The organism is Dietzia sp. 111N12-1, assembly GCF_001658045.1.
Classification (GTDB): domain Bacteria; phylum Actinomycetota; class Actinomycetes; order Mycobacteriales; family Mycobacteriaceae; genus Dietzia; species Dietzia kunjamensis.
The window spans coordinates 1-57,243 of record NZ_LSSV01000013.1 but is presented as its reverse complement, the minus strand read 5'-3'; the positions used below and the strand labels follow the sequence as shown (position 1 = coordinate 57,243).

Sequence of the window (57,243 nt, the reverse complement as noted above, 5' to 3'; positions counted from 1 at the left end):
CGCCCAGCTGGTCAAGAGTGTCGCCACCAAGACCAACGACGTCGCCGGCGACGGCACCACCACCGCCACCGTGCTCGCCCAGGCGCTCATCCGCCAGGGGCTGCGCAACGTGGCGGCCGGCTCCAACCCGATGGCGATGGGCAAGGGCATCGAGAAGGCCTCCGCCGCCGTCGTGGAGTTCCTCCGCGCGGCAGCGACACCGGTCTCCGGTTCGGACGCCGTCTCGCAGGTGGCGACGGTCTCGTCGCGTGACCCCGAGATCGGCCGCATGGTCGCCGAGGCGATGGACGCCGTCGGAGTCAACGGCGTCGTCTCCGTCGAGGAGTCGCAGGGGCTGCACACCGAGGTGTCGGTCACCGAGGGCATCGCCTTCGACAAGGGCTTCCTCTCGCCGTACTTCGTCACCGACCCCGACGAGCAGAAGGCCATCCACGAGGATGTGCTGATCCTGATCCACCGCGAGAAGATCAGCTCCCTGCCGGATCTGCTCCCGCTGCTGGAGAAGGTCGCCGAGACCGGCAAGCCGCTGCTCATCATCGCGGAGGACGTCGACGGCGAGGCGCTGTCGACCCTCGTGGTCAACTCGATCCGCAAGACCCTCAAGGTCGTCGCGATCAAGGCCCCGTTCTTCGGCGACCGACGCAAGGCCTTCCAGGAGGACCTGGCGATCGTCACCAAGGGTCAGGTCATCAGCCCCGATCTGGGCATGAAGCTGTCGGAGTGCGGCCTGGACGTCCTCGGTCAGGCCCGGCGGGTGACCGTGTCCAAGGACGACACGATCATCGTGGACGGCGCCGGCGACCAGGCGGACGTCGACGCCCGCGTCGCGCAGCTGCGCCGCGAGGCCGAGGCCACCGACTCCGACTGGGACCGCGAGAAGCTCGAGGAGCGCGTCGCGAAGCTCGCCGGCGGTGTCGCCGTGATCCGCGTGGGTGCGGCCACCGAGACCGAGTTGACCGAACGCAAGCTCCGCGTCGAGGACGCCGTCAACTCGGCCAAGGCGGCCGTGGAAGAGGGCGTCATCGCCGGCGGTGGCTCCGTGTTGGTCCAGGCGGCCGCGGCACTCGAGCGGCTCGCCGCCGACACCGCCGACGCCGACGAGGCGGTCGGGGTGAACGTGGTCCGCAAGGCGCTGTCCGCCCCGCTGTTCTGGATCGCCGCCAATGCCGGCGAGGACGGCTCCGTCGTGGTGAGCAAGGTCTCCGAGATGGGCCCGCGCGACGGTTTCAACGCCGCCGTGGGGGAGTACGGTGACCTGGTCTCCGCCGGGATCATCGACCCGGTGAAGGTCACCTCCTCCGCCGTGGTCAACGCCTGCTCGGTCGCCCGTATGGTCCTCACGACCGAGACGGCGATCGTCGAGAAGCCCGAGGAGAAGGGCGCCGGCGGCTACTCGCACGCCGGTCACTCGCACTGATCGCGTCCGGCCTCCCGGGCCCCGCTCTCCGCGCCGCGGGGGACGGGGCCCGGCCCCGTTCCGGGCCGGTCACGTGGTCCCGCACGCCCCCCAGCGGTTACGCTTGGCGCTCAGCAGTGGTCCCACGACCCAGGGGTCACACGCCTGTTCTGAGCCCGAGCCACATCGGCCGCTGACGGGCCGGGACGTGGGATCCGTCGTGACGTGCGTCGCGACTCGAGAGAAAGGCCGTGCCCCGTAACACATCCGTGTAACACGGGGCCCCCGTAATCCGATGACAGGTACAGCAGACGAGTTGGAACTCGCCGTAGCCGAGGCGGTCAAGGGTGACCGTGTCGCTGCCACGCGGGTGCTGGAGCTCGTGCGGCCCGGTGTGGTGCGGTATTGCCGTTCCCGCGTCGGTGGCTCGGAGAGGGTCAACCTGTCTGCTGACGATGTCGCCCAGGAGGTTCTGATCGCGGTTCTCTCGGCTCTGCCGGGGTACCGGGACCAGGGACGTCCCTTCATGGCCTTCGTGTACGGGATCGCGGCCCACAAGGTCGCGGACGCCCATCGTGGCGCCGCGCGGAACAAGTCCGACCCCGTGGAGTACCTCCCCGAGGTGCTCTCGACCGACACGGGGCCGGAGGACCACGTCCTCGACGGCGAGGTGTCGAGAGCGGTGAGCCGCCTCCTCGGCACCCTGCCCGAGAAGCAGAGGGAGATCATCCGGCTACGTGTGGTGGTCGGACTCTCCGCGGAGGAGACGGCGGAGATCGTCGACAGTACGGCCGGCGCCGTGCGCGTCGCCCAACACCGGGCGATGAAGCAGCTCCGGGCGAGGATCGAGCAGGACGGAGAGGAGCGATGGCGATGAACGACGAAGTCGAACCCGGCACCCGGGACGACGACGCCTCGCTCTACGGGCCCGACGCGGATCAGGCCGAGGTGGATCGCGACGACGCCCTCCTCGACACGCTCGGACGAGGCGACCGCCCCGAGGGGGATGAGCCTCTCCTCGCACTGCTCGCGGACTGGCGCGCCGATCTGGACTCCGCCAAGCTGCCGGAGCTGCCCGGCGACGAGCAGATCGAGGTGGCCCTCGCTCCGAACGTCTCCCGACTGTGGCCCCGCCGCGGCCGGGTGCGGTCGAACGAGCACCATCACGGCCAGAGGCCGGCCCTGTGGCAGGCGGTGACCGGCGCTGCCGCAGTGGCGGCCGTGATAGTCGGCGGCCTGTCCGTGGCCGCGCACAGCGCGATGCCGGGCGACCCGCTCTGGGGCGTGTCCAAGACGATGTTCTCCGACCGTGCCGGGAACGTCGAACTGGTCAGTGATCTCAGTGAGTACCTCGCCGCCGCGGACCTCGCCGCCCGCGAGGGGGACCGCAACGAGGCCGAGCGTCTGCTCGACGAGGTGAGCGAGCGGCTCGACGAGGTCTCCGACGCGTCCGAACGTGTCGAGTTGATGAAGCGCCGCGACGCCATCAAGCGCGATCTCAGTCGGGTGACCCCGAGCGTCGTCCCGTCGCCCGCGCCGGCGCCGGCGCCCGCACCTAACCCGGCACCCGCACCCGCACCGGGCGCGGCGACGCTCGTGCCCGGCCTGCCCGTTCCGGTGCCGTCCAACCTGATCCCTCCGCCACCCGCGGGGATGCCGGTCATCCCGCTCCCTCTCGACGGGCTGCGGATCTCGACCACGCTGCAGATCCCGATCGACACCCAGCGGATCCAGGACTTCCTGTCACCGACCACAGGACGTCAGGGCGATGTGGACGACGACCGGGCGGTGACGGCGCCGACACCGAGCCGCACCACGGTGACGCAGGTACCCACGCCCACGCCGCCGGCGACCAGTCCTCAACAGACCTCGCAGTCGGTCCGACCGACGAACTGATCCCGGGACACGAGTCGATCCCCGCCCCTCTCGGAGGGACGGGGATCGAGTCGTCCGGGCCGGGCCCGGGTCGAACGGGCGGCACCCGCGCGCGGCGACCGCCTCTGCTCAGCGGCGCCAGTTGAGCCGACGGGGGCGCAGGGCGCGGGTCGCGTCCGCGTAGCCGCGGCAGTACTCCCAGGTGACGTAGTCGTCCGGGATCGGGTCGAAGGCGGGCTCGTGGGGCAACAGCGAGCCGTCCTCGAGCAACTGCATGAGGTTGGCGCGGAGCATGTCCCACTCGTGGTAGTGCTCCTCGGCGCAGTCGTCACACTGCACCGCGACGCCCTTCACCCCGATCGGGGCCAGCAACCGACGGAACTCCGCGAGGTCCGCGAGGTCCTCCTCGATCGCGTGCCGCTCGTCGGCGTCGAGGGGGCCGGCGGGCATGTCGTCGTCGACCGGGTCGAGCTCGGCCAGTTCCGCGGCCGGATCATCCGGATCACCGGCGAACGGGTCGGGCGGCATTCCGTGCCGTAGGGGATCGTCCACGACCTCCACCGTACTCGTGACCACGGTCTCACGTGGTCACGGTTCGAGCCGCGGCCCCCGGAACCACTATCCTCGAAAGACAGCACCTAGACGACCCCCAGGAGGACGGCAGATGAGCGAGTCGAATGGCCCCGTGCGTACCGGCGGCGACGACCCGACCAAGGTCGCGATGGTGGGCCTGACGTTCGACGACGTGCTCCTCCTCCCGGCCGCGTCGGAAGTGGTCCCCAGCGAGGTCGACACCAGCACCCGGCTGACGCGGGACATCACCCTCCGGGTGCCGCTGATCTCGTCGGCGATGGACACCGTGACGGAGGCCCGCATGGCCATCGCCATGGCCCGCCAGGGCGGGATCGGCGTGCTGCACCGCAACCTCTCCGTCGGGGACCAGGCGGCCCAGGTCGAGACGGTCAAGCGGTCCGAGGCAGGGATGGTCACCGACCCGGTGACCTGCGCGCCCAGTGACACGCTGGCCGAGGTCGACGAGAAATGTGCCCGCTACCGCATCTCCGGGCTGCCGGTGACCGACGAGCGCGGAGAGCTGGTCGGCATCATCACCAACCGCGACATGCGGTTCGAGATGGACAAGTCCCGGCGGGTCGACGAGGTCATGACCCGGGCGCCCCTGGTGGTCGCGCGGGAAGGGGTCACCGCCGAGGCGGCGCTCGGTCTGTTGCGTCGGCACAAGATCGAGAAGCTGCCGATCGTCGACGGTGACGGGCGTCTGACCGGGCTCATCACGGTGAAGGACTTCGTCAAGACGGAGAAGCACCCCGACGCCACCAAGGACTCGGACGGCCGACTGCGTGTGGCCGCCGCCATCGGTACCGGGGAGGACGCCTGGCAACGCGCCGGTGCCCTCACCGACGCCGGGGTGGACGCACTGGTCGTCGATACGGCTCACGCCCACAACCGCAACGCCCTCGACATGGTCGCCCGGGTCAAGCGCGAGCTCGGCGACCGCGTGCAGGTGATCGGGGGCAACCTCGCCACCCGTGGGGCCGCCCAGGCGATGATCGACGCGGGTGCGGACGCCATCAAGGTGGGCATCGGCCCCGGGTCCATCTGCACCACCCGGGTGGTCGCGGGCGTGGGTGCTCCCCAGATCACCGCGATCCTCGAGGCCTCGGTCGCCGCGCATGCCGCGGGCATCCCCGTCATCGCCGACGGCGGTATGCAGTACTCCGGTGACGTGGCCAAGGCGATCGCCGCCGGCGCCTCGGCCTGCATGTTCGGGTCCCTGCTCGCGGGGTGCACCGAATCGCCGGGTGAGCTGATCTTCGTGGACGGCAAGCAGTACAAGGTCTACCGCGGCATGGGTTCGCTGGGCGCGATGCGCGGGCGCGGCAAGCCCGGGCAGGAGAAGTCGTTCTCCAAGGACCGGTACTTCCAGGACGACGTGCTGTCCGAGGAGAAGCTCGTGCCCGAGGGCATCGAGGGGCGGGTCCCGTACCGGGGAGACGTCGGTCAGGTACTCCACCAGCTCGCCGGCGGGCTGCGTGCGGGCATGGGCTACACCGGAGCCGCCACCATCCCGGAGATGCACCGTGCCCAGTTCGTCCAGATCACGGCCGCGGGGCTCAGGGAGAGCCATCCGCACGCGATCCAGATGACGGTCGAGGCCCCCAACTACAACGTCAAGGACTGAAGTCGCGTGCGCAATGTCGTGGAGATCGGCCTGGGTCGCGAGGCCCGTCGGATGTTCGGGCTGGGCGAGGTCGACATCGTCCCCTCCCGCCGGACCCGTAGCTCCAAGGAGGTGTCCACCTCCTGGCAGATCGACGCCTACCAGATGGACATCCCGGTGATGACCCACCCGACCGACGCGGTGGTCTCCCCGGCCTCGGCGGTGGAGTTCTCCAAGCTCGGTGGTCTGGCCGTGCTCAACGGGGAGGGACTGTGGGCCCGTCACGCCGATCCCGGTGCCGTGATCGCCGAGCTGCGGGAGCTCGCGCTGGAGGACGTGACCGGACACCGGGCCGTGGCGCGACTGCAGGAGCTGCACCGTGCCCCGATCGACCGCGAGCTCCTCGCCGCTGCGGTTCACCGCATCCGCGACGAGGGCGCGACCGTGGCGGTGCGGGTCTCCCCGCAGCACGCGCGCGAACTCACCCCGGGGCTCGTCGCGGCGGGGATCGACCTGCTGGTGGTGCAGGGCACGATCATCTCGGCGGAGCACGTCAGCGGTGAGGACGCCCCGCTCGACCTCAAGGAGTTCATCGGTGGCCTCGATGTCCCGGTGATCGCCGGCGGCGTCGTCGACTACAAGACCGCCCTGCACCTCATGCGCACGGGCGCCGCCGGTGTGATCGTGGGATACGGCGGGGTCGACGGCATCACCACCACCGGCCAGGTGCTGGGTATGGAGGTCCACATGGCCACCGCGATCGCCGACGCGGCCGCGGCCCGGCGGGACTACCTCGACGAGACCGGAGGCCGCTACGTGCACGTGCTGGCCGACGGCGACATCTACACCTCCGGTGATATCGCCCGGGCCGTGGCGTGCGGCGCCGATGCAGTGGTCCTGGGTCCGCTGCTCGCCGGCTCGTTGGAGTCCCCGGGCCGCGGTGTCTACTGGGACGCGGTCTCCGCCCACCCCAAGGTGCCGCGTGGGCATGTGTCCGAGGTGGAGGACGAGACGGCCCTGGCGCCACTGGAAGAGGTCCTCGAGGGGCCCACCAGCGTCCCCGACGGCACCCGCAACCTCATGGGCGGACTGCGTCGCGCGATGGCGAAGTGCGGCTACTCCGATGTCAAGGGTTTCCAGAAGGTGGACCTGTCCGTCCGGCCCTGACCGCCCGACCATGGGTCGGACGCATCCACACTCTGGACAAACCGGGGCCTACTGTCCGGTAGGTTCGATGGTGCTCGGGTACTGTGATGCCCACCATCGACCACTCCTGGGAGTTGCACCATGACGCCGCACGCACCGTCGACCCCGACCGACGCCCCCACCACGCCGACGGACACGGATGTCGTCGTCATCGGATCCGGTTTCGGGGGCAGCGTGACGGCCCTGCGGCTGTCGGAGAAGGGGTACCGCGTCACGGTCATCGAGGCGGGTCGCCGCTTCGAGGACGCGGACCTGCCCAAGACGTCCTGGCGACTCCACCGGTACGTGTGGGCGCCCAAGCTCAAGCTGTTCGGGATCCAGCGCGTCCACATGATGCGTGACGTGATGATCCTCGCGGGCGCGGGCGTGGGCGGCGGCTCCCTCAACTACGCCAACACCCTGTACAAGCCGACCGGCCAGTTCTTCAAGGACCGGCAGTGGGGCCACATCACGGACTGGGAGTCCGAACTCTCCCCGTTCTACGACCAGGGCCGCCGCATGCTGGGCGTGGTCACCAACCCCACGCACACCCACTCGGACGAGGTCATGAAGAAGGTGGCCCGCGACATGGGCGCCGAGGACACCTTCGTCTACACCCCGGTCGGCGTGTTCTTCGGCGAGAAGACCGGCGGTCAGGGCAAGCCCGGCGAGCTCGTCCCCGATCCGTACTTCGGCGGGGTGGGGCCGGACCGCAACGCGTGCATCGAGTGCGGCGAGTGCATGACCGGCTGCCGGCACAACGCCAAGAACACGCTGATGAAGAACTACCTCGCCCTGGCCGAGCGCGCGGGCGCCCGCATCCTGGACCGGACCACGGTCAGCGACCTGCGCGAGCGCGGCGACGGCACGTGGGAGATCACCCTCGAGCGGACGGGCGCCTGGACGCGTCGCGGCAAGCGCACCACCACGGTGACCGCCGGTCAGGTCGTCGTGGCGGCCGGCACCTGGGGAACCCAGCACCTGCTCCACTACGCCAAGGACTCCGGGTCCCTTCCCAAGCTGTCGGATGCGATCGGTCGGCTCACTCGCACCAATTCCGAGGCGATCCTCGGGGCGATGCGCCCGAACTACAAGCCGGAGCAGGACTTCTCCGAGGGTGTGGCCATCACGTCGTCGTTCCATCCCCGCCCCGACACCCACATCGAACCGGTCCGGTACGGCAAGGGCTCCAACGCCATCGCCATCCTGCAGACCCTGCTGACGGACGGCGACGGGCCGCTCCCGCGGTGGCGCACTCTGCTGAACGAGGTCCGGCGCGAGCCGGCCATGTTCATGCAGCTGTTCTACCTGCGCCGCTGGAGCCAGCGTTCGGTGATCGCGCTCGTGATGCAGAACCTGGACAACTCGCTGCAGACCTACGTCAAGCGCGTCGGCCCGTTCAAGTACGTCACCAGCAAGCAGGGTCACGGCGAGCCCAACCCCACCTGGATCCCCGCCGGCAACGAGGCCACCCGGAAGATCGCCGAGGAGATCGGCGGCCTGCCCGGGGGCACGTGGGGCGAGATCGCCAACATCCCGCTCACGGCTCACTTCCTCGGCGGCTGCGTCATCTCGGATTCGGCCGAGACCGGGGTCGTGGACCCGTACCACCGCGTGTGGAACTACCCCACGATGCACATCGTGGACGGCTCGGCGATCTCCGCCAACCTGGGTGTCAACCCGGCGCTGAGCATCACCGCTCAGGCCGAGCGGGCGATGTCGTTGTGGCCCAACAAGGGTGAGGCCGACCAGCGCCCGGCCCAGGGCGAGGGCTACCGGCGCCTGTCGCCGGTCCCGCCCGTGTCGCCGATGGTCCCGGAGGCCGCGCCGGGAGCCCTGCGGCTGCCGATCGTCCAGGTCAGCTGAGGGTCGACCCCCGTGGTCAGGACGTGGTGAGCCGGGTCAGGAGGCGGTGAGCTCGAGCAACTCGTCGAGCGCCGCCGTGATCCCGCGGGCCACCGCGTCCGGGTCCGGCACCAGGTGTTCGCACGAGATCACCCCCAGGTCGAGCCGCCCGTCGGTCGACAGGCTGGTCACGGAGAGCCCCGCACCGTGGAGCAGCGGGCCGAAGGGGTGCATGTGGGTGATCCGCGCGCCGAGGAAGTAGAGGGCGTGACGGGGGCCGGGCACGTTCGAGACGATGAGGTTGTAGATCACCGGGTGGACGTCGGCCAGTCTCAGCGCCTCGTACGCCCGCATGCCCATGTCGAGTAGCCGACGGGGGCCCATGCGGGCCCAGTTGTCCAGGAGCGCCGGGCGGATGCTCGCGGCCTGGCGCTTCGTGGTCTCCGCTGCGGCGGAGATCCGCTCGTACCGTTCGACCGGGTCGGCTACATCCGTGGCCAGGGAGGCGAACATGGCCGACACCTGGTTGGCGCCGCCGGTGGCCAGATCGTCTCGGGTGGACATGGGGACGATCGCCACCATGGAGGAGGTGGGAGAGTCTCCGTGGGCCTCGAGGTAGGACCGGACAGCGCCGCCGACCACGGTGAGGAGGACGTCGTTGACGGTGCCGCCGAGGCGGGCGGTGACGAGCTTGACGGACGCCAGGTCGAGGGACACGGTGGCCACGGCGCGGTGCGGGGTGAGCGAGTGGTTGAAGAGGGTCCGCGGCGCCGTGAACGGGGCCGGCATGGATTCCCCGTGGCCCGCCCGGCCGCGTGCGCGTCTCATGGCCGCGGGGACCGACAGCGTCTCGGGGAGCAGTCGGAGGAGGGCCAGGGGCCGGCCCAGCACGTCGCGGGCGCCACCGGCGATCAGTTGCAGGGTGTTGGCCCGTCCGACGTGCGTGCGCGCGAGCGCGGGATCCTGGTCGGGCGTGGTGGCGTCCGTCGCGGCGAGGGCGGAGAGCAACTCGGCGCCCAGCATCCCGTCGATCACCGAGTGGTGGACCCGGCAGAACGCGCTGACGGTCGGCGCGTGCGGGTCACCCCGCTCGAGGATCCAGATCTGCCACAGCGGGTGGGCGCGGTCCAGCGGGGTGGAGGCGAGCCGACCGCACGTCTCCAGCAGCTCGTCCTCGGTGCCGGCCGGCCCGAGTTCGATCCGGCGTAGGTGGTGGGTGATGTCGAAGTCGAAGTCCTCGACCCACGCCGGGTGGCCGGGGTTCCACGGTGAGTCGTGGACCTTGCGGCGGAACGGGGGGACGGCTTTGACCCGGCGGGCGAGCCCGGATCGGAGGCGTTCGAACGAGTAGCCCTCCTCGACGGTGGTCACGTCGAGGTGGACGAGGCCGTTGATCACCATCATCTGCTCGGGGGTCTCGAGGTAGAGGAAGCTCGCGTCGAGCCCGGTCATCCGTTCCACGTGTCAGCCCTCCCCGCCGGCCGCCGACCGCGCCGCCTCCCGGGTGAGTTCCAGCAGTCGGGCCATCGCCTCCCGGATCCCGGTGGCCAGTAGATCGGGGTCGGGGGCCAGATGCTCGCAGGCGTTGATCCCCACGTCGAGTCGACCGCCCATGGACATGGCGGTGACCGAGAGTCCGGAACCGTGCATGAGGGGCCCGAGCGGGTAGACGTGGGTCACCCGGCATCCGAGGAAGTCCAGTCCCTGACGGGGCCCGGGGATGTTCGACACGACGAGGTTGTGCACGACGGGATGCAGGTCCGCCAGGTGGAAGTCGCCGTAGATCCGCATCAGCATCTGCAGGGTCCGGGCGGGGGCGAGCGTGGCGATGTCCTGGATGAGGTCCGGCCGCATGCCGTTCTTCGACTGCTTCTTGCCCCGGCTGGTGCGGGCGGCGATGGCGCGCAGGCGCTCGAGCGGGTCGGCGATGTCGGTCCCGAGGGACGCGAACAGGACCGTCACGCGGTTGTTGCCCCGGGCGTCCTCGGCGTCGCGGGTGGAGACGGGGACCACGGCGACGAGCGACGTGTCGGGCAGGTCGTCGTGGGAGCGCAGGTACCGCCGCAGCGCGCCGCCCATCACCGCGAGGAACACGTCGTTGACGGTCACGCCGAAGGCGTCTTTGATCTCGCTGATCTCGCCGAGGTCGAGTGGGGCACCCCAGACCGCCCGGTGGGGGGTGATGGTGGCGTTGAAGCGGGTGCGGGGCGCGGTGAACGGTGCCGCCCTGGGGACGACGACGCCGTCGTCCGTGGCGTCGGCCGTGCCCGTTTCCCCCGGGGCCGGATCGTCCGACTTCTTCTTGGCGGCCGTGGCCCTGCGCAGTGCGAAGGGGAGCGCGGCGAATTCGGGTACCAGCCGGGCCAGGGTCAGCGGGCGGCGTACGGAGAAATCCCACCACCCGCCGGCGAGGAGCCGGATGGGGTTGGCGTTGCCCGCCTCGACGCGGACCATGTCGAGGTCGCGGGCGGAGGGCTGCTCTCCGGCGGAGGCGAACTTGCGCAGGATGTTCGCGCCGTTGGCCCCGTCGAGGATGGCGTGGTGGGCCCGGAAGTACACGACGATGGTGTCCGGTTCGGTGAGCCGCTCGAGGACCCACATCTCCCACAGGGGGCGTGACCTGTCCAGCGGGCGGCTGCCGAGGGTGCCGCACATCTCGAACACCGCGCGGTCGTCACCGGGGTGGTCCACGTCGACGCGGCGGACGTGTGCGGTGATGTCGAGGTCGTATTCCTCGACCCAGGCGGGGTGGCCGAGGTTGAGCGGGGAGTCGTAGATCTTGCGGCGGAGTTCGGGTAGTTCCTTGATCCGGCGGCCGAGCTCGGTCCGGAGCCATTCGAAGGAGTACCCGACCTCGAGGCCGGAGACGTCGACGAAGAGGATCCCACCCACCACGAGGGGTTGCTGGGGGGTCTCCATGTACAACAGGCTCGCGTCGAAACCGGTCATTCGCTCCATCGATGCGCTCCAGCTCTCTCGGTCCCGGGACGGCCGGGGTCGTGGTGGGGTTCATTGTGAACCCCGGCACGGGGGATGTGGCCGAGTTCGGTGGATGGGCCGCGGGGCCTAGACTCGACCCCGTGGCCGAGAACGCACAGACCGACTCCCAGATCGCCGCCGAGGCGGTGGCGCCCCGCCCGGTACTCGTGGTGGACTTCGGCGCCCAGTACGCCCAGCTCATCGCGCGCCGCGTGCGCGAGGCGCGCATCTACTCCGAGGTGATCCCGCACACCGCGACGATCGAGGAGATCCGCGCCAAGGACCCCGTCGCCCTGGTGTTGTCCGGCGGACCGGCGAGCGTGTACGCCGAGGACGCGCCCTCGCTCGACCCGGCGGTGTTCGATCTGGGTCTGCCGGTGTTCGGCATCTGTTACGGCTTCCAGGCGATGGCCGGTGCCCTCGGCGGCGAGGTCGCGCACACGGGTAGCCGCGAGTACGGCCGCACCGACGTGAGCGTGTCCGGCGGCCTCCTGCACGCCGGCCTGCCGGAGCACCACCCGGTGTGGATGAGCCACGGGGACGCGGTCACGGCCGCGCCCGAGGGGTTCACCGTCACCGCGTCGTCGTCCGGTGCCCCGGTCGCCGCGTTCGAGTGCACCGAGCGGCGCATGGCCGGAGTGCAGTACCACCCGGAGGTCCTGCATTCGCCGCACGGCCAGCAGGTGCTGAGCCGCTTCCTCACCGAGGTGGCGGGGCTCGAGCCGACGTGGACCGCGTCGAACATCGCCGACCAGCTGGTGGAGGCCGTCCGCGAGCAGATCGGCGACGGCCACGCGATCTGCGGCCTGTCGGGCGGCGTCGACTCGGCCGTCGCGGCCGCCCTGGTCCAGCGTGCGATCGGGGACCGCCTCACGTGTGTGTTCGTCGACCACGGACTGCTGCGTGCGGGTGAGCGCGAGCAGGTCGAGAACGACTTCGTGGCCGCCACCGGGGCCCGCCTCATCACGCTGGACGACTCCGACGTCTTCCTCGGGCACCTCGCCGACGTCACCGACCCGGAGACCAAGCGCAAGATCATCGGGCGCGAGTTCATCCGGTCCTTCGAGCGGGCGGTGACGCAGGCGCTCGAACTCCAGGGTTCCGGTGAGGCCGCCGCCTCCTCCGTCGACTTCCTCGTCCAGGGCACCCTCTACCCGGACGTCGTCGAGTCCGGTGGCGGTGCGGGTACGGCCAACATCAAGAGCCACCACAATGTCGGCGGCCTGCCGGACGATGTGGAGTTCACGCTCGTCGAGCCACTGCGGTTGTTGTTCAAGGACGAGGTCCGCGCGGTCGGTCGCGAGCTCGGTCTGCCCGAGGCGATCGTCGGCCGCCACCCGTTCCCCGGTCCGGGCCTGGCGATCCGCATCGTCGGCGCCGTGGACCGTGACCGCCTGGAGACCCTGCGCGCGGCGGACGCGATCGTGCGCGAGGAGATGACCGCGGCGGGTCTGGATTCCGCGGTGTGGCAGTGCCCGGTGGTCCTGTTGGCCGATGTTCGGTCGGTGGGCGTGCAGGGCGACGGCCGGACGTACGGTCATCCGATCGTGCTGCGGCCGGTGAGTTCCGAGGACGCCATGACCGCCGACTGGACGCGCGTGCCGTACGAGACCCTGGCGCTGATCTCCAACCGCATCACCAACGAGGTCCCGGACGTCAACCGGGTCGTGCTGGACGTGACGAGCAAGCCGCCGGGCACCATCGAGTGGGAGTGAGCGGGCCGGGCGTCAGCGGCGGATGACCATCATCAGTCCCACGAGTACCGCCAGGACGAGTCCCGCGGCCAGCAACGCCGTCGGGGCGATCGCGGGCGCTCCCAGGATCGCCCACACCGCCACTCCCAGCGAGGTCACGCCAGCCAGGGCGAGAACCGGGGACCCGAACCGCCGGTGCTCCACCACCTCGACGGCGCCCGACGGGGCGGTCGCGGGCTCGGGGGAGACCCCGAATCCGAGCGGTTCGGGTGTCGGGTGTCCGATGCCGTAGGGCAGCGGGTCGTACAGTTGCGGGTCGAACCGCGGCGACTGGTCGGGCGGGGCTCCCGCGGTGGAGTGGTGGCGGTCGTCTGCGGGCGTGTTCGTATTCATCGGGTGACCTTCACGCTTCCCATCTCGGTGGTGATGTCCAGGGTCAGGACCGGCCCGTCGGTGTCGGCGGGCGGGTCGGGGCAGTCGACGGAGCCGATCTCGGTCCGGCAGTCGGCCTGCACGGCGAGCCCGTCGGGCAGCAGCACCCGCACCTCACCGACCTCGTTGGTGATGCTGTAGCTGCGGTCGCGGTCCAGTTCGAGCTCGCGCATGTCGACGGTGACGGTGCCGACCTCGTGGGTGACCGGCGTGTCGAGCTGGGCGGGGGAGGTGATCTCCACCCGCTCGTCGCCGATGGTCTCCCAGCCACCCGTGGGGACCTGGACCGACAGGGCGAGCAGCACGAACCCGACGAGTGGTCCGGCCACCACGAGCAGCCCGTACCCGCGGCGGGTGACGGCGCCGACGAGCAGCCCGCCGGCCACCACCGCCAGGGCGATCGCGGCGATGCGCGTGGTGTCGAGCCAGGTGAATCCGCCCAGCGTCGACAACCCGGTGGCGACCGCGGTCGCGATGAGTGCCAGGCCGAGCGTGACCTTGGTCAGCCGCGACCGGGGCCGGGTCGGTTCGACCGGGGCGGGGGCGAGGCCGGGTTCGGGCAGGTCCCACGCGAACGGGGCGGCGCCGAGCGGATCCCACGACGGCGGCACAGGGGGCCCGAAGGGGGCTCCGGGGCCGGAGCCGGGCTCCTGGGAGGCCCCGGGCGCGCGCCACGGTCCGGCGCCGGTGGCCGGGGCCCGGCCGCGCGACGCGTCGGGTCCGCGAGCGGCGGAGGGCCGCACCGCGGAGACCTCCGCCCACCCGGCGGGCGGTTCGGGGGTGCGCCGGTGCAGGCCGTACCAGCCGGCGAGCATCGCCGCGACCATGAGGAACCCGGCGCCGAGGAGGAGGGTCTCCCCGGATCCGCCGAAGGTGGGGGCGGAGAGGAGGACGACGACGACGAGGACCACCGCGGTGACCTTGGAGCCCGACGCCCGGCCCTTCCCCAGGAGCGCCTCCCCGGAGGAGACCTCGTCGCCGGCGGAGCGCAGGAGCAGCCACATCAGGGCGTACAGGAACACGCCCGCCCCACCCCACAGTGCGGCGACGACGAACGCGACGCGGAAGAGGACCGGGTCGACGCCGTAGCGCCGACCGAAGCCGCCGCAGACGCCGGCGATCCTGGAATCGTCCGGGGTCCGGACGGGACGGGTCCGCCACAGGGAGCGGAGCTCTGACGGGAGGTCGGGGGTGCTCGTTCTGGACATGACCCCATCGTGCTCGGCGGGAGTCCGCGGCACATCGGGGTCCGACCCTGATTTCCGACCCCGAGGCCGCCGGGGAGGGAGGATTGCGAAATGGTCGACACCGTCATGGGTTTCCTGGGCTCCGACGAACAGCTGCGGCTCTTCGGGGTGACGCTGGTCGGGGTCAGCGGGCGGACCGTTCTCAAGGTGCTCCTCAGCATCCTGCTGTTCGTGCTGCTGTCGCTGTTCACGTCGATCTCGCGGGCGGTGATGCAGGCGATCACCGGGCCCGCCGGGTCCGCGTCGAGGTTCTGGACGAAGCAGAGTCTGCAGCTGTTCACCGCCGTCGTGGCCGTGCTGGCGCTCTTCTCCATCTGGGTGACCCCGGGAACCGACCTGACCGTGGGGGTCGGACTCGTCACCGCGGGCCTGGCGTTCGCGTTGCAGAAGGTGATCGCGAGTCTGGCGGGATACTTCGTCATCCTCCGGGGGCGGGTGTTCGCGGTCGGCGACCGGATCGCCGTGGGTGGGGTCCGGGGCGACGTGATGTCGCTCGGTTTCCTGCGCACGACCGTCATGGAGATGGGATCCCCGTCGTCGATGGCCGGCGCGGAGACCGGCAACTGGGTACCGAGCCGTCAGTTCACCGGCCGGGTGGTCACGGTGTCGAACGGCGTCATCTTCGACGAGGCGGTCTACAACTACACCCGCGGGTTCCCCTTCCTCTGGGAGGAACTGTCGCTCACGCTGCCGTTCGACGTGGATCTCCGACGTGTCGACACCGTGTTCCACGCCTGCGCCGACCGGCACACGAGGGAGCTGAGCGACGAGGCGATGGCGAGCATGCAGCAGATGAGCCGCATGTACGCGGTCGATGTCCGGGAGTTCGGGCCGCAGGTGTTCGTCTCGCTGCAGGAGGACGGGATCCTCGCCACCGTCCGCTTCGTCGTGGGCAGTCACGGTGCGCGGGCGGTCAAGGACGCCATCTCCCGCGACCTGGTCGCCGGATTGCGGGAGGGGGGTGTCTCGCCGGCGAGCGTGGCCGTGGATATCCGGGTACTTCCCGATTCCCCTCGGGGCGATGATCTGTGACGATGGCGTCCATGAGTGAGAACGCGACCGATCCCGCGCCGGCCACCGCGGTCCGGTCGGCGTCCCCGGTCGCCGGACCACCGGCGCGGCCCCCCGTGGCGACGACCGACTTCCGCTGGTATCCGCGGTTGACCCGGGGCAGCGACGGATCCGTGGTCGCGGGCGTGTGCGTGGGCCTGGCCGACCACCTCGGGGTGCGGGTCGTCCACGTACGCCTGGTCATGGTCCTGCTGGCCACGCTCTCGGGCGCCGGCGTCGCCCTGTACTCGGCGCTGTGGGCGCTCACCCCGACGGGGCCCGCGCCGGCGGGCGCGGGCCGGGGCGACGAGCGCGAGCGCAGACGCGGCATGGCACTGGCCGTCGTGGCGGTGGCGGGCGCGGTGCTCTCGTTCATGGTGACCACCGCCACGGGACTGAGCGTCATCGTCCCCGTCCTCGTCGTGGCCCTGGGTGCCGGGCTGGTCTGGCAGCAGTACGACGGTGGGGGACGAGTCGCGCCGCGGTCGGTCTTCGACTGGGCCAGGGTCACCGCAGGGGCCACCCTCGTCGTCGTCGGGCTCGCCGTCGTGGTCCTCGGTCAGGTCGAGTTCGCCGCGCTGCGGTCGTCCCTCCTCGCGGTCGTGGCCACCCTCGTCGGCGTGGGACTGCTCAGCGTGCCGGTCGGACTGCGACTGTGGCGGTCCCTCGAGGAGGAGCGCGCGGCGCGGATCCGCGAGTCCGAACGCAGCGACATCGCCTCCCACCTGCACGATTCCGTCCTGCAGACCCTGGCACTCATCCAGAAGAGGTCCGATGACCCGGGCCAGGTGGCGCGGCTCGCCCGCCGGCAGGAACGGGAGCTCCGACAGTGGCTGTTCGGCGCCGGCTCCCGGATGTCCTCGGGCGCGGCGACCTTCGCGGGGGCGGTCGAGGTGATGGTCGGCGACGTCGAGGACGTCTACGGACTGCGGGTGGACCAGGTCGTGGTGGGTGGCGACGGCCCGGTCGGCGACGCCGGGGAGGCGGTCCTGGGCGCCGTCCGCGAGGCCCTGGTCAACGTCGCCAAGCACGCCGGCGTCGACACCGCCGACGTGTTCGTGGAGAACGACGGACGCACGCTCAGCGCGTTCGTCCGCGACCGCGGACGCGGCTTCGATCCCGATGCCGTGGGCGGCGACCGCCACGGGCTCGCGCAGTCCATCCGACACCGCGTGGAGAGCCGCGGTGGGACCGTGCGCGTGCGCAGTACGCTCGGGCGCGGGACGGAGATCGGGATCGAGATGCCGCTGGAGGACGAATGACGGACGGGCCGCAGGACGGGTCGGAGGAGTCGGCGGCGGTGGGCGGCGGGATGTGCCGGGTCTTCCTCGTGGACGACCACGCGGTGTTCCGCAGCGGGGTCCGTGCCGAACTCGCTGGACAGTCGGCCATCGAGGTCGTCGGCGAGGCGGGCTCCGTCGCCGAGGCCGTGACCGGCATCGACCGGGTGCGTCCCGACGTGGTGCTGCTCGACGTGCACATGCCCGACGGCGGCGGCGTGGCCGTGCTGCGGTCGGTGCTGGGGGCCGACCCGGGCGGCGTGGCCGATCCCGCCCGCGCCCCGGAACCGACCTTCCTCGCGCTGAGCGTCTCCGACGCCGCCGAGGACGTGATCGCCGTGATCCGGGCCGGCGCGCGCGGCTACGTCACCAAGACCATCACCGGCGAGGACCTGGCCGCCGCCGTGTGTCGGGTCGCCGACGGGGATGCCGTGTTCTCCCCGCGACTGGCCGGGTTCGTGCTGGACGCGTTCGCGCGCGCCTCCCCGGGCCCCGCCGATCGTGGCGAGCCCGTCCACGACCCCGAGGTCGACTCGCTCACCCCGCGTGAGAAGGAGGTGCTGCGGCTGCTGGCCCGCGGCTACACCTACAAGGAGATCGCCGAGGAGTTGTTCATCTCGGTCAAGACGGTGGAGACCCACGCCTCCAACGTCCTCCGCAAGACCCAGCAGTCCAACCGGCACGCGCTGACGCGCTGGGCGCAGTCCCGACACCTGGACTGATCCCCTCGCCCGGCCCGGCCGGAGTGGCTTCTCGCCCGGGTCGGCTCCGCGCACCCACCCGGACCGATAGCGTGACCGGGATGAGCGAACCGTGCGACCTGCCCGTGTGCATCATCGGTGACTCGTTCGTGGCCGGATACGGCGATGACACGGGCCGCGGGTGGACCGCGCACCTGATCGAAGCCGGCCCCTCGGCCGGTGTGCACATCCACGCCGCGGTCGCCGGGATCGGCGGGGACACCTCCGAGATGATCCTGGCCCGCTGGGACGAGGTCGATCGTCGGCGGGCCGCGTTCCCCACGACCGCGGTGATCGCGGAGTTCGGCGTCAACGACGTCATGGAGCACGAGGGCGCGTTGCGTGTCGACGAGGCGGGCACCGTCGCGGCGCTGCGCGGAATGATCGACCGGGCGCCCGAGGGGCGGTTCCTCGTGGTGGGGCCGCCGCCGGTGGTGTGGGACGAGGTCAACGAGCGTATCGCCGCCCGGGCCGAGACCATGGCGCAGGTGTGCGACGAGGCCGGGGTGCCGTTCGTGCCGACCTTCGACGTGCTGCTGGCGGGTGGTCAGTGGATGCGCGAGGTCGCCGCCGGCGATGGCGCCCACCCCGGGCCCGGCGGGTACGAACAGTTCGGCCAGGTGATCTCCGGTCCTGTGCTCGAGTGGTTGCGTCTCCTGCCGGATGTCGAGCCGGGTTACTAACGGGAACTCTTCATGGCGGCCCTGACCGTCACCGTCGGGTCCGCCTCGAGCTCGGCCACGCGCGTCGAGTCCATCGGCAGCAGCGCGATGCGCCCGTCGGAGTCGAAGTGCAGCGCCCAGCCGTAGGTCTTGGCCAGCGGGGAGGTGCGCAGGCACGGTTGGCCCGTGGAGAAGAACCGTTCGCGTTCTGCTGCGCGGTCGACTTCGGCTATGTCCTTGCGCTGGCAGTACACGTCGAATATCAGGTCATCGCTCGTCCACCTGTAGTCCTCGCCCGAGAGTCGTTCGTACTGCAGCTCGGCGACCGACCACTTCCCGGAGGGCGGGGCGGTCGCCGCCACGGCCCTGGTGTCCGGGGCGGGCAGGATCAGGGTGTCGGTGTAGTGGGTGGTGTGCATTGTGCGCCTCTGTTCCTGTAGCGGTCCCGGGTGTCCGGTTGTCCCGGCGGTGAGGTGATGGTCTCCGGTAACCTGATTCTCGTCGTACGCCCCGTACGGCGGCAGGAGGATGAATCATGACGAGTCCGCAGAACCCTGACCGTGTCGGCGAGCATTCCGAGGAGCCCGCGGACAAGGCCCGGTACGACCACGACGACGCGGTCGCCGACGAGTGGGGTGACGAGTCCTTCCCGGCCAGTGATCCCCCCGGCGCGCTCTGAGTCAGCGCAGGATCTCGAACTGTTCGGACACCGCCCGCAGTGCACTCGCGCTGCGGGCGAACTGTTCGCGTTCGGTGGTGTCGAGCTCCAGCTCCACCACCCGCTGGACGCCGGTCCGCCCGATCACCGCGGGCACCCCGATGAAGATCCCGTCCTGGTCGTACTCGCCCCGCAGCAGGGTGGAGACCGGTAGCGAGACCTGCTCGTTGCGCAGCACCGCCCGGGTGATGCGGGCCAGCCCCATCCCGATGCCGTAGCTGGTGGACCCCTTCGAGTCGATGATCCGGTAGGCGGCGTCCCGGGTCTCGTCGAAGATCTGCGTCAGACGTTCCCGCTTGGCGGGGTCGCCCGCCAGGTCGCGGCGCAGCGGCACCCCGGAGACGTTGGCGGAGGAGAAGACCGGCAGCTCGGTGTCGCCGTGTTCCCCGATGATCGAGGCGTGCACGCTCATCGGTGCCACGTCGTAGTACTGGCCCAGCATGAACCGGAAACGCGCCGAGTCGAGGATCGTGCCGGAGCCGATGACCTGCGCGGCGGGGAGCCCGGAGTAGCGCCACGACGCCTGGGTGAGGATGTCGACGGGATTGGTGGCCACCAGCAGGATGCCGTCGAACCCGGTCGCCATGACGTCACCGACGATGTTCTCGAACAGCGTCATGTTCTTGCCCACGAGGTCGATGCGGGTCTCGCCGGGTTTCTGGGCTGCGCCGGCGCAGATGACCACCATGGTGGCGTCGGTGCAGTCGGCATAGGTGCCCTCGGTGACGAGGGTGGGGGAGGGCGCCCACACGACCCCGTGGTTGAGATCCATGACCTCTCCGACGAGTTTGTCGTGGTCGATGTCGATGATGGTCAGATGGTCGGCCAGCCCCTGGTTGACGAGCGCGTAGGCGTAGGCGATACCCACGTCCCCGGCGCCGATGAGCACGATGCGATTCCCGACGGAGGCCTTCATGCCCGCAAGGGTAGAGGCGTGGGGTCGCCGCCCGGAGGGTATCGGAGGAACGTCGGTGGGCCCTGCCGTCCGGCTCGGCCCCGCTATCCGGCGGCGTCGAGCACGGCGCGGTGACGACGCTCGATGGTGATCCGGTCGTCGGCGTTGCGGGTGGCTTCGAGGGCGTCGTCACGGAGCTTCGTGGCGTGGTGGGTGAGGACCGCACGACGGTCGGGGGCATCGAGGACCTGCGTCGCGACGGCGAGGACGTCGAGGATCCTGATGCTGACCGCTGGAGCGCCCGCACCGTACTGCCGCATCTGGTCGAACATCGTGGCGACGAGGCCGGCGAAGTCGGAGGTCGCCACGACGAGGCGGACCTCCCCGTCCCTGGCGTGCACCCCGGTCGGCCATTCCCTGTCCTCGAGGGTGCACAGGGCGTCCCCGAAGCGGTCCACGACGTCGACGGCGGTGAACGGGTCGTTGGTCCCGGGACTCAGTGCACGCGTGCCCACCTCGGCGAGGAGGCGGACGGCGTGCTCGACATCCTGGTCGCGGGTACGGGATTCGCCGACCGTGAGGGCGGGCATGATGCCCTCGGGCAGGGTGGGGACGGACTCGGCCACGGGGGAGTTCGGATAGAGATAATCCCCTGGTCGCACCAGGAGCCGGATCGTCGTCCCGGTCTCGACGGCGAGTTCGACGAGCCGCTCGTGGTCGACGAGCTGCAGGTAGCCGCCCTTCTCCACGAGGAGAGTCTCCGCGTCCGCCCAGAACTCCTCCTCTGGTGGGGGCAGCACATCGCGGTCCGGATCCGTCAGTTCGGTGGCGGTGAGCAGGGAGGAACGTAGATCCGTGGTGAGGAGGTTCACGACGCGGGTGGTGTTGATCGACCCGGTGACGTGACCGATGAAGTACACGAGTGCGCCGATGCACCCGAGCGCCAGGATGAGGGCCAGGGTGACGTTGTACTGGGGGACGAACGGGGTGCCCTCGTCGCCACCGGTGACCGTGCGGAGGCTGTAGAGGCTGAAGGCGAAGGTGGAGATGAAGACGCCCAGTGTGATCTGGTTGCCGCGGTCCTCGGTGAAGTTCTGGAGCAGGCGCGGACCCATGGTGCCGGCGGCGTAGGAGAGGGCGGCGATGGTGATGGAGAAGACGGTGCCACCGACGCCGATCGAGCTGCTCGCCACGGCGGCGAGGATGCTCCGGGAGCCCTCCACGCCGCCGCCGTAGATCCAGGAGGCCGCCTCGTCACTCGTGCCCGGGTTGGTGGACAACCACGCCCCCAGGTGGGCGAGGCCCAACGCGACGAGGGTCATCACGGCGGGGAGAAACCAGAAGCGCCGGCTGATCTGTCGGAGTCGGAAGCGTAGTCCGGCCATGGCTGTCCTCTCTGTGGTGGACACAGCGTAGCCGGTGGGTCCGACGGTGAAGCGCGTTCCGGCCTGTCGAACAGGTGTTCTTGCGCGATGTCGTACCCGTGGTGTTCACTGATCGCGTACTCGAAAAGCCATTCGATCAATGGTCTGTCCGGCGTGTCGGACCCGGTGGGAGGTGGGGATGATGGTAGTGGCGACGTCACCTGTCGACCTGTCCGGCCTCGGCCGGGAGGAGCGTGTCACGGAGCTGCGTCGCCGCCTGGCCGCGATGCCCGGCGGCGGTGCACCCGCCGCGGTTCGCGCCCAGGCCCCGGCAGGGCCGGCTTCGGTCGTCTCTGCGCCCTCTGCTCCGGCTGCCCCGGCTGCCCCCGTTGCCCCCGTTGCCCCCGCGGAAGCGGCGGAGATCGTGGTTCCCGGAGTCGCGGTTCCGGGGTCGGTGGCGCCCCTGTTGCCGGGTGGGGTGCTGCCCGCGGGCCGCGTCACGGCGGTGTCCGGCAGCGCCACCCTACGGGTGGGGTTGCTCGCCGCGGCCACGGCCGCCGGTGCCAGGTGTGCGGTGGTCGGATGGCCGGAGCTCGGCGTGGCCGCGGTGGCCGAGCAGGGAGGTCGACTGGACTGTCTGGCGCTGGTCCCGGATCCCGGCCCGGATCCCGCAGCGGTGGTGTCCGTCCTGCTCGACGGGCTGGACCTGGTCTTGCTGGGGCCTGGTGTGGCCCCGGTCGCCCCGTCCCGTGCGCGGGTGCTGGCGGGGCGGGTCCGAGCCGCTGGCGCGGTGTTGCTCGTGGGCGCCGGGTGGCCCGGGGCGGAGCTGACACTGGCGGGGCGGCACTGCCGCTACGGCGGACTGGGTGTGGGCGCGGGTCGGCTGGCCTCGGTCTCCACGGTGGTGCGCTGTTCCGGCCGGGCGGCACCCGCCCGGACCGCGGAATGGGTGGCGGCGGGATGAGCGCCCGGGTCATGGCGGTGTGGTGCCCGGACTGGCCGACGGTCGCGGCGGCACGGGCCGAGGGGCACGGGCTGCATCTTCCGTTGGCGGTCGTCGGGCCCCGGGGGGTGCTCGCGTGCAACGCCGTCGCCCGCGCGGTGGGGGTGCGTCGTGGTCTGCGCCGGCGTGAGGCGCAGTTCCGCTGTCCCGAACTCGTGGTGGTCGCGGCCGACCCGGCCCGGGACGCCGCGTGGTTCGAGCCCGTGGTGCAGGCGCTCGATGCCGTCGTCCCGGGTATCGAGGTGCTGCGCCCCGGACTGTTCGTGTTCTCCGCAGCGGGTGCCCTGCGCTTCCACGGTGGGGTCGAACAGGTCGTCACCCGCGTCGTCGACGCGGTGGCGGCCGCCGGCGCGGAGTGTCAGGTGGGCCTCGCGGACGAATTGCCCACGGCCGTGCTCGGGGCCCGCGGTTCGGCACTGCTGGAACCAGGTGGGGACGCTGACTACCTGGCCGGATTGCCTGTGGACGCACTCGTGGTGGAACCCGCGTTGGGGGACCCCGAGGTGCTGTCCGAGTTGGTCGGGTTGCTGCACTGCCTCGGCGTGCGGACGCTCGGCGACTTCGCCGCGCTACCGCCGCGTGATGTGGCCACCCGCTTCGGGGAGGGGGGTGCGGTGGCGCACCGTATCGCCCGCGCCGTCCCGTGGCGTCCGCCCTCGGTGTCCGCGGTGCCCACGGGGTCGGCGGTCGAGCACCGGTGCGACCCGCCACTGGAGCGTGTCGACGAGGCCGCGTTCCTCGGCCGGCGGCTGGCGGGGGAGTTGCACGCCGTGCTCGCCGCGTCCGGCGTCTCGTGCCTGCGTCTGTCCATCACCGCCCGGGTGGAGGGCGGTACGGAGGTCAACCGGGTGTGGCGGTGCTCATCGCCCCTCACCCCGGAGGGCACCGCCGATCGGCTCCGCTGGCAACTCGAGGGTTGGCTCACCGGGACCGCGATCGCCGGTGGGGCCGGGGGCGCGGTCACCGCCCTCGTCCTGGAACCGGTGGAGGTGGTCCCCGCCGGCCGCGTACAGGAGGGGCTCTGGGGCGAGGCCGGGCTCGCGGAGGCCCGCGTCCACCGCGCACTGGTGCGGGTCCAGGGTCTGCTCGGGCCCGAGGCGGTCCGTGTGCCCGTGGAAGTGGGTGGCCGCGGGCCGGCCGAGCGGGTGCGGTCACTGCCGTACGGTGACGCCCCGGCCGAGCCCGCCGCTCAGGGGCCGTGGCCGGGGGCGCTGCCCGCCCCCTCGCCGTCGGTGGTGTGGCCGGGGCCGGGCTACCGGTTGGAGATCCGCGAGAGCGGCGACCCGGGAGCCGCCGTCGCGGCGCGGGTGGCCCTCGTCAGGGGAGTCGTGCTGCGCAGTGCAGCCGGAGATGTCGTGGGGGTGACCCCGCGGGGTCTGCTCAGCGGCAGGCCTGCCGCGGTCGAGGTGGGCGGTCGCCGTTGCGCGCTGCTCGGCTGGTCACGGCCGTGGCCGATCGACGAGGCCTGGTGGGAGCCGACGCCCGACGGCGAGCCTCGCCGCCCTCGGGCCCGCATGCAGGTCGTCCCCGAGCGTGCGGCGGCATTGCTGCTCTGCGGCGTGCTCGGGGACGAACAGGGGAACTGGATCGTGGAAGGAGTCTACGAATGAGCCGTTCGCGGATGAGGCGCCCCCGGCGCGGCTCAGCGCTCGATGTCGACCACCAGGCGGGTCGGGTTCTGCAGCAGGAAGGCGGAGAATGCCCGGTCCGAGCCCTCGAGGCCGATCACGGACTGCGCCTGCCCCTCGAACTGTCCCGTGAACGCCACGCCCGCCACCCCGGTCGCGTCGTCGCCGGCCACGGTGCCCACGGGGACCTCCTCCATGCCGGTCTGGGTGGGCAGGACCTGGCCGCCGATCGTCACCTGCAGGAAGGAGTCGCCCGGCACTTCCACCGGAAAGCCGCTGCCCTGCTGGGCCGGGCTGTCCACATAGTCCACGGAATAGCTCGGGGTCCCGCGGCCGTCGAGTTCGAAGACCACACGGTCCTTGCCCTGGAAATTGCCCATGCGGATCTCGGATACCACCAGTTCTGCGCGTCCGGCGGCAGCGTCCGCCTCCTCGCGCTTGGGGGCGGAGTCCGTCGGGCCGGCGGTGGGGTCGGCGGCCTCGGTCTCCTCCGGCGCCAGAGCCTGCGCCAGGGCGGCCGGGGAGGATCCCGCAGTGGTCGTCTGGCTGGTGGCGGGGGCGTCGGTCGAGGTGTCGGCCCCGCAGCCCGCCATGGCCAGGGACGCGGCGGCGGTCAGGGCGGCGGCCGCTGCGAGGCGGCGATGTCGGGTACGCATGGCCCCAGCTTAAGTCCCTCTCATCACTTTTGTCCCACGAGGTGGCTACAGTTACACCACGTCGCGCGGTGGGGCACCATGGGGGCGTGTCAGTCATCGATCCCACCCCACTCACTGCCTGGTGTTCCCTCCAGTCGGCCGATGAGCCGCCCGCCGGTACCGCGGCCCACGAGGAATCGTGGGTCCTGTTGGAGGTTCCCGCGCGCTGGGGACGCGATATCTTCGACGGCGAAGCCCTGGGCGAGGAGCTGTCCGAGCGACTCAAGGAACATGTCTCGGCCTGCGGATCCCGGATGCTCTTCATCCGGCGCCCGGGCCGCGAGGGCCAACGCATCGACCGTCACCGTTTCTACCTGTGCGACACCAGGCCCGGCCGGCGGAGTATCCGGGTCGGCCGTGTCGACCGTCCCGCGGACATGCTCGACCTGGACCTCTCGCCCGGTGGGCACGTGGCGGGTACCCGCGAGATCTCGGCCCCGGTGCCGCTGGTGTGCACCCACGCCAAGCGTGACCAGTGCTGTGCGGTCCGGGGGCGTCCGGTCGTGGCCGAACTGGATGAGCTGGTCGGAGCCCGCCTGTCCGCGCTCGATCCGGACGCCGCGGTGTGGGAGTGCTCCCACACCGGCGGGCACCGCTTCGCCCCGGTCCTGCTGCTCCCCGGCACCGGCTACACCTACGGACCCGCGGAGGCGGATCTCGCGGCCCGCATCGTCGAGGCCGAACTGGACGGTCGGGTCGTCACCGAGCACCTGCGGGGTCGCAGCACGTGGGCGCCGGCCGGGCAGGTGGCAGAGGTCGCCGTCCGGGAGTCCGGCGTGGAGGCGGGGATCGACGATCTCATCGTCGACGTCGACCCGGATGACCCGCTCGTGGTCGTCGTCCGGCACACCGACGGACGCGCCTGGCGGGTCGAGGCAGGGAAGCGACCGCTCCCGCCACGCCAGCAGAGTTGCCGCAAGCCCGCCGGCGAGGCCTCGGCGTGGGTCGTGGAGTCCCTCACCCTGCTCTGAATCGACCCACCGACACCGGGCGGGTGAGCACCGGTGAACTGGTACCACGGACCCAGGACGTGGTCGGAACTCGAACGGGTGCTCTCCGGACGACCGGGCCCGCGAGGGGCCGAGAACCCGCACCCCGGCGACGGCAGCGACGCCCCCGCCTGGTCACGCAAGCGTGGCGGGTACACGGCCCCTCCGCGGGCCCGCGCCCGGGGGCGAGTGCCGTACGCGGAGCTGCACGCCCACACCGCGTTCAGCTTCCTCGACGGGGCCTCCTCTCCCGAGGCCATGGCCGAGGCGGCGGCGGAACTGGGGCTCACGGCGCTCGCGATCACCGACCACGACGGGTTGTACGGGGTCGTGCGCTTCGCCGAGGCCGCCTCCGAGCTGGGACTGGCCACGGTGTTCGGGGCGGAACTCTCGCTACCGGGCGGCGAGCACCTGCTGGTCCTGGCCAGGGGTGAGGAGGGCTACCGGCGGTTGTCGCGCTCGATCGCCCACGCCCACCTGCGGGGTGGGGCAAAGGGCGAACCGCGGTACGAGATGACCGAGCTCGCGGAGGCGGCCGGCGGTCACTGGTATGTGCTCACCGGCTGTCGTCGAGGCCGGGTCCGTCGGTCCCTGGAGCGCGGCGGGACGGGGGCGTCCGACTTCGACATCCCCGCTGCCGGTGCGGCCCTGGACCAGCTCGTCGAGCTGTTCGGTCAGGACAGGGTGGTCGTGGAGCTGACCTGTCACGGGGTTCCCGAGGACACGGAACGATGCGACGCGTTGGCGGGTCTCGCCGCGCAGGCGGGCCTGCCCGTCGTCGCGACCACCGCTGCCCACTGCGCCGGGCCGGAGGACGCGCGACTGGCCTCGGTCATGGCGGCGCTCGGTGCGCGCGACGCACTGGAGACCCACGCAGCGCACCTGCCCGCCGCGGGCGGGGCGCACCTGCGCTCGGGCGAGGAGATGACGGAACTGTTCGACCGCTGGCCCGATGCCGTGGCCGGGGCGGACAGGCTGGGCCGGGAGTGCGCGTTCGACCTCCGGCTCATCGCCCCGCAGCTACCTCCGTTCGACGTCCCCGAGGGTTACACCGAGGACACGATGCTCGCCGAGCTCGCCTACGCCGGCGCCGCCCGTCGCTACGGGACACGCGAAGAGGCCCCGGAGGCGTATGCGCAGATCGACCGCGAACTACAGGTGATCGCCGAACTGGGCTTTCCCGGGTACTTCCTCGTCGTCCACGACATCGTCGAGTTCTGCCACCGCGAGGGCATCCTCTGCCAGGGCCGCGGCTCGGCCGCCAACTCGGCGGTCTGCTACTCGCTGGGGATCACCAACGTCGACCCGGTGGGCGCCCAGCTGTTGTTCGAGCGGTTCCTGGCGCCGGAGCGAGACGGTCCGCCGGACATCGACGTGGACATCGAGTCGGGCCGTCGGGAGGAGGCCATCCAGTACGTCTACTCCCGGTACGGCCGGAACCACGCCGCCCAGGTCGCCAACGTCATCACCTACCGCGGACGATCGGCCGTGCGGGACGTGGCCCGGGCCCTGGGCTACTCCCCGGGGCAACAGGACGCGTGGTCGAAGAGCGTCGACCGGTGGTCGGGGTTGAAGAACCACGAGAGGGAGGCCACCGAGCACACCGTCCCGCCCGATGTGCTCGCGCTGGCACGGCGGCTCGTCGGACTGCCCCGCCACCTGGGGATCCACTCGGGAGGCATGGTGATCTGCGACCGCCCGGTGGCGGACGTGGTACCCGTCGAGTGGGCACGCATGCCGGGACGGACGGTCCTGCAGTGGGACAAGGACGACTGCGCGGCGGTCGGGCTGGTCAAGTTCGACATGCTGGGCCTGGGCATGCTCACCGCACTGCATCACGCCATCGACCTCGCGGCGGAACACAAGGATCTCGACGTGGACCTGGCCCGGTTGGACCTCGCGGACCCGAAGGTCTACGAGATGCTGTGCCTGGGCGACTCGGTGGGTGTGTTCCAGGTGGAGTCCCGCGCACAGATGGCCACCCTGCCCCGGCTCCGACCGCGGACGTTCTACGACCTGGTGGTCGAGGTGGCGCTCATCCGTCCCGGCCCCATCCAGGGCGGGTCCGTGCACCCCTACATCCGTCGCCGCAACGGCCGGGAGAAGGTGGTGTTCGACCACCCCGCGCTGGAGGAGGTGCTGGGACGCACGCTGGGGATCCCGCTGTTCCAGGAGCAGCTCATGCAGATCGCCACCGTCATCGCGGGCTTCACCGGAGCGGAAGCCGACCAGTTGCGCCGCGCGATGGGGTCCAAGCGGTCACCCGAACGGATGGCCCGACTGAAGGAACGGTTCTTCGACGGGATGCGCGACCTGCACGGGATCGGCACCAGCCCGCCCGGGACCCCGGTCACCGGGCCGGAGGTGGGGGAGCGGATCTGGGAGAAGATGTGCGCCTTCGCCAACTACGGCTTCCCCGAGAGCCACTCCCAGTCCTTCGCCGCCATCGTCTACTACTCCGCATGGTTCAAGTGCCACCACCCGGCGATCTTCTGCGCGGCGCTGCTGCGCAGCCAGCCCATGGGCTTCTACTCGCCGCAGTCGCTCGTCGCCGACGCCCGCCGGCACGGTGTCACCGTGCACCGCCCGTGCGTCAACCGCTCACTCGGTGGGGCCACCTGCGAGAACGATGGTGCCGAGGTGCGCCTCGGACTGGAGTCGGTCCGGGCGATCGGTGAGGACCTGGCCACCGCGATCGCCGATGAACGCGACACCCACGGCCCGTACACCTCCGCCGCCGACCTCGCCGGCCGCACCGGCCTGTCCGTCCGGCAGATGGAGGCACTCGCCACCGCCGGGGCGCTCGACTCGCTCGGCACCGGGGGCCGTCGGTCCGCCCTGTGGTCGGCGGCCACCGCGGCCCGCGAGAAGCCCGGCATGCTGCCCGGGCTCAGCCAGGTCGACGCCCCGGCCCTGCCCGGCATGAGCGTCCTCGAACTCACCTCCGCCGACCTGTCGGCCACCGGGATCAGCCCCGAGGAATACCCGACCGTCCACGCCCGGCCGTGGCTCGACTCCCGCGGCGTATGCACCACCGCCGGGCTCGCCCACGTCCCCGACGGCAGCCGCGTCGAGGTCGCCGGAGCCGTCACCCACCGGCAGCGCCCCGCCACAGCGGAGGGCGTGACCTTCCTCAGCCTCGAGGACGAGACGGGCATGACCAACATCGTGTGCTCGGTCGGCCTGTGGGCGCGATACCGGCCGATCGTCTCCGCGTCCCCGGCGCTCATCGTCCGCGGCACCGTGGAGAACCGCTCCGGCGCGGTCAGCGTGGTGGCGGACAAGATCGAACGCCTGCACCTGGGCATGGCGATCGGCCGCAGCCGGGACTTCCGATGACCGCCCTACGATGTCCGCGCCCACAGCACGGCGCGGACGCTCGCGACCGCACAGAGCAGCCAGATGCCACACAGGGCGACCACGGTCACCAGGCTCGCGGCCGCCCAGCCGAGGTGATGGGCGCCCAGCGCGCAGGTGCCCAGCGGGTAGGCCATCGCCCACCAACCCGGATTGCACGGCATCCGGGCGAGGAAACCCCGGATGGTCGACACCACCGCGAACGCCCCCAGGCCGGCACCGGCGATCAGGACGACAGCGCCGTACAGTCGGGCGATCCCCGCCTGACCCGGCCCGGCCAGCACCTGCGCGGCGGCCGCCGACTGGCCGACGATGCCCAGCGGGATCCAGGTGGAGGGCGACAACGCCACCGGAACGGGGGTGCGGAACCACGCGTGGTGATAGGCCATCGTGATGACGGCGCCGCCCAACCCGAGGGCCGCGATGAAGCCGAAGGTGCACACCGCCACCACCGCCGTGCGCACGGTGGGGGAGTCGATCTGCCCGGCCAGGACACCGCCGGTGGTCGCCGAGACCATCGGCGGCACCATCGGCAGCGCCCACGTGGGCAGCGGATGGGCGGGACGGGTGGTGAACAGCCAGACGGCGAACCCCGTCGCGGTGGCCAGGCCCAGGACGGTGCCCGCCCCCCACAGCGCCGCGTCCACGCCGAACGCGACCGTGGACAGGGACGGGGCACGCGCGTCGACCACGACGAAGCTCGCCGACCCCACCGCCAACAGACCCATCGAGACCATGCCCCACAACGGCAGCATCGCCGCGTCCCGCACCGACCGGGTCCAGACGTCAGGGTCCCGGACGATCGACCGCGCGAACCCGGCGCCCAGACCGACCAGCAGCAGCCAGCCCAGGGCCAGCATGACGAGCGCGAGCGGCCCGAAGCCGGGCACGCGCTCGGCGTGGATCTGCAGGAGGGCGGAGAGGCCGCCCGTCCCCATGACGGCCCCGAACCAGGCAGGTCCGGGGCCGGGTACGGCGGGCGCCCCGGGGCCGGGTCCTGTCGCTGGGGCCGAAGTCACCAGGACACTATGCCGGGGCCTCGTCGTCGTCGGATCCCCGGCCCCTCACGGCGCCCGGAAGGGGCTCGGGCGCCACAGAGGGCTCAGACGTAGCGGAAGTCCTCGCCGCGCGCCCACTGCACCAACCGGTCGGCGGTGTCCCGGCGCGACGGGGGGTGGTAGCCGAACACCTGGACGGCCTCGAAGGCGTACGCGAGCTCCGGGTCCTGCATGTACGCGAAGCCCCCTACTGCCTCGCGGACCAGGGACTGCACCCGGACCAGGGCGTCGCGCATCGACCACCGGACCAGCGCGAGTCGCGCGGAGACGTCGCCGCCGCGGGCGCCCTCGTCGAACTCGCGGGCCACGGCGTGCAGGGCTGTCCGCATGGTCTCGACCTCGGCGAGCGCGGAGGAGAACACCTTGGGGTCGAGCCGGTGCCGGTCGGCCAGCCGCTCGACCAGTCGCGTCGCCACCCCGAGGTAGCAGCCGCTGATCAGCAGCCCGAACCACAGGTAGCCGGTCATCTCGTGGACGTCGTCGGGGTCGTTCTCGGAGGTGAGAAAGACCATGTCGGCGCCGACCCGGACGTCGTCGAGGACCAGGGCGTCGCTCTCGGCCGCCGCGAGGACGGGGCTGTTCCAGAACGGCTCCCGACGCAGACCCTCGGCCCCGTCGAAGACCAGGACGACGGCCCGCTCCGAGTCGTCCACCAGGGCGCTCGCCACCAGGAGGGTCATGGACCGGGCGAGGCTGCAGGGGGCCTTGCGGCCGGAGAGCAGGTAGCCGTCGCCGTCGCGGCGAGCGGTCATGGTCGGGCGGAACACAGAGCCCCCGGGGGAGCCCTCGGAGAAGCCGGAGGCCATCACAGTGCCGTCCTCGACCAGCGCCTTGATGAGGTCGCGCTCGTCCTGGGAGGCGTCCTCGGCCGCCTCGAACAGGGTCGCGCACGACAAGTGGTGCATCGTGGTGGCGGCGGCCAGCGAGGGGGCGACGGCCCCGATCGCGGTCTGGAAGCGCACAGCGTCCACCGCGCTCGCCCCCGCGCCCCCCAGAGAGGTGGGGACGATGAGTCCGGTCCCGCCGGTGGCGGACCAGTCGGACACGGCGGTGCTCGCGGAGCTCTCGTTGGCGAGGAGCCCGTTCTGGTACAAGCGCTCACGCAGCCGGGGGGCGTAGTGGTCGAGGGTCTGGTTCTCGGTGGTGAGGAGCATGGGGCCCTTTCGGTGAGGGGTCGGCGGAGGGGGTCAGCGGGCAGGGATGGCGGGCAGAGTCGGCGGGGGCGGTTCAGCCGGCGAGCATGAGGCGGGCGGCCTCGGTGCAGTCGTACCGCGGCTGCCACCCGGTGGCGTCCCGGAGTCGGCGCGAGGTGGTGACCGGTTCCCCGCGGGTCACCCAGTGGGAGGAGTAGGGGAGAAGGCGCAGTCGGAAGCCGAGGTCGGCCAGGAGTCGGGCGGGACCGAGCGGCACGGGGACGCAGATCGAGCGGTTCATCCGGCACAGGTCGGCGACGGTCACCGCGCCCTCGGGGCCGAGGTTGAACTCGCCGTCGACCCGACCTTCGACCCCGGCCAGGACCACCCGCAGGTAGGCGTCGACGAGGTCGTCCTGGTGCAGGAACTGGAAGTAGGACCGCCCGGGGCTCGGGTAGAGGACGACGCGCGAGCGCATGGTCTCCAGCCCGGAGTTGGCCATGTCCGGCCCCACCACGTAGGTGGGGCGCAGGACCGCCACCGCCATCCGGCCGCCGGATTCCCGTCGCCACCGGCGCACATCCTCCTCCATGAGCGCCTTGTGGTGGAAGTAGTAGTGCTCCTCGCCGGCGCCGATGGCGGCCATCTCGTCGATGACCTCGGCGCCGCCGCGGGGGCCGTAGGCGTTGATGCTCGAGGTCATCACGCACACCCGGGCGCCGGCGGCGTCGGCCGCGAGGAGCACCCGCCGCGACCCGTCGACGTTGACGATGCGCGCCGAGTCCTTGTCGCGCGGCTCCTCGACCATGAAGGCGCAGTGGATCACCGCGTCGGCGCCGGCGAAGACCTCGTCGAGGTCGTCGGTGGCGAGGTCGATCTGATGCTGTTCGATCTTCGGGTCCAGGACCCGTAGCGGCGACCGGGCCAGTGCGACCACGCGCTCGACGTGGTCGCGGCCGACCAGTCCGCGCAGGAGAGCTGTGCCGACGTCGCCGGACGCCCCGGTGAGGACCACCCTCACGACGCCGCGTCCAGGCGGGTGGCGGCGAGGGCGTGGGCGATGGACACCGCCGCCCCGACCAGCTGTTCCTCGGTGTGGTCCGCGGTCACGCACAGGCGCAGGATCGCGCCGGCCGCCGGGACGGCCGGGTGGACCGCGACACCCGTGTACACGCCGGCCTCGAGCAGCAGGTTCCACGTGTGGACGGCGCGGAGGTCGTCCCCGACGGGGACGGGCACGATGGGCGACCAGGAGTCGTCGGGCAGCCCGGAGTCGCACTCGATCCCCTTCCCGCGCAGTTCGGTGCGCAGGAGGATTGAGTTCCGGCGGACCGCGTCGGTGCGCCGGGCGCCCTCGTCGGTGCGCATCAGCCGGATCGAGGCGAGGGAGGACGCGGTCGCGGCGGGCACCGAGGAGGTGCTGAAGATCATTGGCCGTGCGGTGACCCTGAGTCCGGTCACCAGCTCGGCGCTGCCGGTGATGAACCCGCCGCAGGAGGCCGAGGACTTGGAGAACGACGCCATGGTCACGTCCACGGCGTCGACGGTCCCGGTCTCGTCGACCCGCCCCCGCCGGGTCGGTCCGTAGAGGCCCATCGCGTGGGCCTCGTCGACCATGAGCGCGGCCCCGAACTCGCGGGCCAGGTCGGCGACCCCGGTCAGGGGCGCGAGGCTGCCCTCCATCGAGTAGAGAGAGTCGACGACGACGAGGATCTGGTCCGGCGACTCACCGCGGGCCGCTACCAGGGCTTCCTCGAGCGCACTCAGGTCGTTGTGGCGGAACGGGTGGACGGAGGTCCGCGCCATGCGGAGCCCGTCCCGGAGCGAGGCGTGCGCGAACTCGTCGATGACGACCGCGTCCCGCCCGCCGACCAGGGCCGCCAGGGTGCCGAGATTGGTCTGGTACCCGGTCGAGAAGCACAGCGCGTCCTCGGTGCCGAACCAGTCGGCGATCTCCGCCTCCAGCTCCTCGTGCAGCGACATCGTGCCGTTCAGCAGCCGGCTCCCGGTGCTGGCCGACCCGAACCGGCGGACCGCCTCCGTGGTGGCCTCGATGACCTGGGGGTGGTTGGCCAGGCCGAGGTAGTTGTTGGAGCCGAGCATGATCCGGTCGACGCCCTGGACGTTGCTCGTGGCACCGGAGCTGGAGTGCATTGTCCGGTAGTAGGGGCTCTGGCCGGCGTCCTGGAGGGACGAGAACAGCCGGACCCGGTCGTCAGCGGCGAGGCGGTCGATGAGGGGATGGTTCACGGGTGGTCCTTCCGGTGGGCTACCCCGGGTATTCGTGTCGTGGGTGCGGTCGGATGGGTCCGACGTCGACCTTTCCTGAACGCGCCGATGTCCGGGTCGGCCATCCGCGCACGGGCGGGCGACGAATGAGTGGGGCACACCGACCGCAGGGAGACCTATGAGCCATAGAAGCGACGTCCGGACGCGGCGGCGGGCGCACCGATGGCGGTCGGTCCTGGCGAGAGGGTGGCCGCTCGCCGCGGCCCTGGTCCTCGCGGTGCTCGGGGCGCTCTCCGCCGGGGGAGTGGAGGAAGCGCTGACTCCCGGGGGGTTCCGCGCCGATTCCACACCGTCCGCCGTCGCCGAGAGTCGGCTCAACGCGGAGCTGGGGGTGGGCACCCCCGACCTGATCGTCCTGGTCTCGGGCTCGGAGCCCGCCGCGGTCGCCCGAGACAGCGAGGCGGTCGCGTCCTTCCTCACCGGCGCCGGGGGAGTGGGCGGCGTGGCCGTCTCGCCGGCGCCGGGGGACGGGCCCACGGTGGTGACCGCGGTGCTGTCCGGCGACGAGTCCGAGTCGAGGCGCACCCTGGACACGGTCCGCGAGACCCTGCCCCCGCCCGGAGAGGGTGTCGAGAGGCAGCTGACGGGCCGGGCCGAGGTGCTCCGCGAGGACGACCTACTCGGGCGAGAGGATCTGGCCCGCGCCGAACTCATCGCCGTCCCCGTCACCCTCGTCCTGCTGGTGCTGTTCTTCGGATCCGTGGTGGCCGCCGCGGTCCCGGTCGCGATCGGCGTGCTCGCCATGCTCTCGACCTTTGTCGTCCTGTCCGGACTGGTCCACCTGATCGACGTCTCCGTCTTCGCCCTCAACCTGGTGATCGGTCTCGCACTGGGGCTGGCGATCGACTACAGCCTCCTCGTGGTGACCCGGTTCCGCGAGGAGTTGGCGGCCGGGGCGGACCCGCCCGAGGCAGTCGACCGCACGATGAGGCGCTGCCGAAGGACCATCGTCGTCTCGGCGGTGACGGTCGGATTGTGTCTGGCCGCGCTCACGGCGGTCGACATGCCCTTCCTGAGGTCCATGGCGATCACCGGTGTCGCTGTGGTCGCGCTCGTCGCCACCCTCACCCTGGTGGTGCTGCCCCCGGTCCTGCGGGTCCTCGGTCGGAGGATCGACGCGTGGTCCGTGCGGCGGGTCGACCCGACCCGGCCAGGGCGCTCGGTCACCGCACTGCTCGGGGTGTCGCGTCGGCACCCGGTCGCGGTGGCGCTGGGAGTGTCGGCACTGTTGTTGATCCTGTTGACGCCCGCCTTCGGCCTCCGGCTGGGCACTCTCGACGACAGGGTCCTGCCGCCGGATGCCCCGTCCAGGGTGGCGGCCGAGCGTCTGCGTGACGAGCGTCCGGACCTCGGGTCCGATCCCCTGATCATCCTGGCGGACCGGGTCGACCCCGGCGCGTTGGCGGAGCGGGTGTCGCGCATCGACGGAGTGACGGCGGCACGGGGCCCTGACGGCAGGGTGTCCGACGGGCTGGCGGTGGGGCCCGGGGAACCCGCCCTGAGACAGCGCGCCGTGGCCGCGGTGGAGGTGGTGACGGACCCGGGGCTCTCGCAGCCGGAGCAACAGGACCTCGCCGAGCGGGTCCGCGACTCGGTGGCCCCCGCCCCGGTGGCGGGAACCTACTCCGACGATGTCGACACCCGGCAGGCGGTCACCGACCGTGCGGTTCCGGTCGCCCTGCTCGTCATGGCGGTGGTCCTGCCCCTGGTCTTCCTGCTGACCGGTGGCGTGGTGGTCACCCTCAAGACGCTGCTCATGGCGGCGCTGAGCCTCACCGCGACGTTCGGTGTGATGGTCCTGGTCTTTCAGGAGGGGCACCTCGCCGACCTGGTGGGGGTCACGGCCACCGGGGTGGTGGATTCCTCCTCGCCCCTGCTCATGGCGTGCCTGGCCTTTGGCCTGTCGATGGACTACCAGTTGTTCCTGCTCTCGCGAGTCCGTGAGGAGTACGACCGCCACGGAGACACCACCCGGGCCGTGGTCGACGGTGTCGGGCGGACCGCCCCTGTGGTGGGTGCCGCGGCGGTGCTCGTCGCCGTGGTGTTCCTGGCCATCGGAACATCGGGGATCAGCGTGGTCCGGATGCTCGGGTTCGGGATGGCGCTCGCCGTGCTGGTGGACGCGTTCGTCATCAGACTGTTGCTCGTACCGAGCGCGATGCTCATCCTCGGGGACGCCAACTGGTGGGCGCCCCGGCCCCTCCGGGTGGTCTTCGACCGACTGCGGATCCGGGAGAGCTGATCGCGATACGCCCGCGGCAATACGGCCGTAGGTTCGGGGCATGTCGATCGACGCCCTCCGCAGCCGCCTCTCCGGCGCCACGATCCTCACCGACCCCGACGTCGTGCAGTCCTACCGCCAGGACTGGGCCCAGGCCCCCGACCCGGGGATGCCGCTGGCGGTGGTGCGGGCGCGGTCGACCGAGGACGTACAACAGGTGATGCGCTGGGCCGCCGAGTTCGACGTGCCGGTGGTCCCCCGCGGGGCCGGCTCGGGCCTGTCCGGCGGGGCCACGGCGGTGGAGGGCGGGATCGTGTTGACCAGCGAGCTCATGCGGGAGATCCACGTGGACCCCGTCACCCGCACCGCGACGGTCCAGCCCGGCCTGCTCAACGCGGAGGTCAAGCGGGCCGCCGCCGAGCACGGGCTCTGGTACCCGCCGGATCCGTCGTCGTACGAGATCTGCTCGATCGGCGGCAACGTCGCGACCAACGCCGGTGGGCTGTGTTGCGTCAAGTACGGCGTGACCACGGACTACGTGCTGGGGCTCACGGTGGTCCTGGCCGACGGCACCGCGGTCCGGCTGGGCGGCCCGCGGCTCAAGGACACCGCCGGGCTCAGCCTGACCAAGCTCTTCGTGGGCAGCGAGGGCACGCTGGGAATCGTCACCGAGATCATCGTCAGACTGCTCCCCGAGCAACCTCCCCGCTCAACCGTCGTGGGCGTGTTCCCCGACGTCGTGGCGTGCAGCGAGGCGGTCCTGGCCATCACCCGCCGGATCCGCCCCGCGATGCTCGAGTTCATGGACAACACCTCGATCCGGGCGGTGGAGGCGGACCTGCGGATGGGGCTGGACACCTCGGCCGGGGCGATGCTGCTGGCCCAGTCCGACCTGACCGGTCCCGACCGGGCGGCCGAGGCAGAGTTCATGGCCGAGGCGTTCCGCACCCACGGCGCCACCGAGGTGTTCGCCACCGACGACCCCGACGAGGGCGAGCAGTTCACCATCGCCCGCCGGGCCGCGTTCACGAGCCTGGGCAGGACCGGCACGCTGCTGTTGGAGGACGTGGGTGTCCCGCTGCCCGCGCTGCCTGCCCTGGTGGCGGGGATCGAGGAGATCTCCGCCCGGCGGGACGTGCCCATCGCGCTGGTCGCCCACGCCGGGGACGGCAACACCCACCCGATCATCGTGCTGGAAGACGACGACCCGGACCGGGCCGCCCGCGCCCAGCTCGCGTTCGGTGAGGTGATGGACCTGGCCATCGACCTGGACGGCACCATCACCGGCGAGCACGGGGTGGGCAGGCTGAAGAAGGACTGGCTGCCTGATCAACTCGGTGAGGACGTCATGGCGCTCACCCGCCGCATCAAGGACGCCCTGGACCCGCAGGGGCTCCTCAACCCGGGCGCGATGTTGTGAGGGGCGCGAGGCGGTGTGGTGAGCGGGCCGTGAGGTGTGCTCACCGCTGGTCGGGCCCGACCTCGTCGTCGTCGCCCGTCAGGACCCGGACCCGCACCGCCGCGGCGACCGGCGTGCCGACCGGCACCACCCGCCCGTCCAGGGACACGGTGATGATCCCCAGCTCGACCTGACGGGAGACCACCTCGACCGGTGAGTCGGGCCACAGGCCGATCTCGGCCAGGTGGCGCAACACGGTGTTGTCCCGGTCGGACACCCGCGTCACCACGCCGGCGGCGCCCTCGGGGACCCGGTCCAGGGGGATGTCGCCCAGCTTGTCGAGGTGGCCGTCCCGGGTGGGGATGGGGTCGCCGTGCGGGTCGCGCCGCGGGTGGTCGAGGAAGGCGTCGAGGGCGTCGACGAACCGGTCGGACACCACGTGCTCGAGCGCGTCGGCCTCCGCGTGCACCTCGTCCCACGGGTAGTCCAGGCACCGGGCGAGGAACGTCTCCAGGATCCGGTGCCGCCGGATCATCGCCACTGCGAAGTCCCGCCCGGTGTCGGTGAGCTCTACAGGTGCGTACGGGCGGTGCTCGGCCAGGCCCAGCGCGACGAGTCTACGGACGCCCTCTGTGACCGAGGAGGGAGACGCTCCGAGGCGCTCGGCCAACGCCCCGGAGGTCACGGGGTCGCCGCCGGCTCCCAGTGCGTGCGCGGCCATGAGGTAGGACTGGGTTGTCGGGGTGAGATCTGCGAGGTCTCGGGGGGGATCGACGGTCATGCGGGCATCATCCCTGATCGTCGTGACCGCGCGCTCGCCGCGGCCCGGGGGATCACCCCGCGACCGGGCGCGAACAACTGTGCTGCCGCGAAGATCACCGCCTGGGTGAGGACCACGACGGGACCGGGCGGGAGGTCGGCGTAGTAACCGACGTACAGGCCGACCACGCCACCGAGAAGTGCGACGACGACGGAGAGGATCATGGTCCCCCGCATGGTGTCGGCCAGCAATTGTGCGGTCGCGCCCGGGATGATGAGGGTCGCCACCACCAGGATCACACCGACCGACTGGACTCCCGCCACGGTAGCCGTGGCGAGGGTGGCCAGGAGGAGTGCGGTGAGCGCGCCGGTCCGCAGTCCCAGGGTGTGGGCGTGGAGGCGGTCGAACGCCACCATGATGAGGTCGCGACGGAATGCCAGCAGCACGATCACGGTGAACACCGACACCGCCAGCACCTGGTAGAGGTCGGAGTCACGGACTCCGAGCACGCTGCCGAACAGGATCGAGTGGAGATCACGCTGACTGGGGAAGCGGGCGATCAGGACCAGGCCGAGGGAGAACAGGGCCGTGAAGACGATGCCCATCGCGGCGTCCTCCCGGACCGTCCCGCTCCCGCGCACCGCTCCGATGAGCGTGACCGCCACCAGCGCCGCGATGAGCGCTCCGGCGGCGAACGGGATGCCCGTCATGCCGGCGATCACCACACCCGGGAGAACGGCGTGTGAGACCGCGTCGCCCATGAGAGACCAGCCCATGTGCACCAGCCAGCAGCTCAGCAACGCCCCGGCGATCCCTGACGCCGTCACCACCAGGAGCGCGCGGCGCATGAACTCGTACGTCATTGGTTCGACGATCAGGTCGATCACGGTAGGGCCCCCTCAGTGGTCGCGACGCGCTCGGTGGGATCCGGCACGCGGGCGCCGAGCAGGGTGGTCAGTATCTGCGGAGTGGTGGTCTCGTCGACCGGGCCGTGCGCCACGAGCCGGACGTTGAGCAGTGCGACCGAGTCGGCGAGTTGTGCGATGGTACCCAGGTGGTGCGTGGAGACCAGTGCTGCCCGCCCTGAGGCGGCGAGTTGGCGCAGCACGTCGATGTACACCGACTCGCTGCCGGCGTCCATGCCGTTGAACGGCTCGTCGAGCAGGAGGAGTTCGGCCTCCTGGGCCAGGCAGCGCGCGAGCAGCACCCTGCGTCTCTGGCCGCCCGAGAGTTCGCCGATTCGCCGACCGGCGATCGCGGACAGTCCGACCCGGTCCAGCGCGTCGTCGACGGCCAGGCGGTCGACGGTGGACGGGCGGCGCCACGGACCGGTGAAGCGTCGGCGGCCCTGCATGACCACTTCTGCCCCGGTCACGGGGAAACGCTCGTCGATGCCGTCGGACTGGGGGACGGCCGCCACCCGCCCCGTGCGCAGGGCGAGCGCCACGGGGGCGTCCAGGATGCGGACCGTCCCGCTGCTCGGAGTGACCAGGCCCAGGATCGCCTGGATCAGGGTTGATTTTCCCGACCCGTTCGGGCCGAGCAACACGGTGATCTCCCCGCGGGGGACGGACAACGAGACCGAGTCGAGTGCGCGGACCTGGCCGCGATCGACGGTGAGGTCCGTGACCTCGATGGCCGGCGGGCCCGCGGACGTGGCCGAGGGCTGCGGCTGTACGGTCACGACGCCAACTCCCGGGTGATCGTCTCGAGGTTGTGGTCGAGCAGGTCCAGGTAGGTGGGCACCGGACCGGAGGGGGTGGAGAGGGAATCGACGTAGAGCATCCCGGCTAGTCGGCTGCCGGTCTCTGCCGCAACCTGTTCCATGGCTGCGCCGGAGACCGTCGACTCGCAGAAGACGGCGGGGATATCACGCCCGCGCACCTCCTCGATCATGCTCGTGACCTGCCGCGGCAGCCCCTGGTTCTCGCTGTTGACCGACCACAGATATAGCTCGTCCAGGCCTATGTCTCTGGTCAGATACGAGAACGCGCCCTCACAGGTCGTCAACACCCGGCGTTGCTCGGGCACGGAAACCACGGCCGTCCGGGCGCGGCTGGCCAGGTCGACGAGGTCGGCCACGTAGTCCTCGGCGCGGGCCGTGTAGGCGGCGGCACCGTCCGGGTCGAGGTCAGCGAGTGCCCGGGCGATCGCCCGGATGTATTTCGCGCCCTCGACGGGCGACATCCACGCGTGGGGATTGGGGCGTCCGGTGTACTTGCCGGAGCGGACGGGCAGGGGATCGACTTCGCTCGAGGTGATCACGTGCCGGGCGTCGGTCCCGTCGATGAACCGCAACAGCCAGTCGTCCATGCCAAGCCCGTTGCTCACGATGAGGTCGGCGTCCTCGACCCGCTTGAGGTCGTTGACTCCCGGCTCGTACAAGTGCACGTTCGCACCGGCGGTCGTCACGGACTCCACGCGGACCCGATCGCCTCCGATACGGCGCGCCATGTCGGCGAGGATCGTGAAGGTCGTGGCCACGACCACCCGGTCCCCCGGACCTGCGGACCGTCGGCCGTCGTCCGTGAATGCCACTTCGTCACTGGTGTCGGTCCTCACGGACGTACACGCGGACGTCGCGAGGACGACCAGCAGGGCGAGAGTGAAGACGGGAACGACGGCGGTGCGGCATGTGCGCGGGCCGCCCTCTTTACGGTTCACTGCTGGACAAAAGTTAAGCATGGCGAAATCTTAAATCATGGCGCCGGAAATACCACACTGTCGACGTAATCCTGTTGCCGCCACGCCTCGTAGACCACCACCGCGGCCGCGTTGGAGAGATTCATCGAGCGCCGGCCCGCCAGCATGGGGATGCGCACCCTCGCCGTCACCCGCGCGTCGGCCAGGACGTCGTCGGCCAAGCCGGTGGGCTCGGGACCGAAGAGCACCACGTCACCGGGCGTGAACCGCACCTCGGACAGCGAGAGTTCGGCATGAGCGGTGAACGCCCACACCCGGGCGGGGAGGAGTCGCGCATATGCGGCCTCCAGGTCCTCGTGGACCTCCACGTGGGCGAGGTCGTGGTAGTCGAGACCCGCTCGGCGCAGTTGCGGCTCGGACAGGTCGAAGCCCAGGGGGCCGGCCAGATGCAGTTCACAGCCCGCGCCCGCCGCCATCCGGATCGCGTTTCCGGTGTTGGGCGGGATGCGGGGCCGGTCGAACAACACGCGTACGCCCGCTCCGGTCATAGCGGACATTCTCGCAGTGCGCTGCGGCCGCGGCGACGCCGAGTGGGATACTGGCACCCGTGACCGCGATCAAGCTGGACGGCAAGCTCACCCGCGACGAGATCGTCGCCGACCTCACCACCCGCGTTGCTGCGCTGCGGGACAAGGGTGTCACCCCAGGACTGGGTACCGTCCTCGTCGGCGACGACCCGGGCAGCCGCTCCTACGTCAAGATGAAGCACCGCGACTGCGAACAGGTGGGCATCTCCTCCATCCGGCGTGATCTGCCCGTAGAGACCACGCAGGCGGAACTCGAGGCCGTGATCGACGAACTCAATGCCGACCCCGCGTGCACCGGCTACATCGTGCAGCTGCCGCTTCCCGAGCACCTGGACGAGAACGCGGTCCTCGAGCGGATCGACCCGGCCAAGGACGCGGACGGACTCCACCCGGTCAACCTCGGCCGGCTGGTCCTGGGCGAGCCGGCGCCGCTGCCGTGTACCCCCAACGGGTGCATCGCCCTGCTCCGCCGGTTCGGGGTCGAGTTGAACGGTGCGCACGTCGTGGTGATCGGCCGCGGCGTCACCGTCGGTCGGCCGATCGGGCTCATGCTCACCCGGCGCAGCGAGAACGCCACCGTCACCCTGTGCCACACCGGCACCCGCGACCTGGCCGCCGAGACCCGGCGCGCCGACGTGATCGTGGCCGCCGCCGGCGTGGCGCACATGCTCACCGCCGACATGGTCAAGCCCGGTTCGGCGATCCTTGACGTGGGCGTGTCCCGGCTCGACGGCAAACTCGCCGGCGACGTCCACCCCGACGTGTGGGACGTGGCGGGTGCCGTGTCGCCGAACCCGGGCGGAGTCGGCCCGCTGACCAGAGCGTTTCTTCTGACCAACGTGGTCGAGCGCTGCGAGCGGCTCGCCGCCGACGCCTGAGACGCCCGTGACCCATCCCGCCCCCGGCTGGTCCCGGCCCTCCGGTAGCCAGCCCGCCGGCAACGAGGCCACCGACACCCAAGCGACCGACGCCCGTCCGCGCCGGGCCCGCCCGGCGCGCCTGAGGTGGTCGCAGCTCCGGGCCCAGTGGCCACTCGCCCTGGTCGTGGTCGGGCTCGCGGTGGCGCTGGGGTTCGTGATGTTCGAGCGGTGGCGCCGCGGGGCCTTCCTGCTGGGGCTTGTGGCGCTGGCCGCGGCGGTCCTGCGCGGCGTGGTCCCGGAGCACCGCGCCCGCTTGCTCGGGGTCCGTGGGAAGGGCTTCGACGTGGCGTTCTACTCGGCGATCGGCGTGGTCGTGCTGTGGCTGTCGATCTCGATCGACGCCCTCGGGACTGGCTGAGGGCGAATCCGCGCTCGATCGGGCTCGTCGCGCGGGGCCCCGCTGGGTCAGCGAAGCCCCAGAGGAACGCCCTCGCGGACGTGCTCCCGAATGCTGTCCGACGCGAGCAGATAGCCCATCGTCACCAGGACCAGCAGGGAGAAGATGCTTCCCACCACGGAGATGAACGTGAGGCTGTCCAGCACGACTCGTGCCAGTGAGTTCGCAGCCAGGAGCGCCACCGCCGCCCCGAGGACCACCCGGGACCAACGGTGGGCCCGCCACAGGAGCACGCCGCCGACGATCAGCAGTATGCCCAGGGCAGATGAGGACACGGCGGTCACAGCCATCGGCCGGTACCGGGTGATGTCGTTGCCGCCGCTGGCGGTTGCGGTGATACCCAGGAGGGTGGCGAACCCGACGGCCACCCCGATGGCCCCGAATCCCACGGCGAGACCCGCAAGTCCGAGGGCGGCAGGCCGGGGGGTGCGATCGAATTCGGTCATACGTGTCCTCGTGTCCGGTCCGTGGATCCCTGCTCGGCGAGTTCCAGGGTCCGCTGAAGCATCGGTCCCACCACGTCGGATTCGGTGAGGAACCCGTCGTGGCCGGCCGGGCTGTCGATCACCACGAGTGGGTCGGCAGCCGGGAGCAGCGCCGCCAACTCTCGCTGCTGCCGTAGGGGGTAGAGCCGGTCGGTGGTGACCCCGCCGATCACGCACGGGACCGGGCACGACCGCAGCGCTTCCTCGACGCCACCGCGGCCCAGGCCCACGTCGTGCCGGTTCAGGGCGTCGGTGAGCAGGACGTACGAGCAGGCGTCGAACCGTGAGACGAGCTTGCCGGCCTGATGGTCGAGGTAGGACTGGACGGCGAACCTTCCGGACATCGACAGGTCCTCACCGCGGGGATCCTCCCCGGGCTGCGGGCGGTTGGAGAACCGCTCGTCCAGTTCCTGCTCGCCCCGGTAGGACAGGTGAGCGATGCGCCGGGCGATGCCCAGCCCGGTGACCGGGGTGCGGCCGGTGCCGTGATAGCCGCCCTGCTGCCAGTGCGGGTCGGAGGTGACGGCCATGATCTGCGCGGTCTGCACCCCGATCTGGTCCGCGGAGGCGCGGGCGCCGACGGCCAGCACGCACGCCGCGCGCACGCGGTCAGGGTAGGAGACCATCCACTCCAGGGTCCGGGCGCCGCCCATGGACCCGCCGATCACGGCGGCCCACCGTTCGACGCCCAGCAGGTCGGCCATCACCCGCTCCGCCTCGACCATGTCGCGTACGGAGACGGCCGGGAACCGGGCACCCCAGTAGTGACCGTCGGGGTGGAGCGAGCTCGGGCCCGTCGAGCCGCGGCAGCCGCCCAGCACGTTGACGGACAGGACGCAGTAGCGGTCGGTGTCCAGCGGCAACCCGGGCCCGACGAGCCCGTTCCACCACCCTGGGGTGGGGTGCAGGGAGTCGACCGAACCCACGAGGTGGGAGTCCCCGGTGAGCGCGTGCTCGACCAGGACGATGTTGGACAGGTCGTCCGCGATCCTGCCCCACCGCTGCACGGCGAGCGTCACCCCCGGGATGACGACACCCGTGACCAGGGTCAGATCGCCGATGGCGAGGTGGCCGAGGGTGCCGTCGCCCGGGGGCAGCAGCGCGAGTGGATCGGAGGACCGGATCATGCGGACGGTCCCTCAGTCGAGCGCGGCGAAACCGAGCACGAGGTCGGCGAGGATGTCCTCGACGGCCTCGATGCCCACCGACAGGCGGACGGTCGCCAGGGTGACCCCGGCGATCGCGTTGCCCTCTGCGGTGCCCTGGGAGTGGGTGGTGGTGGCGGGGTGGGAGACCAGCGAGCGGACGTCGCCGATGTTGACCAGGCAGGAGTGCAGCTTGAGCGCGTCGATGAACTTCCACGACTGCGCCTTGACGTCCTCGTCGGACGCGCCCTCCGGGACCGCGAGGTCGAAGGTGACGATCGCGCCGGCACCCTTGGGCGACAGCTTCTTCTGCAGCTCCTTGTACGGTGACGAGGCCAGGCCCGCGTACTGCACCTTGGACACGTCCTGGCGAGCCTCGAGCCACTCGGCGATCCGCTGCGCGTTGGACACGTGCCGCTCGACCCGGAGGCTGAGGGTGTCGATGCCCTGGACCAGGGTCCACGCGTTGAACGGCGAGGCCGCGGCGCCGGTGTCGCGCAGGAGCGTGACGCGGGCCTTGAGCGCGAGGGCGGGTGCACCGAGGTCGGCGTAGACCAGGCCGTGGTAGGCCGGGTCGGGCGTCGTGAAGGACGGGAAGACGTCCTGACCGTCGCGCTGGACGCGCCAGTCGAACTTGCCGCCGTCGACCAGGACGCCGCCGAGCGAGGACCCGTGGCCGCCGAGGTACTTGGTGGCGGAGGAGACCACGACGTCCGCACCCAGCTCGAGCGGGCGGATGAGGTACGGGGTGGCCACGGTGTTGTCGATAACGAGCGGCACCTGGTTGCGGTGCGCGACCTCGGCGATGGCCGGGATGTCCAGGATGTCGTTGAGCGGGTTGGAGATGGACTCGCCGTAGAACAGCTTGGTGTTGGGCCGGACCGCCGCCTGCCAGGAGGCGGGGTCGTCCGGGTTCTCCACGAACGTGGTCTCGATGCCGTACTTGGGCAGCGTGTGCCGGAGCAGCGTGTCGGTGCCGCCGTAGAGGCGGGGGGAGGCCACCACGTGCCCGCCCGACTGGGCGATCGCCTGGATGGCGGCGGTCTCGGCCGCCTGGCCGGAGGCGAACAGCAGCCCGGCGACGCCACCCTCGAGGGAGGCGATCCGGTCCTCGGCCGCGGCGACCGTCGGGTTGGTGATCCGGGTGTAGATGGGACCCATCTCGGCGAGGGCGAACCGGTCGGCGGCCTGCTTGGCGTCGGCGAAGACGAACGAGGTGGTCTGGTAGATCGGCAGGTTGCGTGCCCCGGTGTCGGAGTCCACGGGCTGACCGGCGTGGACCTGGCGGGTCTCGAAGGCCCAGTCGGGGTTGGTGTTGTCGTAGGTCATAGGGGCGGAGCCCCTCCTCTCGTCAGAAGGGTCCGACCGCTTGACGACAGCGGACCCGCGCTTGCCTGCCACCCGAACGGGTGAGGGCCAGGTCGTCTCCCGGGGCACCCCACCGCGGTGGAGGGTTGCCGCCCAGCAAGCCGGGGCTCGATGCTGGGACTCATGACCTGGGGACAGGCTAGCCTAAGCCGCCGCTCGCCTGCAACGAGCGGAAACGGCTGGACAGGCCGCCTCTGAGCAGGCCACGCCGGTAAGATGAGGCCCACGTCACGATCGGTACCGGAGAAAGAGGGCCCGATGTCCAAGATCAAGGTCGAGGGGACGGTCGTCGAGCTCGACGGCGACGAGATGACCCGCATCATCTGGAAGTTCATCAAGGACGAGCTGATCCACCCCTACCTCGACGTGGACCTCGAGTACTACGACCTGGGCATCGAGAGTCGGGACGCCACGGACGACCAGATCACCGTCGACGCCGCCAACGCCATCAAGAAGCACGGCGTCGGCGTCAAGTGCGCGACCATCACCCCGGACGAGGCGCGGGTGGAGGAGTTCGGCCTCAAGCGGATGTACCGCTCGCCCAACGGCACGATCCGCAACATCCTCGGCGGGACGATCTTCCGCGCCCCGATCATTATCTCCAACGTGCCGCGCCTGGTTCCGGGCTGGACCAAGCCGATCATCGTCGGCCGCCACGCCTTCGGCGATCAGTACCGGGCCACCGACTTCACGGTTCCCGGAGCCGGCACGGTCACCATCACCTTCACGCCGGACGACGGCTCGGAGCCGATCGAACACGAGATGGTGACGTTCCCGGAAGACGGCGGCGTGGTGATGGGCATGTACAACTTCACCACGTCCATCGAGGACTTCGCGCGCGCCTCCTTCAACTACGGGCTGCAGCACGAGTACCCGGTGTACCTGTCCACCAAGAACACGATCCTCAAGGCCTACGACGGCGCCTTCAAGGACATCTTCCAGGACGTGTTCGAGCGCGAGTTCAAGGCCGAGTTCGACAAGGCCGGCCTGACCTACGAGCACCGGCTCATCGACGACATGGTGGCCTCCGCGCTCAAGTGGGAGGGCGGGTACGTGTGGGCCTGTAAGAACTACGACGGCGACGTGCAGTCCGACACCGTGGCCCAGGGCTTCGGCTCGCTCGGCCTCATGACCTCCGTGCTGCTCACCCCGGACGGGAAGACCTGCGAGGCGGAGGCCGCCCACGGCACCGTCACGCGACATTTCCGGCAGCACCAGGAGGGCAAGGCGACCTCCACCAACCCGATAGCCTCGATCTTCGCGTGGACCCGGGGTCTCGAGCACCGCGGCAAGCTCGACGGCACCCCGGAGGTCATCGAGTTCGCCCACCAACTCGAGGACGTGGTCATCAAGACCGTCGAGGAGGGGCAGATGACCAAGGACCTCGCGCTGCTCGTCGGCGATGGCCAGGAACACCTCACGACGGAGGAGTTCCTCGCGGCGCTGGATGAGAATCTCAAGCGCACCCGAGCAGAGGCCTGATCCCGCGCGCCCACCGTTCGGCGACGACCCCGCGCCCGCCGGTGTGGGGTCGCGGCGGCGCCCGATCGGTTACCGTAGTCGGACAGTGGTCCACGTCACAGGCGTGGCCAGCCGTTCCGTCGTGAGCCCAGGAGACGTCCGTGGATCAGAGCCCCTTGGTCGATATCGGCCTGCCGATCGCCCTGGCCATCATCATGGTCGGCATCGGGTTGAGTCTGACCAGGGAGGACTTCGCGGTCCAGGCCAGATCGCCCAGGGCCACGATCGTCGGACTGTTCGGCCAACTGGTCCTGGTTCCGCTGGTCGGTGTCGGTGTGGCCCTGCTCTTCGGCCTCACGCCGATGCTGGCGCTCGGGGTGGTGCTCGTGGCCGCGACGCCGGGCGGGGCGACGTCGAACCTCATCACTTATCTCTCCCGCGGCAACGTCGCCCTCTCGGTCATCCTCACCGCCCTCACCTCCGTCGCCGTCATCCTCACCCTGCCGATGTGGTTCGGCATCGGCGCGCGCCTCATCCCCGGAGCCGCGGACGAGGAGGTGACCGTCCCTCTCGGCCAGACCTTCGGGCTCCTGCTGGGCGTCATCCTCATCCCGGTCGCGATCGGGATGATCCTCCGTGCCAGGAGGCCCGCGCTCGCCTCCCGCATCGAGCGCTACGTCGGGATCGTGGGCCTCGTCGTGCTGGTCCTGCTCATCGTGGGGATCGTCCTCGGCGAACGGGACCGGATCGTCGACCTCGTCGTGACCGTCGGCCCCGCCGTGATCGTCCTCAACCTCGCACTGATCGTTCTCGGCGGCCTCCTGGCATGGGTGAGCAGGCTGAGGCGGGCGGAGCAGATCGCGATCGCCGTGGAGTTCGGCATCAAGAACACCACCCTGACGCTGTTGATCGCCTTCACCGTGATCGGTGACGAGGAGGTCGGGCTCGCGGCCGCCGTCTACAGCATCGTCATGTACGTCACGGCGTTCGCGCTGGTCTACGGTGGCCGACGCCTCATGCGCACCGCCCCCTGATCGGGCTGACGTGGCAGGCCCGGCCGGGGTGGTGGGCGTAGCCTTCGTCGGTGACCACGAGCCCCGCAGCCGCCCCGGCGCCGGACACCGAGCCCGCCGCACCCACCCCTCGCCGTGTGGCGCTGGCGATCCTCGCGCTCGCGCTGGGCGGGTTCGGCATCGGCGTCACCGAGTTCGCGGCGATGGGACTGCTGCGGTCGATCGCCGAGGGCTTCGGGCTCACCGAACCACAGGCCGGCAACGTCATCAGCGCCTACGCGCTCGGCGTGGTCGTGGGTGCCCCGCTGCTGACCGTGTGGACCTCACGGTGGCGGCGCCGCACCCTGCTGCTCGTCCTCATGGCGATGTTCACCGCGGGCAACGTCGCGGCGGCCTTCGCCCCGACCGCCGAGATCCTGGTGGCGGCCCGGTTCGTCGCCGGAATCCCGCACGGGGCGTACTTCGGGGTCGCCTCCCTGGTGGCGGCCTCCCTCGCGGGTCCCGGACGGCAGGCGCGGGCGGTGTCCCAGGTGCTGCTCGGACTGTCGGTCGCGAACGTGATCGGTGTCCCGGCGGCGACCTGGCTCGGGGAGACGATCGGGTGGCAGTCCGCCTTCCTCGCGGTCGGGGTGATCGGCGCGCTGACCGTGGCGGCCATCTTCGTCGTCGTCCCCGAACCCACGGGGACGGTGGTCGTCAGGGCGCGCGAGGAGCTCGCCGCGTTGGCGAGGCCACAGATCCTGGCGACGCTCGCCGTGGGGTCCGTCGGGTTCGGCGGCATGTTCGCCGTCTACACCTACATCCAGTGGACGATGGTCGACGTCGCCGGGATCGATCCCGGCTGGATGCCCGCGGTGCTCGCCGTCTACGGACTCGGCATGGTGGCCGGCAACCTGCTCGGCGGTGTGGTTGCGGACCGGGACCTCGACCGCGGGCTGGTCGCGATCGCCGCGGTGATGACCGTGGTGCTGGCGCTGTTCGCCGTCGCCGCGCACCATCCCGTCACGGCGCTGGTGGGTCTGTTCCTGGTGGGCACGACCGGATCCGCGTTGGTGCCGGGGCTGCAGTCCCGACTGATGACATACGCGGGCAGGGGACAGACGCTCGCCGCCTCGCTCAACCACTCGGCCCTCAACGCCGCCAACGCGCTGGGCGCGTGGCTCGGCGGGGCCGTGATCGCGCTGGGCTTCGGCTACACGTCCCCGGCGCTCGCCGGGGCGGCCCTGGCGGCGGCGGGTCTCGCGATCCTGGTGGGCGCGGTCTGGGCGGCGCGGCGGACGGCGACGGGGTAGCCGAACCGTCACGTTCCCGGCGATCGGTAGCCTGTGGGCCGTGAGCCTCACCGTCAGCACCGTCAACGTCAACGGGATCCGCGCCGCCGTCAAGCAGCGGTCGGAGACCAACCTCGGATTCCTGCCCTGGCTGGAGGGCAGCGGGGCGGACGTCGTCGCCCTCCAGGAGGTGCGCGCCGATGAGGACCAGACCCGTAAGGCGCTCGCGCCCGCCCTCGACGCCGGGTGGCATCTGGTGGGCGCTCCGTCCTCGCTCAAGGGTCGAGCCGGTGTGGCGATCCTGTCCCGCGCCGAGCCGACCGACGTGCGCGTCGGGTACGGCGACGAGGAGTTCGAGGAGTCCGGCCGGTACATCGAGGCCGTCTACCCCGGGGCTGTCGACGGTGAGACCGTCACCGTCGCCAGTCTCTACCTGCCCTCGGGGTCTGCCGACACCCCCAAGCAGGACGAGAAGGACCGTTTCCTGGGGACCTTCCGCGAGTACCTCGCCGAGCGGGCCGGGCATCTGAAGACCCGTGAGGGTCACGAGATGGTCATCTGTGGCGATTGGAATATCGCCCACCGTGAGGCCGACCTGAAGAATCACAAGGGCAACCACAAGAGCTCCGGTTTCCTGCCGCACGAGCGGGAGTGGATGACCGACGTCTTCGCCGACGGCAGCGGCTGGACCGACATCGTGCGGTATCGCCGCCCCGACCAGATCGGCCCGTACTCGTGGTGGAGCCAGCGCGGTAAGGCCTTCGACAACGACGCGGGCTGGCGGATCGACTACCACGTGGTGTCCGACGGACTGGTCGACCGGGCGGTGTCTGATCGAGTGGACCGGGCGAGCGCGTACGACATGCGGTGGTCCGACCATGCGCCGGTCACCGTCGTCTACGAGTAGGTCCGAGACGAGTAGGTCCGAGACGAGTGGTGACGACGACGAAGGCGACTTCTGAGATCGGGCCCGCGGTCGCGGATGTCACGCGGGGGACGGGTCCGTAACCTCGGCACCATGCCGAAGTATGCGACCGCCGAACGTCCCGATCGAGCCGGCCTCGACGATTTCGTCCGCCCCCGACACCGCGCCGTCCTCATCACCCGTCGGTCGTCCGGCGGGCTGCAGACCTCGCCGGTGACCTGCGGTGTCGACTCCGAGGGCAGGCTCGTCGTGGCCACCTATCCGCAGCGGGCGAAGGTGACCAACATCCGCCGCGACCCGGCCGTGAGCGTGTGCGTACTGTCCGACGACTTCAACGGCCCGTACGTCCACCTCGACGGCACCGCGGAGATCGTCGACCTGCCCGAGGCGGTGGAGCCGCTGGTGGAGTACTTTCGCAGCATCGCCGGGGAGCACGACGACTGGGACGAGTACCGGGCGGCGATGGTGCGGCAGGGCAAGTGCCTCATCCGGGTGGCCATCGATGACTGGGGCCCGATAGCCACGGGCGGCTTCCCGCCGGAGATGGCGCCGCCCGCCGACCGCTGACAGTGCGGCCACCGCCCGCGCGAGGGCGTGGGCGGTGGGTTGTCGGGGACGTGGGAAGATGAACGCCATGTCTGAGCAGTCCTCCTCCGCAGCTCCCACGCCCGCAGAGCCGACCGGGTCGCAGGCGCCCGCGAAGCGCCAGCGCGTCCTGTCCGGCATTCAGCCGACCGCCGACTCGTACCACCTCGGCAACTACCTGGGCGCGGTGCGGCAGTGGGTCGAACTGCAGGACGACTACGACGCGTACTACTTCATCCCCGATCTGCACGCGATCACCGTCAAGCAGGACCCCAAGGAGCTGCGCGAGCGGGTCTTCCGCGGCTGTGCGCAGCTGCTCGCGCTGGGGGTGGACCCCGCCCGGTCGGTGCTGTTCGTGCAGTCGCACGTCCCCGAACACGCCGAGCTGGCCTGGGTGCTGGGGTGCATCACCGGGTATGGCGAGGCCGCCCGGATGACGCAGTTCAAGGACAAGGCCGCCAAACAGGGCACCGACGGCACCACGGTGGGTCTGTTCACCTACCCGGTGCTCATGGCCGCCGACATCCTGCTCTACCGCCCGCACCTGGTGCCGGTGGGGGAGGATCAGCGTCAGCACCTCGAGTTGACCCGCGACCTGGCGATGCGGTTCAACTCCCGCTACAAGAAGACCTTCGTGGTGCCGGAAGGGAAGATCCTCGAGGGGTCCGCCAAGATCTACGACCTCCAGGATCCCACCGCCAAGATGAGCAAGTCCGGTGAGAACCCGAAGGGCATCGTCAACCTGCTCGACGACCCCAAGGTCTCCGCCAAGCGCATCCGCAGCGCGGTCACCGACTCCGACGGCACCATCCGCTACGACCGTGAGATGAAGCCGGGGGTGTCCAACCTGTTGGCGATCCAGTCGGCGTTCTCCGGGCGACCGATCGCCGACATCGTGGCCGATTACCAGAGTGCCGGCGCCGGCTACGGGGCCCTGAAGACCGACACCGCCGACGCGCTCGAGGCGTTCGTGACCCCACTGCGGGGCCGGTTCGACGAGTACATGTCCGACCGTGCCGAGCTCGAACGGATCCTCGCCGACGGCGCGGACCGTGCCCGCGCGGTGGCCAGCCCGGTCCTCTCGAAGGTGTACCAGGCAGTCGGCTTCACCGCGCCCCGCCGTGGCTGACCAGTAATGATAGGCCCAAATACTACTAGTCAGGTGTAGTAACTCTAGCGGCGGTCGAGTTCACGACGTTGATCGTCGACTGAAACGTCGACGTCACACTACGTCCTTAGAGTCGGGCCCAGCTCATCGGAGCCGAAGCTCCGACGAGCAGTCGTATCCCGCCACCTGACAAGGAGTCACACAATGGGTCTAGTTGCCGGTCTCATCGGAATCGTCGGCGATCTCCTCCACCTGCTTCTCGGTGGCCTGTAGGCGCCCGCCGGCGCCGGGGAATGGTGCCCCTCACCGGACGCGGTGAGGGGCACCTTCTCGTGCGGGACGGGGCTCAGGCCTCCGGCGTCCCCTGCTGGAACGTCTGACGCCACGACCCGCCGGAGTGGACCCAGACCGAACTGCGCAGCGTGGAACCGTCGCCCGACCGCTCCCGCCACACGAGCAGGATCGACTCCGCCCCGACCCGGCGGGCCTCGATGAGATCCATCGTGCGTTCAGCCGTCGACCGACCGGATGATCCGGCGGCGGCGAGCCTGTCCGCGCGGGACCACACCTCGCCCCGGGCGCACACGTGGCTCCACGAGGGATCCAGCAACTCCTCCAGCCGGTCGCGGTCACCCCGGACCGCCTCCGTGAGCAGCGACCGCTCGAGATCCACGACCAGGTCCAGGTCCGTCCGGTCCGGCGCCTCGTCGGCGTCGTCGGCCAGGGAGAACAGATCGGGCTCGGCGGCGGAGGATGCCCTCGTCGTCGTCGCCTTCGTCGTCGTTTCCCTCGCCTTGCCCCCGCCTGCCGGGGCGGACGCCGGCATCGACGCGGACTCCGACCGCCGAACGGTGTCACCCGCCGCTGGGGGAGCGGCCGGGTCGTCGCCGGCGCCGACGGCCTGCGCGCCCGGATAACCCGGGCCGGCCTCCGGCTCCTCTCTGGCGGCATGCGCCTTGGCGGCGCCGTTGGCCAGGACGTCAGCCTTCTCGTTGAGCTCGTGGCCGGCGTGGCCCTTGACCCACTCGAACGTGACCTTGCGGCCCTGCATGGCATCGTCGAGGGCCTTCATCACCTCGACGTTGAGCACGGGCTTGCCGTCGGACTTCTTCCAGCCCTTGCGCTTCCAGCCCGCCATCCACTTGGTGATGGAGTTGATGACGTACTGCGAATCGCACAGCACGTGCAGCGGCTCATCGGAGTGCGCCGTCTGGCGCAGCAGGTCCAGGACAGCGGCGAGCTCCCCCTGATTGTTGGTGCCACGTTTCCAACCGCCGCAGCGCCACCGGGAATCGTCGATGTACCAGGCCCAGCCCGCAGGGCCGGGGTTTCCGAGAGCGGAGCCGTCCGCTGCGGCGATGATCGTCACGGTCGACGATCCTGCCACCGTTGCGGACGCGACCATTCACCGGCTCCCCGAGGCTGAGCCGCGGACGGGCTGAGCCTCAATCCAAGATCCACCGATCTAATCACGATCCACCTACGGAATTCCCTAGGTGGATCGCAATTCGATAGGTGGATTGCCTGGCGGTGGAGTTGGGCGGCGTCTCGGCGTCCCGGCGACCGCGGGCCACCGAGCCCCGTCGCGCGTGTCAGCCCTGCAGGTCGCCGTCCTCGATGCCGTCGAGGTTGATCAGCGGCTCGTCCGCGGTGCGCTGCCGCTCCTCGCGGCGGGAGATTCGGGCGGCCTCACGCATTTCGATGCCCTCGGTGACGAAGTCGCCGATCTCCTTGGCGATCGACCCGACCGCGTCGGTGACGATGACCGCGATCCGACCCACCAGCGACGCCCCCGCCTGGACGCCCGCCTGGACCTGGTCCTTGTTGCGTTCGAAGTCGCTCACGGACCGCTCCCCTCGTCGATGGTGACCTTTGACGGTACCCGCGACTCAGGCGGCGGAGGGAGCCTTCCTGCGCTCGATGATCACGGCGGGCGAGTCGGCCGGGGTGGGCGGCAGTGGGAGCGCGAGGCGGAACATCTTGGCCCACACGTTCGCCACCTGCTTCCACAGCGGCCCGGTGTTGTACGGCAGCCCGTGCTCCTCACAGATCCGGCGCACCTCGACCGCGATCTCCGGGTACCGGTGCGCGGGCAGGTCCGGGAACAGGTGGTGCTCGATCTGATGGGACAGGTTGCCGGTGGCCAGGTGCATCAGCGGGCTGCCGGAGATGTTGGCCGAGCCCAGCATCTGGCGCACATACCACTCGCCGCGGGTCTCCTCGGCCGTCTCCTCCTGCGTGAAAACCTGCGCACCGGAGGGGAAGTGACCGCAGAAGATCACCGAGAACGCCCACACGTTGCGGACCAGATTGGCGGTGAGATTGCCGGCGAAGGTCAGCGGGAACAGCGGGCCGGTCAGCGCCGGGTGCACGATGTAGTCCTTGGCCACCTGCCCGCGGACCTTGCGCCACCAGCCGGCCACGAGCCCCTTGACGTCGGTCCACTTGCGCTTGCCCTTGAGCACGTTGTCGTACTCGAGGTCGTGCAGCATCACGCCCCACTCGAACAGCATCATCAGGGCGAACGCGTACACCGGGTTGCCCAGGCGGATCGGGTTCCACTTCTGCTCGTACTCCATACGCAGGATGCCGTAGCCGATGTCCCGGTCCAGGTCGAGGATGTTGGTGTACGTGTGGTGCATGTAGTTGTGCGAGTGTCGCCACTGGTCGGAGGGGCACACGTTGTCCCACTCGAAGCTGGACGAGTGGAGCATGTCGTCGCGCATCCAGTCGTATTGGCCGTGCATGACGTTGTGGCCGATCTCCATGTTGTCGAGGATCTTGGACGCGCTCAGCGCCGCGACTCCGGCCAGCCACGCGGGCGGCAGGAAGCCGAGGAACATCAGGCCGCGGCCGGCCAACTCCAGGCGGCGCTGGGTGCGCACCACCCGCAGGATGTAGTCGCGGTCGGCGGTGCCGAGGTCGGCCCTCACGCGGTCGCGGATGGCATCGAGTTCGAGGCCGATGATCTCCACCGACTCGGCCGACAGCACGATCGGCTCGGGGCCGGGGGTCTTCGCGGTCTTCGCGGTCTTCGCGGTCTTCGCGTCGGCGGCCTTGCCGGCCGCCTTGTCGGAGGTCTTGCCGGCGACCTTCGGCGGCTTCGCAGCCTTGGGTGCCTTCGGCGTGGTGGACTTCTTCGGGCGGAGGCCGGGCAGTTGCAGGAGTGTCATAATGGGGTCCTTCCGGGTCGTTCCGGGCGGGTGGGGATGCAGGTCTAGAGCTCGATCTCGACGTCGCCGACGGGCGCGTTGACGCAGATCTGGACGTGGCAGTCGGGCGTGGAGTCGACCTCGCCGGTGCGCAGATCGCGGGTGGTTCCGGAGACGCGCACGGCCGTGCAGGTGTGGCAGATGCCCATCCGGCACCCGTGCTGGGGGCGCAGGCCGGCGGCCTCGGCGCCCTCGAGCAGGGTGGTTCCCTCGTTCCGGGCGGTGATGCCGCTGCGCAGGTGGGTCACGGTGCCGCCGTCCCCGTCGGGCACCGGCCCGGTCGCGGAGGTGAAACGCTCACGCAGGACGCCGGAGAACCGCTCGGCACCGAGGACCTCCTCGAGGCCCCGGGCCAGCGGTTCGGGGCCGCAGAGGAACACCGCGGCGTCATCGTGCCAGGGGGCTGTCTCCTCGAGATGGTCGGCGGAGAGGTGGCCGGACAGGCCGCTGGGGGTCGTCCCCTCGGCGGTGGGGACCACCGTGACCGTCACCCCGGACCGGGCCAGCTCACGGAGCTGGTCCCGGAAGGGCACGTCCTCCACGCGGCGGGCGTAGTGCAGCCACGCCACGCGGCCCGGCGCCCCGTCGGCACAGTGGCCGTCTGAGGCGAGCGTCGAGGCGATCGCCAGCATCGGGGTGATGCCGCTGCCGCCACTGACCAGCAGCACATCGGCGGGGCGGGCCTCGGGCAACGCCATCTCGCCGACCGGGCTACCCAGGAGAAGTCGCATCCCGGGCGCGGCCTCGTCCCAGAGATGGTTCGAGACCACGCCGTCCGGGTGCCTGCGAACGGCGATGGTCGCCAACCCGTCGCGGCGGGACGCCGGATCGACGGGGGAGTAGTGGCGGCGGTGGACGACGCCGTCCACCACGACCCCGATCTCGAGCGCGGCGCCGGGGGCGGGGCGGTCGACCCCGGCGGGCAACCGCAGGGTGAGGACCGTGACGTCGGGGACCGGCCGGTCGACTGTCACGACGGTCGCCCCGGTGGGGTCGTCGGACCAGTCCACGCCCAGGGAGCGGACGTAGTGTTCGACCGGATGGGGAGTGAGTAGGGTGCGCGTGACCCTGCGGGAGAAGAGCCTGCGGATGGGCGGGGCGGTCATGTGGACCTCCGTCGAGGATATGGGTCGGTGTGGTCGGACGCCGTCGGATGCGGTCGCTCCCCGGCGGTCGTCGCGCCTCGCACCGGGTCGGTGCCGTCGCGGTCGGGGTGCGCATCCGTCCGGTTCGACCACCGGACGTTTTTGAGTGTACAGCCGTTCTCCGAAATGGGAAGAGGGTCGATTTGTGGCCCGGCCCACACTCCGCGGACGGGTGGTTTCTGACGCGTCAGTCCAGGCTGTCGATAGGATGGCGAATGTGACGACGCCCAGGACACGTGCGGAACAGAAGCGGCACACCCGTGCACTCATCGTCGAGGCGGGCCGGAACGGGGTGGCCACGCGCGGCTTCACCGGGCTCGTCGTCCGCGAACTCGCGCGCGAGGTCGGCATCGTCCCCACCGCCTTCTACCGGCACTTCGAGTCCGTCGACGACCTCGCATCGGAACTCGCGTCCGGCGCGGCCGACGCCCTCGGGTCGTTCATCGACGAGCTGATCTCCACCGCGACCGACGACCCCGCGACCGACTGGCCCCGCCTGGCCTCCGCCGCCGCCACCCGGGATCCGCAGACCTGGGCCATGCTCGCCCGCGGCCTGGTCGACACCGCGCATCCAGACCACCGGATCCTCGCGGCCGCCGTCGATTCCGCCCGCCGCCGGCTGGGGATCACCCTGGGTCGGCTCGAGACGCTCTCCGGAGCGGACGACACCTCCATCGACATCGCGGCCGACCTCGTCGTCGTCGTCCTCCTCCGCGCCCTCGTCGAGATGGCCGACGATTCCGACGCCCGCACCACGGTCGACGAGTGCGCCGGGCGTCTGCGGGTCATTCTCGCCGGCGCCGGCGCCGTCTCCTGACCGGCCGTTCCCCGGCCGTACGCGCCGACGCGGCGGCCGCTACGGACGTGGGGCCGGGCCCCGGGCTAGTGGGCATCTCCGTTAGTTC

General features: G+C 71.0%; 52 protein-coding genes and 1 riboswitch (1 of these 53 only partly in view). Of the genes, 27 read left to right on the top strand and 25 right to left on the bottom strand.

Annotation, left to right across the window (positions count from 1 at the left end):
* The 3 genes from groL to AYO52_RS02225 all read left to right on the top strand — a co-directional run.
* Positions 1-1,417, top strand: partial view of a chaperonin GroEL gene (groL, locus tag AYO52_RS02235; RefSeq protein WP_067712603.1) — the 3' portion only. Its footprint begins 206 nt before the window's first position; only the last 1,417 of its 1,623 coding nucleotides appear in the window; its start codon lies off the left edge, out of view; its stop codon occupies positions 1,415-1,417.
* A 274-nt stretch (positions 1,418-1,691) separates the two neighbouring features.
* Entirely contained in the window at positions 1,692-2,273 is a 582-nt protein-coding gene (locus AYO52_RS02230) for a sigma-70 family RNA polymerase sigma factor (protein WP_067712600.1), read from the top strand.
* Complete coding sequence (locus AYO52_RS02225) at positions 2,270-3,292, top strand: hypothetical protein (protein WP_253701772.1); 1,023 nt, start codon at positions 2,270-2,272, stop codon at positions 3,290-3,292. Before AYO52_RS02230 ends, AYO52_RS02225 begins: the two co-directional genes overlap by 4 nt.
* Positions 3,293-3,400: 108 nt before the next feature.
* Here AYO52_RS02225 and AYO52_RS02220 read toward each other — a convergent pair whose 3' ends face one another.
* The gene (locus tag AYO52_RS02220; protein ID WP_067712753.1) at positions 3,401-3,823 is read right to left on the bottom strand and encodes a DUF5319 domain-containing protein; all 423 of its coding nucleotides are present in this window, start codon (positions 3,821-3,823) and stop codon (positions 3,401-3,403) included.
* A gap of 112 nt (positions 3,824-3,935) precedes the next feature.
* On the opposite strand from AYO52_RS02220, the gene guaB reads away from it, so the two are divergent.
* The 3 genes from guaB (at position 3,936) to AYO52_RS02205 (ending at position 8,501) form a co-directional block, all read left to right on the top strand.
* Positions 3,936-5,471: an IMP dehydrogenase gene (gene guaB, locus AYO52_RS02215; protein ID WP_067712595.1), complete on the top strand. Its 1,536-nt coding sequence runs from the start codon at positions 3,936-3,938 to the stop codon at positions 5,469-5,471.
* A 6-nt stretch (positions 5,472-5,477) separates the two neighbouring features.
* Positions 5,478-6,617 (top strand): GuaB3 family IMP dehydrogenase-related protein, encoded by a 1,140-nt coding sequence (locus tag AYO52_RS02210; RefSeq protein ID WP_067712592.1) that lies wholly within the window; start codon positions 5,478-5,480, stop codon positions 6,615-6,617.
* 120 nt (positions 6,618-6,737) lie between these two features.
* Positions 6,738-8,501 (top strand): FAD-dependent oxidoreductase, encoded by a 1,764-nt coding sequence (locus tag AYO52_RS02205; protein ID WP_067712589.1) that lies wholly within the window; start codon positions 6,738-6,740, stop codon positions 8,499-8,501.
* Between the two features lie 36 nt (positions 8,502-8,537).
* Here AYO52_RS02205 and AYO52_RS02200 read toward each other — a convergent pair whose 3' ends face one another.
* Positions 8,538-9,932 (bottom strand): wax ester/triacylglycerol synthase family O-acyltransferase, encoded by a 1,395-nt coding sequence (locus tag AYO52_RS02200; protein WP_253701783.1) that lies wholly within the window; start codon positions 9,930-9,932, stop codon positions 8,538-8,540.
* 12 nt (positions 9,933-9,944) lie between these two features.
* The gene (locus AYO52_RS02195) at positions 9,945-11,438 is read right to left on the bottom strand and encodes a wax ester/triacylglycerol synthase family O-acyltransferase (RefSeq protein ID WP_067712583.1); all 1,494 of its coding nucleotides are present in this window, start codon (positions 11,436-11,438) and stop codon (positions 9,945-9,947) included.
* 122 nt (positions 11,439-11,560) lie between these two features.
* On the opposite strand from AYO52_RS02195, the gene guaA reads away from it, so the two are divergent.
* A complete protein-coding gene (gene guaA / locus AYO52_RS02190) occupies positions 11,561-13,174 on the top strand; it encodes a glutamine-hydrolyzing GMP synthase (protein WP_305790904.1) in 1,614 nt (537 codons plus the stop codon).
* Between the two features lie 12 nt (positions 13,175-13,186).
* Here guaA and AYO52_RS02185 read toward each other — a convergent pair whose 3' ends face one another.
* On the bottom strand, positions 13,187-13,546 hold the full coding sequence (locus AYO52_RS02185) for a hypothetical protein (RefSeq protein WP_067712580.1): 360 nt from the start codon (positions 13,544-13,546) through the stop codon (positions 13,187-13,189).
* On the bottom strand, positions 13,543-14,793 hold the full coding sequence (locus AYO52_RS02180) for a PspC domain-containing protein (protein ID WP_067712577.1): 1,251 nt from the start codon (positions 14,791-14,793) through the stop codon (positions 13,543-13,545). Before AYO52_RS02180 ends, AYO52_RS02185 begins: the two co-directional genes overlap by 4 nt.
* A 90-nt stretch (positions 14,794-14,883) precedes the next feature.
* Between AYO52_RS02180 and AYO52_RS02175 the strand changes: the two genes are divergently transcribed.
* The 4 genes from AYO52_RS02175 to AYO52_RS02160 all read left to right on the top strand — a co-directional run bounded on the left by AYO52_RS02175 (position 14,884) and on the right by AYO52_RS02160 (position 18,585).
* Positions 14,884-15,864: a mechanosensitive ion channel family protein gene (locus AYO52_RS02175; protein WP_082923702.1), complete on the top strand. Its 981-nt coding sequence runs from the start codon at positions 14,884-14,886 to the stop codon at positions 15,862-15,864.
* 11 nt (positions 15,865-15,875) lie between these two features.
* A complete protein-coding gene (locus AYO52_RS02170; RefSeq protein ID WP_082923711.1) occupies positions 15,876-17,144 on the top strand; it encodes an ATP-binding protein in 1,269 nt (422 codons plus the stop codon).
* On the top strand, positions 17,141-17,884 hold the full coding sequence (locus tag AYO52_RS02165; RefSeq protein ID WP_172812095.1) for a response regulator transcription factor: 744 nt from the start codon (positions 17,141-17,143) through the stop codon (positions 17,882-17,884). The genes AYO52_RS02170 and AYO52_RS02165 overlap by 4 nt, the downstream gene beginning before the upstream one ends.
* Positions 17,885-17,964: 80 nt before the next feature.
* Positions 17,965-18,585, top strand: coding sequence for a GDSL-type esterase/lipase family protein (locus AYO52_RS02160; protein ID WP_067712739.1), 621 nt, complete (start codon positions 17,965-17,967; stop codon positions 18,583-18,585).
* Here the strand turns inward: AYO52_RS02160 and AYO52_RS02155 are convergent.
* Entirely contained in the window at positions 18,582-18,983 is a 402-nt protein-coding gene (locus AYO52_RS02155; protein WP_067712574.1) for a DUF6157 family protein, read from the bottom strand. The genes AYO52_RS02160 and AYO52_RS02155 overlap by 4 nt on opposite strands.
* 116 nt (positions 18,984-19,099) lie before the next feature.
* Between AYO52_RS02155 and AYO52_RS18485 the strand changes: the two genes are divergently transcribed.
* Entirely contained in the window at positions 19,100-19,243 is a 144-nt protein-coding gene (locus AYO52_RS18485; protein WP_167457923.1) for a hypothetical protein, read from the top strand.
* Position 19,244: 1 nt separating this feature from the next.
* On the opposite strand, the gene AYO52_RS02150 is transcribed toward AYO52_RS18485, so the two are convergent.
* Entirely contained in the window at positions 19,245-20,198 is a 954-nt protein-coding gene (locus tag AYO52_RS02150; RefSeq protein WP_067712571.1) for an L-lactate dehydrogenase, read from the bottom strand.
* An 83-nt stretch (positions 20,199-20,281) separates the two neighbouring features.
* Positions 20,282-21,562, bottom strand: coding sequence for a DUF2254 domain-containing protein (locus AYO52_RS02145; RefSeq protein ID WP_067712569.1), 1,281 nt, complete (start codon positions 21,560-21,562; stop codon positions 20,282-20,284).
* Between the two features lie 403 nt (positions 21,563-21,965).
* Between AYO52_RS02145 and AYO52_RS02140 the strand changes: the two genes are divergently transcribed.
* Positions 21,966-22,505, top strand: coding sequence for a hypothetical protein (locus tag AYO52_RS02140; RefSeq protein ID WP_253701770.1), 540 nt, complete (start codon positions 21,966-21,968; stop codon positions 22,503-22,505).
* The gene (locus AYO52_RS02135) at positions 22,502-24,154 is read left to right on the top strand and encodes a DNA polymerase Y family protein (protein WP_067712735.1); all 1,653 of its coding nucleotides are present in this window, start codon (positions 22,502-22,504) and stop codon (positions 24,152-24,154) included. Before AYO52_RS02140 ends, AYO52_RS02135 begins: the two co-directional genes overlap by 4 nt.
* A gap of 32 nt (positions 24,155-24,186) precedes the next feature.
* On the opposite strand, the gene AYO52_RS02130 is transcribed toward AYO52_RS02135, so the two are convergent.
* Positions 24,187-24,828, bottom strand: coding sequence for a hypothetical protein (locus AYO52_RS02130; protein ID WP_067712563.1), 642 nt, complete (start codon positions 24,826-24,828; stop codon positions 24,187-24,189).
* Between the two features lie 86 nt (positions 24,829-24,914).
* Between AYO52_RS02130 and AYO52_RS02125 the strand changes: the two genes are divergently transcribed.
* The gene (locus AYO52_RS02125) at positions 24,915-25,838 is read left to right on the top strand and encodes a sucrase ferredoxin (protein ID WP_067712561.1); all 924 of its coding nucleotides are present in this window, start codon (positions 24,915-24,917) and stop codon (positions 25,836-25,838) included.
* A gap of 33 nt (positions 25,839-25,871) precedes the next feature.
* Positions 25,872-29,195 carry an error-prone DNA polymerase gene (locus tag AYO52_RS02120; RefSeq protein WP_172812094.1) on the top strand — a complete coding sequence of 1,108 codons (3,324 nt, stop codon included), beginning with the start codon at positions 25,872-25,874 and terminating at the stop codon, positions 29,193-29,195.
* 5 nt (positions 29,196-29,200) lie between these two features.
* On the opposite strand, the gene AYO52_RS02115 is transcribed toward AYO52_RS02120, so the two are convergent.
* The 4 genes from AYO52_RS02115 to AYO52_RS02100 form a co-directional block, all read right to left on the bottom strand.
* Entirely contained in the window at positions 29,201-30,232 is a 1,032-nt protein-coding gene (locus tag AYO52_RS02115) for a C4-dicarboxylate ABC transporter (RefSeq protein ID WP_216635301.1), read from the bottom strand.
* 83 nt (positions 30,233-30,315) lie between these two features.
* Positions 30,316-31,425 (bottom strand): acyl-CoA dehydrogenase family protein, encoded by a 1,110-nt coding sequence (locus AYO52_RS02110; protein ID WP_067712556.1) that lies wholly within the window; start codon positions 31,423-31,425, stop codon positions 30,316-30,318.
* Positions 31,426-31,498: 73 nt separating this feature from the next.
* Positions 31,499-32,425 (bottom strand): NAD-dependent epimerase/dehydratase family protein, encoded by a 927-nt coding sequence (locus tag AYO52_RS02105; RefSeq protein WP_159981087.1) that lies wholly within the window; start codon positions 32,423-32,425, stop codon positions 31,499-31,501.
* Entirely contained in the window at positions 32,422-33,654 is a 1,233-nt protein-coding gene (locus AYO52_RS02100) for a pyridoxal phosphate-dependent aminotransferase family protein (RefSeq protein WP_067712550.1), read from the bottom strand. Before AYO52_RS02100 ends, AYO52_RS02105 begins: the two co-directional genes overlap by 4 nt.
* A 157-nt stretch (positions 33,655-33,811) precedes the next feature.
* Here AYO52_RS02100 and AYO52_RS02095 point away from each other — a divergent pair, with 157 nt between their 5' ends.
* Together AYO52_RS02095 and AYO52_RS02090 are read left to right on the top strand one after the other, a co-directional pair.
* Complete coding sequence (locus AYO52_RS02095; RefSeq protein WP_096905911.1) at positions 33,812-35,935, top strand: MMPL family transporter; 2,124 nt, start codon at positions 33,812-33,814, stop codon at positions 35,933-35,935.
* 40 nt (positions 35,936-35,975) lie between these two features.
* A complete protein-coding gene (locus AYO52_RS02090) occupies positions 35,976-37,334 on the top strand; it encodes an FAD-binding oxidoreductase (RefSeq protein WP_067712544.1) in 1,359 nt (452 codons plus the stop codon).
* A 40-nt stretch (positions 37,335-37,374) separates the two neighbouring features.
* On the opposite strand, the gene AYO52_RS02085 is transcribed toward AYO52_RS02090, so the two are convergent.
* From AYO52_RS02085 to AYO52_RS02065, 5 genes are all read right to left on the bottom strand, one after another.
* Complete coding sequence (locus AYO52_RS02085; RefSeq protein WP_067712537.1) at positions 37,375-38,094, bottom strand: metal-dependent transcriptional regulator; 720 nt, start codon at positions 38,092-38,094, stop codon at positions 37,375-37,377.
* A complete protein-coding gene (locus AYO52_RS02080; RefSeq protein ID WP_067712535.1) occupies positions 38,091-38,960 on the bottom strand; it encodes a metal ABC transporter permease in 870 nt (289 codons plus the stop codon). Before AYO52_RS02080 ends, AYO52_RS02085 begins: the two co-directional genes overlap by 4 nt.
* The gene (locus AYO52_RS02075; protein ID WP_067712533.1) at positions 38,957-39,757 is read right to left on the bottom strand and encodes a metal ABC transporter ATP-binding protein; all 801 of its coding nucleotides are present in this window, start codon (positions 39,755-39,757) and stop codon (positions 38,957-38,959) included. Before AYO52_RS02075 ends, AYO52_RS02080 begins: the two co-directional genes overlap by 4 nt.
* On the bottom strand, positions 39,754-40,611 hold the full coding sequence (locus AYO52_RS02070) for a metal ABC transporter solute-binding protein, Zn/Mn family (RefSeq protein ID WP_253695953.1): 858 nt from the start codon (positions 40,609-40,611) through the stop codon (positions 39,754-39,756). The genes AYO52_RS02075 and AYO52_RS02070 overlap by 4 nt, the downstream gene beginning before the upstream one ends.
* A gap of 161 nt (positions 40,612-40,772) precedes the next feature.
* Positions 40,773-41,264 (bottom strand): tRNA (cytidine(34)-2'-O)-methyltransferase, encoded by a 492-nt coding sequence (locus tag AYO52_RS02065; RefSeq protein ID WP_067712531.1) that lies wholly within the window; start codon positions 41,262-41,264, stop codon positions 40,773-40,775.
* Positions 41,265-41,323: 59 nt separating this feature from the next.
* Between AYO52_RS02065 and AYO52_RS02060 the strand changes: the two genes are divergently transcribed.
* Both AYO52_RS02060 and AYO52_RS02055 read left to right on the top strand, forming a co-directional pair.
* Complete coding sequence (locus AYO52_RS02060) at positions 41,324-42,181, top strand: bifunctional methylenetetrahydrofolate dehydrogenase/methenyltetrahydrofolate cyclohydrolase (protein WP_067712529.1); 858 nt, start codon at positions 41,324-41,326, stop codon at positions 42,179-42,181.
* Positions 42,182-42,188: 7 nt separating this feature from the next.
* Complete coding sequence (locus tag AYO52_RS02055; protein WP_082923698.1) at positions 42,189-42,581, top strand: DUF3017 domain-containing protein; 393 nt, start codon at positions 42,189-42,191, stop codon at positions 42,579-42,581.
* A 47-nt stretch (positions 42,582-42,628) separates the two neighbouring features.
* Here the strand turns inward: AYO52_RS02055 and AYO52_RS02050 are convergent, their stop codons facing one another.
* Genes AYO52_RS02050 through AYO52_RS02040 form a run of 3 tightly spaced genes read right to left on the bottom strand, consistent with a single transcriptional unit; the run spans position 42,629 to position 45,579 of the window.
* Positions 42,629-43,066, bottom strand: coding sequence for a hypothetical protein (locus AYO52_RS02050; protein ID WP_067712526.1), 438 nt, complete (start codon positions 43,064-43,066; stop codon positions 42,629-42,631).
* Positions 43,063-44,232 (bottom strand): homoserine O-acetyltransferase, encoded by a 1,170-nt coding sequence (locus AYO52_RS02045; protein WP_067712524.1) that lies wholly within the window; start codon positions 44,230-44,232, stop codon positions 43,063-43,065. The genes AYO52_RS02050 and AYO52_RS02045 overlap by 4 nt, the downstream gene beginning before the upstream one ends.
* Positions 44,233-44,244: 12 nt before the next feature.
* Positions 44,245-45,579, bottom strand: a complete 1,335-nt coding sequence (locus tag AYO52_RS02040; RefSeq protein ID WP_067712522.1) for an O-acetylhomoserine aminocarboxypropyltransferase/cysteine synthase family protein — start codon at positions 45,577-45,579, stop codon at positions 44,245-44,247.
* Between the two features lie 52 nt (positions 45,580-45,631).
* A riboswitch (SAM riboswitch) is annotated at positions 45,632-45,747 on the bottom strand.
* Between the two features lie 129 nt (positions 45,748-45,876).
* On the opposite strand from AYO52_RS02040, the gene AYO52_RS02035 reads away from it, so the two are divergent.
* The 6 genes from AYO52_RS02035 to trpS all read left to right on the top strand — a co-directional run bounded on the left by AYO52_RS02035 (position 45,877) and on the right by trpS (position 52,002).
* The gene (locus AYO52_RS02035) at positions 45,877-47,100 is read left to right on the top strand and encodes an NADP-dependent isocitrate dehydrogenase (RefSeq protein WP_067712520.1); all 1,224 of its coding nucleotides are present in this window, start codon (positions 45,877-45,879) and stop codon (positions 47,098-47,100) included.
* Between the two features lie 140 nt (positions 47,101-47,240).
* Positions 47,241-48,113 carry a bile acid:sodium symporter family protein gene (locus AYO52_RS02030; RefSeq protein WP_067712517.1) on the top strand — a complete coding sequence of 291 codons (873 nt, stop codon included), beginning with the start codon at positions 47,241-47,243 and terminating at the stop codon, positions 48,111-48,113.
* Positions 48,114-48,163: 50 nt separating this feature from the next.
* The gene (locus tag AYO52_RS02025; protein ID WP_067712515.1) at positions 48,164-49,384 is read left to right on the top strand and encodes an MFS transporter; all 1,221 of its coding nucleotides are present in this window, start codon (positions 48,164-48,166) and stop codon (positions 49,382-49,384) included.
* A 40-nt stretch (positions 49,385-49,424) separates the two neighbouring features.
* Positions 49,425-50,270 carry an exodeoxyribonuclease III gene (locus AYO52_RS02020; protein WP_067712513.1) on the top strand — a complete coding sequence of 282 codons (846 nt, stop codon included), beginning with the start codon at positions 49,425-49,427 and terminating at the stop codon, positions 50,268-50,270.
* Positions 50,271-50,381: 111 nt separating this feature from the next.
* Positions 50,382-50,855, top strand: coding sequence for a PPOX class F420-dependent oxidoreductase (locus AYO52_RS02015; protein ID WP_067712723.1), 474 nt, complete (start codon positions 50,382-50,384; stop codon positions 50,853-50,855).
* A 67-nt stretch (positions 50,856-50,922) separates the two neighbouring features.
* The gene (gene trpS / locus AYO52_RS02010; RefSeq protein ID WP_235027885.1) at positions 50,923-52,002 is read left to right on the top strand and encodes a tryptophan--tRNA ligase; all 1,080 of its coding nucleotides are present in this window, start codon (positions 50,923-50,925) and stop codon (positions 52,000-52,002) included.
* Between the two features lie 325 nt (positions 52,003-52,327).
* On the opposite strand, the gene AYO52_RS02005 is transcribed toward trpS, so the two are convergent.
* The 4 genes from AYO52_RS02005 to AYO52_RS01990 form a co-directional block, all read right to left on the bottom strand.
* Complete coding sequence (locus AYO52_RS02005) at positions 52,328-53,386, bottom strand: RNase H family protein (protein WP_371517138.1); 1,059 nt, start codon at positions 53,384-53,386, stop codon at positions 52,328-52,330.
* A 187-nt stretch (positions 53,387-53,573) separates the two neighbouring features.
* Positions 53,574-53,825: a hypothetical protein gene (locus AYO52_RS02000; protein ID WP_061228080.1), complete on the bottom strand. Its 252-nt coding sequence runs from the start codon at positions 53,823-53,825 to the stop codon at positions 53,574-53,576.
* Between the two features lie 45 nt (positions 53,826-53,870).
* Positions 53,871-55,154: an acyl-CoA desaturase gene (locus tag AYO52_RS01995; protein WP_067712509.1), complete on the bottom strand. Its 1,284-nt coding sequence runs from the start codon at positions 55,152-55,154 to the stop codon at positions 53,871-53,873.
* A 44-nt stretch (positions 55,155-55,198) separates the two neighbouring features.
* Entirely contained in the window at positions 55,199-56,299 is a 1,101-nt protein-coding gene (locus tag AYO52_RS01990) for a flavin reductase family protein (RefSeq protein WP_067712507.1), read from the bottom strand.
* Between the two features lie 256 nt (positions 56,300-56,555).
* Between AYO52_RS01990 and AYO52_RS01985 the strand changes: the two genes are divergently transcribed.
* Complete coding sequence (locus AYO52_RS01985) at positions 56,556-57,155, top strand: TetR/AcrR family transcriptional regulator (protein WP_067712504.1); 600 nt, start codon at positions 56,556-56,558, stop codon at positions 57,153-57,155.
* Positions 57,156-57,243: the final 88 nt, after the last annotated feature.

Coding starts and splice junctions, on each gene's coding strand:
- AYO52_RS02230 (WP_067712600.1), top strand. CDS start 1,692: ATGACAGGTACAGCAGACGAGTTGGAACTCGCCGTAGCCGAGGCGGTC.
- AYO52_RS02225 (WP_253701772.1), top strand. CDS start 2,270: ATGAACGACGAAGTCGAACCCGGCACCCGGGACGACGACGCCTCGCTC.
- guaB (WP_067712595.1), top strand. CDS start 3,936: ATGAGCGAGTCGAATGGCCCCGTGCGTACCGGCGGCGACGACCCGACC.
- AYO52_RS02205 (WP_067712589.1), top strand. CDS start 6,738: ATGACGCCGCACGCACCGTCGACCCCGACCGACGCCCCCACCACGCCG.
- AYO52_RS02200 (WP_253701783.1), bottom strand. CDS start 9,932: ATGACCGGGCTCGACGCGAGCTTCCTCTACCTCGAGACCCCCGAGCAG.
- AYO52_RS02195 (WP_067712583.1), bottom strand. CDS start 11,438: ATGGAGCGAATGACCGGTTTCGACGCGAGCCTGTTGTACATGGAGACC.
- AYO52_RS02185 (WP_067712580.1), bottom strand. CDS start 13,546: ATGAATACGAACACGCCCGCAGACGACCGCCACCACTCCACCGCGGGA.
- AYO52_RS02180 (WP_067712577.1), bottom strand. CDS start 14,793: ATGTCCAGAACGAGCACCCCCGACCTCCCGTCAGAGCTCCGCTCCCTG.
- AYO52_RS02175 (WP_082923702.1), top strand. CDS start 14,884: ATGGTCGACACCGTCATGGGTTTCCTGGGCTCCGACGAACAGCTGCGG.
- AYO52_RS02170 (WP_082923711.1), top strand. CDS start 15,876: ATGAGTGAGAACGCGACCGATCCCGCGCCGGCCACCGCGGTCCGGTCG.
- AYO52_RS02165 (WP_172812095.1), top strand. CDS start 17,141: ATGACGGACGGGCCGCAGGACGGGTCGGAGGAGTCGGCGGCGGTGGGC.
- AYO52_RS02160 (WP_067712739.1), top strand. CDS start 17,965: ATGAGCGAACCGTGCGACCTGCCCGTGTGCATCATCGGTGACTCGTTC.
- AYO52_RS02155 (WP_067712574.1), bottom strand. CDS start 18,983: ATGCACACCACCCACTACACCGACACCCTGATCCTGCCCGCCCCGGAC.
- AYO52_RS18485 (WP_167457923.1), top strand. CDS start 19,100: ATGACGAGTCCGCAGAACCCTGACCGTGTCGGCGAGCATTCCGAGGAG.
- AYO52_RS02150 (WP_067712571.1), bottom strand. CDS start 20,198: ATGAAGGCCTCCGTCGGGAATCGCATCGTGCTCATCGGCGCCGGGGAC.
- AYO52_RS02145 (WP_067712569.1), bottom strand. CDS start 21,562: ATGGCCGGACTACGCTTCCGACTCCGACAGATCAGCCGGCGCTTCTGG.
- AYO52_RS02135 (WP_067712735.1), top strand. CDS start 22,502: ATGAGCGCCCGGGTCATGGCGGTGTGGTGCCCGGACTGGCCGACGGTC.
- AYO52_RS02130 (WP_067712563.1), bottom strand. CDS start 24,828: ATGCGTACCCGACATCGCCGCCTCGCAGCGGCCGCCGCCCTGACCGCC.
- AYO52_RS02110 (WP_067712556.1), bottom strand. CDS start 31,425: ATGCTCCTCACCACCGAGAACCAGACCCTCGACCACTACGCCCCCCGG.
- AYO52_RS02095 (WP_096905911.1), top strand. CDS start 33,812: ATGAGCCATAGAAGCGACGTCCGGACGCGGCGGCGGGCGCACCGATGG.
- AYO52_RS02090 (WP_067712544.1), top strand. CDS start 35,976: ATGTCGATCGACGCCCTCCGCAGCCGCCTCTCCGGCGCCACGATCCTC.
- AYO52_RS02085 (WP_067712537.1), bottom strand. CDS start 38,094: ATGACCGTCGATCCCCCCCGAGACCTCGCAGATCTCACCCCGACAACC.
- AYO52_RS02065 (WP_067712531.1), bottom strand. CDS start 41,264: ATGACCGGAGCGGGCGTACGCGTGTTGTTCGACCGGCCCCGCATCCCG.
- AYO52_RS02050 (WP_067712526.1), bottom strand. CDS start 43,066: ATGACCGAATTCGATCGCACCCCCCGGCCTGCCGCCCTCGGACTTGCG.
- AYO52_RS02045 (WP_067712524.1), bottom strand. CDS start 44,232: ATGATCCGGTCCTCCGATCCACTCGCGCTGCTGCCCCCGGGCGACGGC.
- AYO52_RS02040 (WP_067712522.1), bottom strand. CDS start 45,579: ATGACCTACGACAACACCAACCCCGACTGGGCCTTCGAGACCCGCCAG.
- AYO52_RS02035 (WP_067712520.1), top strand. CDS start 45,877: ATGTCCAAGATCAAGGTCGAGGGGACGGTCGTCGAGCTCGACGGCGAC.
- AYO52_RS02015 (WP_067712723.1), top strand. CDS start 50,382: ATGCCGAAGTATGCGACCGCCGAACGTCCCGATCGAGCCGGCCTCGAC.
- trpS (WP_235027885.1), top strand. CDS start 50,923: ATGTCTGAGCAGTCCTCCTCCGCAGCTCCCACGCCCGCAGAGCCGACC.
- AYO52_RS02005 (WP_371517138.1), bottom strand. CDS start 53,386: ATGGTCGCGTCCGCAACGGTGGCAGGATCGTCGACCGTGACGATCATC.
- AYO52_RS01995 (WP_067712509.1), bottom strand. CDS start 55,154: ATGACACTCCTGCAACTGCCCGGCCTCCGCCCGAAGAAGTCCACCACG.
- AYO52_RS01990 (WP_067712507.1), bottom strand. CDS start 56,299: ATGACCGCCCCGCCCATCCGCAGGCTCTTCTCCCGCAGGGTCACGCGC.